The organism is Clostridium sp. HBUAS56017 (assembly GCF_007115085.1).
GTDB lineage: Bacteria > Bacillota > Clostridia > Clostridiales > Clostridiaceae > Clostridium > Clostridium cibarium.
Window position 1 is genome coordinate 253,852 of the sequence record NZ_SULK01000001.1, and the last position, 57,671, is coordinate 311,522.

Sequence of the window (57,671 nt, forward strand, 5' to 3'; positions counted from 1 at the left end):
TTTAAGAGTATTTCCATTGTATTCTATTCCTACTGTAATATCTGCTGGACTTACTCTATTAAAATCAGCTTGTTCCTTATCTAAAATAGAACTTATATCTCCAGTAACATTTAAAGTTAATGTTGGATCATTTCCATCATCAAAATCAAATGTAAGAACCACTTGTCCTTTTGGTAATTTAGCTAAGTAGCTCTTGCTTAATACTACTTTTCCGCCAACTATTGTATAATCTTTTCCTTTTTCTAAAACTTTATCTCCATTTTTAACTGCAAGAAGTTCATTTCCGTTATATTGTACATCTACTGTAATATCCTTTGGATTTGTTCTGTCTACATCAGCTGTAGTTGGAGTAATTACTGAATCTACTATATGTGTTTTAATAACTGTTACTTTTAAGTCAGCATCATTACCTTGGTTAAAGTCAAATGTGATAACTGCATCTCCTTTTGGTAAAGTCTTTAAGAAGTCTTTGCTTAATACTACACCATCAGCAGTTACTGTATAATCCTGTCCTTCTTTTAACACTTTATCTTTATATTTTATTGCAGTAAGAGTGTTACGATTATATTCTATATTTACTGGTATATCAGTTGGTACATTTTTATCTTCTGTAGCAACCTTTGGATCTATTACTGAATCTATTATTGGAATTGGACCTTGTCCAAATATTACTTTTCCATCCACTTCAGCGACAACATTTTGCCATGCTGCTGCTCCATTTGCATTGAATGAGAAGTCGTTTGATTGATCAAAATTACTCCAATTTTCTTTAGAAATTCTTGTTTGAACAACCATTTCTTGTCCTGGTTCAAGTGTTCCAGACGCATCATCAAATCCAATTTCTAAATAAGTATTTGTAGTAGTACTACCATCCGCTGCTGCAAACGGATTAATTGTTCCTTTTACATTACCTGTTAATCCTCTATAACCTCCAGTTGTTACTGCTGCATAATCACAGAAGAAGTTTTCCTTTTCATCTCCATCAGAATTATAAAAATACTTTAATTTTAAATCTGATAACTTTACTGCTTTATCAGAAGAATTTTTCACCTTAAATGTAGGATTTAAAGTATTTGTAGAAGTTGCTGTAGTACCATTAATTGTATCTACTGTAACATTACCAGTTGGAGTTCTAGGTTGATCTGGATCTTGTGCTGGATCTTGTGCTACATCTTTACTTGGAATTACTCCACTAACTTGTTGATCATTTACAAATACTACTGTCTTATCTGTGCTAGTATAACTAGTAGCTGAATTGAATGAGTAGTCATTGCTTTGATTCAAGTTTGACCAATCTTCCTTAGCAAATCTTCCTTGTATTTCAACAACTCCCCCAGCTGCTAATTTACCTGCTTCACTACCAAATGAAATTTCAAGGTAATGATCAGCACCTTCTTTAGGTTGATCCATCTTTACAAAGCTTCCTGATACATTACTTGTAATTCCAGTATAATTGTATCCTTCTATCTTTGAAGCACTATCACAATAAAAATTCTCTGCTTTTTCGCCATCTATTGTATAGTAATATCTTATCTTTACTTGTGAAAGATCTACATCTTCACTTCCTGTATTAGTAATCTTATACTTTGTTGCTACTCCATTTGTAGTCTCTGAAGTATTAGTATTAAACATTTGTACATCAACATTATTGCCTTCTTTGGCATATGTTGGATAACATTGCATTGTTATCGATGCAGATAGCAATGCTGCAGTAATAAGTGAGCAAACTTTTAATCTTTTCATTTATATTTCCCCTCCCAAAATTTGAAAAAATCTATATTAAACATATAGTGATTTTTTTACATTTCACTATATTATTTAAAACCTTTATATCTTACATTCCATATTATTACACTACCTTTTCCTCTATTTCTACACTATTTCCTATATTGCCCTTTTATCTTCGCGGAATAGATATTTTCCGTAATAATTAGATTAAGACTAACTTTCGTCATTTTACGAAATATTTAATTGATTCAATTGCTCTTATAGCAAGTCAAATAATTCAAATAAATCAGCTACATCTATTGTTCCATCTTTGTTTACATCTGCATTTCTAGTATTTATAGAACCTGCATCTTTTCCAAGAATATATCTTTTCAATGCTATTACATCTGACATAGATAATTCACCATCTCCATCTACGTCACCTCTTAGTTCTTTACTTATATCCCCATAAATAGCACCTAACCCATTAGTAGCTATATAAACTCTTCCATAAATCCTTGGATCTCCTGTAATGTCTGAATTTGCAACTCCATATTGATGATTATCATCATTTATTCTTGTCCAAGTTTCACCTTCATCATCTGATCTAAAAATTCCACGAATACCATTTATTTTTGCATTGCTGTAAAGTGCCATATAGTCTTTTCCTTCAGCAGCTTTACCAAATCCAATGGTTTCTGCAGCTTCAACTCCAAGTACCTTTGTGAAACTATTTCCAGAATCTTTTGAGTGCCATAAGCCATTACCACTACCTGCAATCCATACTTCTCCTTCCATTCCTGGAACAGCTTTGAACTTACCATCTTTAGGTAATCCTGTTGCGGCTGTTTTAGCAAATGTCGCTCCAGCATCAGTACTTACATAAAACTCTCCATTTACAAATCCATAGAATTTCTTTGGATTTACACGATCTGATGCTACTTTAGCTCCATCAGGCAAGCCACTAGTTTCAATCCATGAACTACCATTACTTGTTGAATAATAAGCTTTTTTAGTTCCAGATCCACTTGGGCTCCAAACCACTACCGTTGCATCTGCTGCTGCTGCAACAGTTCCACCAGCTTCTTCACTAATTCCAGGGATATCTTGTCCTGAGAACCAATTATGTCCTCCATCATAAGAGAATGCACAACCTTTTGTAGTACTCTTTTTATCCTTAGAAACATTTCCTGATCTTACTACAAAGTTTGCCTTTGTTTCAGCATAATCTATGCTACATGTATTAAAGTTTGGTGTATTCATCATTGTCTTTGGAACTGTTGTTAAGTCATCATGAACAAAGCCGCTTACATCTCCCATACCAGTAATTAAATGTGCTGTTCCTGATGAAGGACTTGCCAATGCTAGTACATTTTCTTCTTCAATACCTGTTGCTTTTACATCTATATCAATCTTTTCTCCTTTATCCCAATTAGTAAGATTATCACTACCATAAAGTGTAGCCCCAGTACCATACATCATCCTATCAGAATTAAATGGGTCTATAGATACCCCGCCAGTCATCCATCCAAGCTTTGGATTTATTTCTGGTACTTGTGGAACAGTTCCCCAATCTAACCATGGTGCTTTTGAAATATCTTGCTTATAATAAAGTTTACGAGTTGGATATCCATCAAACTCCCATATTGGTTTCCAATTTTCTCCTCCATCTGTACTACGGAACATCTTAGTATCAGGCCACCATGAGTTCATACTAGCAACTACTAATGTTTTTGGATTTTGGGAATCTACTGCTAATCCGCCATAACCAAAATAATCATCATCACTACTTGAAGGTACTGGGCTTATATTTTTCCATTCGCCATTCTTAGTATTATATCTCCATAAATCTCCTCTAGTTCCATCATAAGGTCCACAATCATTACTATATGTAATATAAAGATTTCCATCTGATGATAAAACTCCATGATATGGCAAGAATGCTCTTGGCTTTTTTTGCTTTGTCTTTTCATCCATAGCTATCCAGCTTGGTTGATTTGATAATGTAGGTTGTCCTTCTACCGCGTTCCATGTCTTTCCGCCATCTGTACTCTTATAAATACTTTGTTTTGTATCTGCTACACCTACATATATAGTTTGAGTAGTATTTCCTTTAGTTCCTGTAGTTGGATCAAATGTAACCCATACTACCCCTATTTGGTCATTACAATTTGGATCACGATAATCACCAACATTTTCAAATGACTCTACTCTATTCCATGTAACACCATAGTCTTCACTCTTCCACAGACCATTACCATTACGAGCACCAAGATAAAGTATTCTATTATTATTAGGATCTATTACTAATCTCTCCCCCATTGAACGTCCTGGCATATTTCCACCTATTTTAAATGGCAAATCTGTCTTCTCCCAAGTATCCCCTTTGTCTGTAGATCTTAAAATTGCACCATTTCCTGCCCAATCATTAGTATATGTTCCTGAAGCTATATATACTCTATTTGTCTCAACAGGATCTGTAGCTAAGCTTTCACAGCCAAGTAAATTCCAATTATCATAACCTATCCAGTCTGACAACCCAATCCATGAACTAGTTTTCGAATCCCATCTATATGCTCCACCAATATCTGTTCGTGTATATATTAAATCTTTTTCACTTTGGTTAAATATAATAGCTGGTATATAACCGCCACCCGCTCCAGTATTCACCTTATTCCATGTATAAGGCGTATTATAATTTGGTACAGGATTTTCAGAAGGTCCTGTACTTATAGCTAATGCATTAGTTGTAGATACCATTGACCCCACTACTAGAGATGCAATTAGCGTACACAGTTTTTTATTCATCATTTTTCCCCCTCTAAACTGTTTTTTTTAATCTTCTCACATTTATTGTATATTTTTCTACATTTTTTCATGAAATGTATTATAAAAATCGTCAATCCCTCTTAAAATTAAATAGATTATTTATATTGACAATTTACGATGGAATATTTCTTCTTTAAGATATTCACACAAAAATGAATATTTGTTCTTTTGTGAATATTCAAAATTTTTACCAAAATCATCTTATATGCACATTTTCTCACAACCCATTCCTATTTTCTACCATTTTTCACGAAATATCCCTACCTTGTCGTCAACTATGTTTACAATAAAAATAAACGTTTACGATTAAAATTTTGACTTTTATGATATCGGTTACAAGTTGGCATGAAATTTGTTTTCATTTTATTTTTTTATTAATCCATGTAAAAAATAGTAAAAAAATAAACATAAATATAAAGAAATTTATATTTATGTTTTATAAGCTTATAAATTATCTCAAATTTTAAAATCACTAGGATCATTATCTCTAGCTTTAGGTTCCCCAAAAACTGATTTAACACTTTCTGCTTGTGGATTATGTTTTAACTTTTTCTTTCTTATTTTATAACTTTCATCCATTTTGTTACTCATAGACATCACCTCCATAATATAATGTCCACTTACACTCTTTTTATTCTTAAACCTACAAGAAAAAAAGATGAAATTATTTCAAATAATAATTTCATCTTTTTTAATTTAACTTTTAGTTTTCACTAATAACAATTCCATCATGAGTTACACTAGCTTCTCTATTAGCTGGAAGTTCAATAATCTTTTCATCTACCTTTTTAAAGGCAACTGATAACATTAGTTTAATTCTATTAAGCTGATTTACTGCTGATGCCCCTGGATCATAATCAACTGCAACTATATTTGCAGTTGGATATTTTGCTTTCAATGCCTTAATCATACCTTTACCAGTTACATGATTTGGTAAACAAGCAAAAGGTTGCATGCATATTATATTATCTGCTCCACTTTCAATAAGCTCAATCATTTCAGCCGTTAAGAACCAACCTTCACCAGTTTGATTTCCAAGTGAAAGTATTGGCGATGCCATCTTACCAAGTTCAACTATATGTTTTGGTGCATGGAATCTCTCAGATGCATCCAATACCTTTTTCATAGTTTTTCTGTAACTCTCCATATAACTAATAGCAAACATATAAATATTTCTATTCAATCTACTAGCACCTAAGTTTTTAAATTTGAACTCTTCATCATATGCTGAATAGAAGAAGAAATCCATCAAGTCAGGCATTACCGCTTCTGCTCCTTCTGCTTCAATAATATTAACTACATCATTGTTTGCTGTTGGATGGAATTTGACTAATATTTCTCCAACTAAACCTACTCTAGGCTTAACTATATCTAAACATTCAAGATTATCAAACTCTTCAACAATCTTCTTCATATTAGCGTTAAATTCCCTCTTACTTCCATTTTGGACGTTAGCCTTAGCTATTTTATTCCACTTTTCATGAAGAGCATTAGCTGAACCTTTCACCTTTTCATATGGCCTAGTTCTATAAAGTACTCTCATAAATAAATCTCCATAAATAAGAGCCATAAGAGCTCTTTGAACAAGCTTCAACGTTATCTTAAATCCAGGTTGTTTCTCAAGACCAACAGTATTAAATGAAAGTATTGGAATTTGTTCAAATCCAGCTTCTTTAAGTGCCTTCTTTAAGAACCCTACATAATTTGTAGCTCTACACCCTCCACCTGTTTGTGTTATTATTACAGAGGTATTATTCAAATCATATTTTCCTGACTTTAATCCGTGAATAATTTGACCTACCACTATTATAGAAGGATAACAAGCATCATTATTTACATACTTTAAACCCTCTTCAACAGCTTCAGTATCTATTGATGGAAGAACTTCAAGATTGTAACCACAAGATCTCACAGCTGCTTCTATAATATCAAAATGAATTGGAGACATTTGTGGAGCTAAAATAGTATGAGTTTTCTTCATCTCTTTTGTGAATACTGGATTCTTATATACTATTTCTTCTACATGTGGCTCATAACCATTTCTTTCTCTTTCTTCCATAGCAGCTTTTAATGATCTAATCCTTATTTTTGCTGCTCCTAAATTGTTACCTTCATCAATTTTTAAACATGTATAAATTTTCCCTCTTGATGCTAGCAATTCAGCTACTTGATCAGTTGTAACAGCATCAAGCCCACATCCAAATGAGTTAAGTTGTATAAGTTCTAAGCAGTCATTCTTAGAAACAAAATTTGCTGCTCTATATAATCTTGAATGATACATCCATTGATCAACTACCCTTAATGGATTATCTAATTCTCCTAAATAAGCTATGCTGTCTTCTGTTAATACTGCCATATCAAAAGAAGTAATTATATCTGGTATACCATGATGTATTTCTGGATCTACATGATATGGTCTACCTGCTAGTACTATACCTTTTTTCCCAGTTTTCTTTAAATATTTAATTACTTCTCTTCCTTTTTCTCTTAAATCTTTATCAAAATTATCTCTTTCAATATAAGCTTCATTTACTGCTTTTCTAGCTTCATCCTTAGACACATTAAAATCTTTAAATTCTTCTACAATTCTTGCAGCTAAGCCATCTTTGTCTTCTAATGATAAGAATGGTTCCATAAACTTAATATCATTATCTTTTATTATATCCATATTATTCTTTATTACTTCCGGATATGAAGTAACCATTGGACAATTATAATGATTATTGGCATCATTAAACTCTTTTCTTTCATAAGGAATACATGGATAAAATATTGTTTTTATTCCTCTATTTATAAGAGACATAATATGTCCATGGGAAATCTTAGCTGGATAACATGCTGATTCTGATGGTATCGTCTCTATACCAAGCTCATAAACCTTTTTACTTGAAATAGGTGATAGTTCAACTCTAAAGCCAAGATTTGTAAGTAAAGTAAACCAGAATGGGTAATTTTCATACATATTTAACACCCTTGGAATACCTATTATCCCTCTTTTCGCTTCTTCCTTCTTTAATGGAATATAATTAAACGTCCTTTTTAACTTATATTTAAAAAGATTAGGGACTTCTTCCTTAGTTCTTTCTATTCCTAAACCTCTTTCACATCTATTTCCTGATATAAATTCTTCATCTGTAGAGAATCTATTTATTGTCAATAAGCAGTTATTTCCACAAAGTCCACATCTTCTAAAATCAGCTTTCATTGTAAAACTATCTATCTTCTCTCTACTTAGCAAACTAGACTTATTCCCTTCAACATATCTCTCCTTAGAAATTATAGCTGCACCAAAAGCTCCCATAATACCTGCTATGTCTGGCCTTATAACTTCTCTTCCTGAAATAATTTCAAAACTTCTAAGTACTGCATCATTGTAGAAAGTACCACCTTGCACTATTATTTTCTTACCCATTTCCTTTTCATCTCTTATTTTTATAACCTTAAACAGAGCATTCTTAATAACTGAGTAAGATAATCCAGCAGAAATATCTGAAACTTGAGCCCCTTCTTTCTGAGCTTGTTTAACTCTAGAGTTCATAAACACTGTACATCTTGAACCCAAGTCTACTGGAGCTTTTGATGTTACTGCCGCTTTAGCGAAATCCTCAACTTTCATATTTAAAGACTTTCCAAAACTCTCTATAAACGATCCACACCCTGATGAACATGCTTCATTTAACAAAATGGAATCTATTACTCCATCTTTTATTCTTAAGCATTTCATATCTTGTCCACCAATATCTAAAATAAAATCTACTCCAGGTAAGAAATAATCTGATGCTTTATAGTGAGCAATAGTTTCAATTTCTCCAATATCTACATGTAACGCCGATTTTATTAAAGCTTCCCCATATCCTGTAACAGTAGAATTTACTATTTCCACTTCTTCATCTAATTTAGAATATAAATCCTTTAGAACCTCTATGACTTTATTTAATGGATTTCCTCCATTACTTCCATAATAATTATAAATTATTTCACCTTTATCATTTATCAATACAACTTTAGTGGTTGTAGAACCTGCATCAATCCCTAAGAAGGCTTTTCCTTTATATGTTTCTATATCCCCCCTTTTAGCTTTTGCTTTACTATGTCTTTCAGTAAAAACTCTATACTCTTCTTCATTTTGAAATAGAGGATTAAGTCGTTCTACACCTTCATCACTTATGTCTATAATTTTTTTAACTTTTGAAACAAGATTTTTTAATTCTATTTCTTTTGATTTTCTCGATAATAGTGCTGCTCCATATGCAACAAATAATTGTGAATTTTCAGGGAATACTATTTCATCCTCTGTAAGTTGTAAAGTTTCTATAAATCTTTGTCTAAGTTCCGATAAGAAAAATAAAGGCCCTCCTAGAAATGCCACCTTTCCTCTTATTGGTTTTCCACAAGCAAGTCCACTTATTGTTTGATTTACTACTGCTTGTAATATAGATGCTGCAATATCTTCTGTTTTTGCTCCCTCATTTATTAAAGGTTGTACATCTGTTTTTGCAAAAACTCCACATCTAGATGCTATTGGATATATAACTTTATAATTTTTAGCCAAATCATTAAGTCCTGAAGCATCTGTATTTAAAAGCGCTGCCATTTGATCTATAAATGCACCTGTACCCCCTGCACACGTACCATTCATTCTTTGCTCTATGCCACCTTTAAAGTATGTAATTTTAGCATCTTCTCCACCAAGTTCAATAGCTACATCTGTTTCTGGAACTAATTCTTCTACCGTTCTAGTACATGCTATTACCTCTTGCTCAAAGTCTACATCCAACCATTTAGAAACAGAAAGGCCTCCTGATCCAGTAACACTTACTGTAACCATAGCCTCTCCCACACTGATATAAGCTTCTTTTATTAATTCTATTATAGTACTTCGTATATCTGAAAAATGTCTCTTATACTGACTGTATACTATATTTTGGTTATAATCTAATACAACAACTTTAACTGTTGTAGACCCAACATCTAATCCTACACTATATCTTTTCATTCATACACCTACTTATATATTTTATGACTACTTATATTATAACGTTTCTTTCATGTTTTTCAAGTTTCACATTATATTTTAAGAATGATTTAAACTTTCCACAAACAGTAATAACATATGTTTTTCATGTATATAATATAACAGCTATGTCTATAATCATAAGGAATAAATTTCTATTTTGAATAATATTTAAGGAGGGCATATGAGCTTTTTTAATGAAGGTAATAAACTCTACAATACACAAGACTATAAAAGGGCTATTGATTGCTATAAAAAAGCTATCAAAACAAAAGATAATGAAGCTTGTTCATATTACAATTCTGGAGTTTGCTTCATTAAATTGAGAGAATACGATAATGCAATAACTATGATAAAAAAAGCTCTTCAATTACATAAAGAGAGCAAGTATTACTTTAATCTTGGATATTGCTATGCTATGAAAGAAGATACTAATAAGGCTCTAATCAATTTTAATATTGCATGGGCACTTAATAATGAAGATACAGATTGTGAAAAAGCCATAAAGCTTATTACTTCTCGTATAGTAAAAAAATAGGAGAGTTCTACTAGAACTCTCCTGCTACATTTTTAGTCTTATATTCTTTATTAAAATTCACACTATCAAAATAGTTTCCTGCTGGATAAAAAGTAGAATCCGCATTAATCCATTTACCTTCTTCTCTAATATAAACTTGATTCCATGAATGACTTATATATTGGGTACCATTAAATGCCTCTCCTATTATGATTCTACTCTTAAGCCCAACTGCCTTTGCCATAGCTGTATAAAGACATGCATAATCAAAGCATATTCCCTTTCTATCCCTAAAAGCAGGTATTGCTCCACTTTCATACTTAGTTGTAGTTTGACTCATAACTTTATCAGCTTTTAAATCATCATATACTATATTACTTCCAACCCAATTATAAATGCTCTTTGCTTTTTCTCTATCCCCATCATCTCTTTTTGTAATTTCCATTGCCATATTATCTATTTCACTATTTGACTCGATTCCTTTATCTATTGTAACTCCATTATAATAATATACTTTATTGTTGGAAACACTTTCTAATATCCCATTTGAAATATTTTCTATTTTACTCTCATCAATTATTCTCTCTAGCTTATTATATGCTGCCAAATTATCAAGTACATTTATTCGTCTACTATTTGGTACAATACTATTATATACTAACAAGGAAATGCATAGTAAGACTATAACTACCATACCCCTTATAGCTCCAAATATACTTGAAAATACAACTAGAAAAGTTTTACTTATATTAAGTTTCTTTATTGCATTATTTAAAGATAGAGAATTTATTAATTTAAGAACAGCCTCTATTAGAAATTTTATTATTACAAAGACTGCTATTAATACTAAAATTCGAACTATTCCACTATTTACTATACTACCAGAAAAATATTTATTTAAAATATTACTTGTTTCTAAACTTAGCCTTTCATATGAACCAATAATAACAAAAAAAGCTATTATTGTTGAACATCCTGATAGAATAGGTTCTATTGCTTCTCCTAAATCATCACTATGTAAAACTCTACTTATTGTAGCAATTATGGAGATTATTATTATTCCTAAACATAAAATCATTTGAATATCAAAATTCATATATCTTCTCCTTTAATTTATATCCTCCATATGACACACTTCTTGAACCACTTCTTTAGCTATGGAATACTTATATCCTTTTCCCACCAAAAATCTACATAACTTATTCCATAACTTATATTTATCATTCTCTCGTTTTATAAGCACTAAATATTTCTTTGTTGCTAACTCTACAGCTATATTTCGCTCTTCATCCATATCAATAGAATTTAGTTCCTCTTCAATCAAATCACTATCTATCCCTTTTCTTAACAATGCATACTTTATTTTTTCCCTACCTTGACTTTTAAGCCTATCTTTTATGTACATTTTCATATAAGATTCATCATTTATAAAATTATATTCTTTAAGAAATCCTAATACTTTTATTATCTCTTCTGAATCATATCCCTTTTCCCTTAACTTTTCCTTAATTTCTTTTTCTGTCTTATAACTTCTCTCAATTATTCTAAGTGCAGTTTCTTTACATTTTAGTAAATTTTCATTTTTAGATAAGTTATGGAGTTTTTCTTCATCAACTTCTAAATTTACTTTTAAACCTTCCCTATAAACAAGTTCTGCATTTACTGCAAAAGCATATCTATCATCTAAATATATGTTTACCCTATCTTTATTCCTCTTTTGAGTTTCTATCCTTGTTATTTTAGCCATACTTTAATTACTCCTTAGAAGATTTTAAAACATGTATTGTCGGTTCCTTTAAAACAAGTTTTGATACTTCATATATTTTCTCCTTATTTAGTTTGTTCAACTCATCCATATCTTTAACAAATTCAAATATATCCTCATCTTCAAGTTCTTGATGAAGTATATAATTACATAATTCTGATGAATCTTCCAAAGTTGATATAACTGCTGTTTTATGAACCTTCTTCATTATATCCAAATCTCTATCACCAATTACTACCTCACCCTTAACTATGCCATTTAATGTTTCATCTATTGCCTTAATTGTTTCATTAACATCTTCATCTGAAACTGCTGTATATATATATAGTGTTTTTATATACTTTGTCATATCTAGCTGGGTATATATATCATATGCTAATCCTCGTTTTTCTCTAATTTCTCTAAATAATAACGAATTAGAACTTTCACCCAGCCTATGATTTAATATTCTTAGAGGTAATTCATATTCCTTGTCTAAATCATAAAATGTATACAAATATACTATTGTACTTTGTTCCATATCATTTTTATAATTTATTATTTTAACATTTGCATTTTTTTCTTGATCTACTATTGGCTCCTTTACCTCTTCCCCCTGCCAAGATGCAAACTTTTCTTCTATTAGCTTTTTTGCTTCTTCGTGTTCCATTGAAGAAACTACAGTTATTAAACTATTCTTTGGGCTATAATATTTACTATAAAACTTAACAATATCTTCTCTTCTAAAATTCTTAACTTTTTCTTCTATACCAGTAACATCATATTTCAAAGGACTTGTCTTAAATGCTACCTCATTTACTTTTTTAAAACTCAAATCCTCTACATCATCTTTACTCGTTCTTATTTCTGCTAGTATTACTCCTCTTTCTTTTTCAATTTCTTCCTCTAAAAAATTTGATGAAGTAATCATATCTCCAAGAAGTTCTATACCATTTTTTAATTCTTCACTTAAACAACTTATTGTATAAACAGTAGAATTATATTCAGTATATGCATTATATTCCCCACCTAACGATTCCAGCTGATAATTCAACTCTTCATTATTTCTATTTTTTGTTCCTTTAAAAATCATGTGTTCAATAAAATGACTTATACCTTTTTCATCCAAAGTTTCATTTATAGCTCCCACTTTTATTCCTATGTTAATTGAAGCAATATGTGTATCTTTTTTTATAGTTAAGATTTTTAATCCATTTTCCAAAATATGTCTCTTTACATCGAAATTTAATTTCACCATTCAAAATCTCCTTTTTATATAGCAACTTTAAATATAATCCTTTTCTAACTACTTTACAATAATATTATTATATTCTTCTATTTTATATCTTGCTACTTTTATATATAATAATATTAAGTACCCCTTAAATTTGAAATTTAATTTTACCTAGAAAGGGAGAGATTATTATGAAAAAATCTATACTTATAGTTGAAGATGAATTTAGAATAAGATTTTTAATTAGAGATTACTTTTTAAAAGAAGGATTCACAATTTATGAAGCTGAAAATGGAGAAGCTGCTTTAAATATATTTAAAGAAAATAAAATTGACCTTATAATTCTAGATATAATGATGCCTGTTATGGATGGGTTAACTCTTCTTGAAAAAATTCGTGAGGTTTCTACTCTTCCAGTTATACTTCTGACTGCTAAAGATCAAGAAGAGGATAAACTTCAAGGCTATGATATCGGTGCTGATGATTATGTTACAAAGCCTTTCAGCCCCAAAGTACTAGTTGCTAAAGTTAAAGCACTCTTAAAAAGAACTAGAGAAGATATAGACTCAAGTTCTCAAGACTATAACGGACTTGTAATCAATAAGCTTTCAAGAGAAGTTAAGATAAATGATATTCCATTATCACTATCCCCAAAAGAATATGAATTATTAGTATATTTAACTGATAATGAATCAATAGCCTTATCTAGAGATCATATTCTAGATAGTGTTTGGGGAATTGATTATTATGGTGATATCAGAACTGTAGATACTAATGTAAAAAGATTAAGAGAAAAACTTGGTGACAAATCTAATTATATTGTAACTGTTAGAGGTAGTGGCTATAAATTTGAGGTGCATTAATAATGAAGCATAAATTATCACATAAACTATTCTTTATTACTCTAGGCCTATTGGTAACATTAATGGCTACAACTTTAATTTTTCAAATATTCTTCTTTCAAGGATTCTATGAAAGAAGAAAAAAAAATATTTTAACTCAAGAAATCAATAAGTTTAAAAGTATTTATTCCTATAATTTAGATGATGATAACGTAGTATCTAGAGCAATGAAATCCTTTGAAGAAAATACAAATTCTAAAATTGCTATATTTTCTTCAAATGGTGATATAAAATATCTTGCTGATAAATATAATAACGATTCTTATGATGTTAATGTACTAAAAGCATTTTATAGTTACGCAGTAACTGATCACGATTTACTACGCAAAATATTATCTATAGATAATACTCAAATTATATATTATGATGATAAATTTTCCGGAGATAAAAAAATAGGTGGCGTCTCTGCAATGTCCATAAATTCACCGAATGATTCTCTGATAGTATCTGTAACATCTATTCAGCCTATAAAAGAAGCTTCTGATGCTATGAGTGATTTTTATATATATATTTTTATAGGATTTGCAGTTATTTCAATTTTTCTATCATCACTTTACTCAAATCTTATTTCAAAACCTCTTATTAAAATAAATAATGTGGCTCTAAAAATGAGTAAAATGAATTTTGATGAAAAATGTACAGTTAACAGAGAAGATGAAATAGGCAGTCTTGCAAACACTCTAAATTTTCTTTCCACAAATCTTGATGGTGCTTTAAAAAATCTTCAAGAGAAAAACAAGAAACTGAAAGAGGACATTGAGAAAGAACGTAGCCTAGAGCTTATGAGAAAAGACTTTATAGCTTCTGTTAGCCATGAGCTTAAAACTCCTATAGGAATAATTGAAGGTTATGCCGAAGGTATAAAGGACGGCATAGTATCTGGTGAAGATTCTCTTATTTATCTTGAAACTATAATTGATGAATCAAAAAAAATGGGTGTTCTAGTTTCTAACATGCTTGAACTTTCAAAATTAGAAGCGGGAGTAATTAAACCTAAATTCGAAACATTTAATATAAACAGACTAATAAACAAGGTAATAACTAAGCATTCAGTTAATGCTGAAGAAAATGGATTAAAAATAGTTTTCAATGAAAACACACAATATTCCTATGTCTCTGCAGATTCTTTCCAAATGGAGCAGGTATTAACTAATGTAATCACTAATGCTATTAAATATACTCCAAGTGATAATTATATTGTAGTATCTATATCCGAAGAAAAAGATTTATATAAAATTTCAGTTTTAAACAAAGGTGGATATATAGATCCGAAAGAACTTGACAAGCTCTTTAATAAATTCTACAGAGTGGATAAGGCCCGACAAAGAAATACCAATAGTACCGGTCTTGGTTTATCTATAGTTAAAAATCTACTTGAACTACATAATTTAAAATATTCTCTAGAAAATACTGAGGATGGGGTTGAATTTAAATATTATATTCCTAAAATTGAAGAAGAAAATGATTAAAGCTAAAGGATTAATTGAATCTTGTCTTATAATAAGACTTTTTCAATTAATCCTTTTTTTAAATATATGATCCATCTACCTTAATAACTTGCCCTGTAATATAACTCGAATCACTACTGCATAAAAACACTGCAGTTTTTCCTACTTCTTCTGGTAATCCAAATCTTCCTATTGGAATTTCCTCTTCTAGTTCCTTCCTATCTTCTACAGTTAGAAATGCATTCATTTCAGTATCTATAACACCTGGAGCTATTGCATTCACTCTAATATTTGATGGTGCCATCTCCTTAGCTAAGGCTTTTGTAAATAGGTTTATTCCTCCCTTTGATGTTGAATACGTAACTTCACATGACGCCCCAACCTCTCCCCACATTGAAGATATATTAAGAATTACACCACCTTTTCCAATCATATGTGGAATTGCATGTTTTGTTAAATACATAGGGCCTACAAGATTTGTATTTAATAATTCCTCTATTTCATCCTTACTTGCATCCATAAATAATCCTATCTTACTTTTAGCTGCATTATTAATTAATATATCTATTTTCCCAAAATGCCTCAAGGTTTCATCCACTATTTCCTTTGCCCCTTCAAATGTGGATACATCCTTTTTTATCACATATGCAGTTATCCCTATTTTTTTAAGTATATCCATAGTTTCTTTTGCTCCATCATCATCTTTAGAATAATTTATAGCAATAGAAGCTCCTTCTTTTCCAAGTTCTATAGCTATTGCCCTGCCTATTCCTCTCGAGGACCCTGTAATGATAGCTACTTTACCTAATAATTTACTCATCTTTTCATCCTTTTCCCTATCTTAAAGTTTCTTTAAATAATCTTAATGCATTTTTATAATATATTTTTTCTATTTCTTCATTTTTAAATCCCTCGTTTTTAAGAGCTATCTCTAATTTATTAAACTCAGATGCATCCTTTATTTCAACTTCATTCTCTATTCCGTCGAAATCACTTCCTAGAGATATAACATCTATACCTCCAACATTTCTAATATGCTTAATATGTCTAACCATATCTTCTATTAATGATATCTGACTTTTTCCTATAAATTTGGAGCAAAAATTAATTCCTAAAACTCCACCCTTATCTGCTAACAATTTAATCATTTCATCAGTTAAATTTCTTGAATGGAGTGTCTGTTTTCTGCTATTAGAATGAGTTACTATAAACGGTTTTTTACAAACTTTTATTAAATCATAAAACCCAGCATCCGATAGATGTGAGGCATCTGGAAGAATACCTAGCCTCTCCATCTCTAATACCATCTGCATTCCAAATTTCGTTAAGCCTTTATCTTTATACCTAAATCCATCATTTGGATACCCAAAAGAGTTCTTATAATTCCAAGTAAGTGTTACAAATCTTATTCCCTTTTTATAAACCTTCTCTACATTTTCAATATGTTTCCCTAAAGCTTCTCCTTCTTCAATAGATAAAAATGCTCCTATCTTCCCTTTTTTCTCTATTTCATTAAGTTCAGTTAAATTTGTAACTAATTCTATATCCTCTTTATTTTCTTCTAACTCTTCCTTAAATTTATTATACATTACTTCAAATTCACTCATAGTATTATCTATCTTACCTGCATCTATGAAAAATGCAAACACTTGAGCCAAACACTGACCCTTTCTCAATTTACCTATATCAACCTTGAAGTTATTCTTTTTCAACCCTTCATGTTCATATAAAATTCTACTGGCTGTATCACAATGTAAATCGATATATTTCATAGCTTCACCTCTATTTTTTATATTATATCCTTATTAAGGTTAATTTCAACCTATTTTTTATCAATAATTAATTTACTTTATTTTACAAATATTGAATTTTATTCATAATAGTGCTATACTAAAAAAAATACTTAAGATAGGTGGTGGGCTTATTGTACAAAATAATTACTATTCCATGTGGTAATGTAAATTGTTATTTAATTGAAGGTAATAATTTTGCCATTTTAATAGATACAGCTAGAGAAAAATATAGAAAACATCTATTAGAAAGACTAGAAAACTATAATATCATACTGATTATTTTAACTCATGGTCATATCGATCATACAGGAAATGCAGCTTTTTTGGCCAAGCATTTCAACGCAAAAATTGCAATGCATTCTGACGATTATAAACTATCTAAAAATAATTCTATTAATAATATCTATTCAAATTCTTTTGTAGGTAGTATTTTAAAAAAAGTTTCTTTATGGAATTTCAAAAAAACATCTATTGAAGAATTTGAACCTGACTTGTTTTTAACTGATGATCAATCTCTTAAGGAATTCGGAATTGACGCAACTATAATTCATATACCTGGTCATACTAAAGGTTCTATCGGAATTCTTATTAATGATAATGAATTAATAGGAGGAGATATCTTTATGAACTTTTTATATCCATCAGAAGCTCTTATAGCAGAGGATATAGATATGCTTCGGAAAAGTATTAAAAAAATTGAATTACTAGACTTAAAATTAGTATACCCTGGCCATGGAAGGGAAATTACTTCTGTAAAAATTAGCTTCTAAAATTTTTATATTATTAAAAAGACTATCACAGAATAAGTATATAATTATTCTGTGATAGTCTTTTACCCTTAGTATAAAGGATGCTTTTCACAAAGCTCTAGAACTTTAGTTCTTAATCCATCTAAGTTTCCATCTTTGTTTTTAATCGCTTCATCTATTATCTCTGCAACTACCTTCATATCATCTTCTTTAAATCCTCTTGTAGTTACAGCTGCTGTACCTATTCTAACTCCAGATGTAACAAATGGACTTCTTGTTTCATTTGGAACTGTATTTTTATTAAGAGTTACACCTATTGAATCAAGTAAATTTTCAGCTTCTTTACCTGTTATATCCTTATTGTTTAGATCAACAAGAATCAAGTGGTTATCTGTTCCTCCTGATACAAGCTTAAATCCTCTTTTAGTTAATTCTTCTCCAAGTGTTTTACAATTCTTAACTACTTGAGTCATATATTCTTTGAAACTTGGATCTAAAGCTTCTTTTAAACAAACGGCTTTTCCTGCAATTACATGCATCAAAGGCCCGCCCTGCATACCTGGAAATATATTTTTATCTAAGTCTTTAGCAAACTTTTCTTTACATATTATTAATCCACCTCTAGGTCCCCTTAATGTCTTATGTGTTGTTGTTGTAACAAAATCAGCATATGGGACTGGTGAAGGATGTACCCCGGCTGCAACAAGTCCAGCTATATGAGCCATATCCACCATAAAGTATGCACCTACTTCATCTGCAATTTCCTTAAACTTTTTAAAATCAATAATCCTAGAATAAGCACTTGCTCCAGCTACTATTAATTTTGGTTTATATTCTAAAGCAAGTTTTCTAACATTTTCATAATCTATTACTTCTGTTTCCTTATCAACTCCATAAGAAACAAAATTGAATAACTTCCCTGAAAAATTAACTGGTGAACCATGAGTTAAATGTCCACCATGGCTTAAATCCATCCCAAGTACTGTGTCTCCTGGATTTAGTATTGTAAAATATACTGCCATATTAGCTTGTGACCCTGAATGAGGCTGAACATTCGCATGTTCTCCGCCAAATAGTTTTTTAGCTCTTTCTCGTGCTATTTCTTCTATTTCATCAACTACATAACATCCACCATAATATCTCTTGCCTGGATATCCTTCAGCATATTTATTAGTTAGATGAGAACCCATAGCTTCCATTACTGCCTCGCTAGTAAAGTTTTCTGATGCTATTAATTCTATTCCATTTTGCTGCCTTTTCAATTCTTTTTCCATTAATCCATAGATTTCTTCATCTATCTTTGATACATTATCAAAATTCATTTATGCCACCCCAATTACTCTTTTTAATCAATTATACGGTTATTTACTACAATTATCAACTAGTTTTTATATAATAATTTATTTACTTATGCTATAATACATAAGTAATTTATTTATAGTCTAGGAGGTCTTTATGGATTTGAATAAACTCCTAAAGGTTGCTACATTTGCTGGAAAGATAATGCTCGAAAGTGGTGCAGAAACCTATAGAGTAGAAGAAACCATTTGCAGAATTTGCTTATCATTTGGTGTAGAAACGGCAGATAGTTTTGTTACTCCAACTGGCATAATGGTTTCTATTTCTGACAATAACGAAACATTGTCGTTAATTAAAAGAGTAACTTCAAGGGGGGTTGATCTTAACAAAATAGATAAAGTTAATGATTTATCTAGATTACTTCAAGATAACAAAAATAATACTGGCATCGAAGACTTTTATGAGTCCCTTTTAATAGTTAACAAAGGAGATAGATATTCCGTACTAACTACTTTAATATTTTCTTCTATTGCTGCTGGTGCATTTTCTTATCTTTTTGGCGGCGATATAAAAGATTTAATCTCAGCTACATTTGTAGGGCTAATAATTAAGATAATAACTAATTATTTCGAAAAGTTAGCTATTAACGAATTTTTTATTAACTCAATAGGTGGAGGAATATCTGCTCTTCTCGCTATCATATTATTTACACTTGGAGTAGCCAGTCATATAGATAAAACAATAATAGGTGCTATAATGCTTTTAGTACCTGGATTAGCTATCACAAATGCCATTAGAGACACTATAGCAGGTGATTACTTAGCAGGAATAACAAAAGCTTCCGAAGCATTTTTAATAGCTATTTCAATTGCCGTAGGTACTGGTGCAGTACTTAGTTTTTGGATTAACACCTTAGGAGGTTCTATTATATGATTATAGAAACTTTAACTGCAATCATTGCCTCAATAGGTTTTGGAATTATTTTTAATATTAAAGGAAAAAAACTTCTCTTTGCTTCCTTAGGCGGAGGCTTAAGCTGGTTCTTTTATTCTTTAGGATTAGAACTTGGATTTTCAGATATATTTTCCTTATTTATATCATCTATTTGTTTTAGTATTTATTCAGAGATTTTCGCTAGGCTTCTAAAGACTCCCGTTACCACTTTGGTAATATGTTGTCTTATACCTCTTGTTCCAGGGGCTGGCATGTATAACACTATGTATGAAGTCATTACTGGAAATATTACAAGAGCATTAGAACTTGCTATAAATACATTATCTAGTGCAGGAACTTTAGTCTTAGGAATTATTTTTGTATCTACAATAACTAGACAATTAAAAGTAATCAAAAAAATAAAGAGAAAGTAATGGCCTTATCTAAAATAGACTTACTTTCTCTTTAAATTTTAAATAGCAACCACTTACAAGTATTTATTTCATACTTTAACTGAAAAATCTTCTCGACTCCATTTATAATACCAGTACAAGTAAATATATGCATAGGGTTTCCAGCCAATCTTTCATTTTCTCTTTTCACAACTTTCTCTATTTTAACTATTATAAAAACTTCACTATCCTCTTCTATTCTAAATTTTATTGGATTAACCTTACCACATTTCTCAAACCAAGCTACCATTTCTATAGGTTTTGCTACTACTTTCATTCCAAAAACCTCCTATAAAACACTACCCATAAAAGGATAATCTACTTCTCCATTTCCACTTATTAAAGGATTTAATCCTGAATTAATGAAAGTCGACCTCAAAACCGAATTATTTCCAAACCTTTTTCTTATATCGTCCATAACTTCATCTAGTTTCCTACTTTTATCAATATCTTTTTCTTCAAATAATGATCCTTGATAAAAATCTTTATCACAAAAATCTGAAACCCTTACTCCAAGTTGTCTTATGCCCTCCCCTTTCCAACAATAATCAAAAGCACATTTTATTTCTTTATATATTATTTTAGTACAGTCTGTAGGAATATTAAGTTTTCTTTGATGTGAATAAGTTTTAAATTCTTTATTCTTAATAGATACAGAAACTAAATTACATATATTTTTACTATTTCTAAGTCTCATAGCCACATTTTCAGTAAGTGATAACAATATTTTATATGCATCTTCCTTATTATCAACATCATAGGAAATTGTAGTAGAATTTCCTATACCTTTGATCTCTAGATAATTTTTATCTCTAACTTCTGATCTATCTATTCCGTTTGCATATTCATAAATTACTCTTCCATGGCTTTTAAATACATTTGTAAGTATTTCCAAATCATAATTTGCTAAATCTCCAATTGTATATATATTAAGTTTCTTTAACTTCAAAGCAGTTTGCTTACCTACCATAAATAAATCCTCCACTGGAAGAGGCCACATCTTTTTTTTAATTTCTGAAGGGAATAATGTATGGATTCTATCTGGTTTTTGAAAATCTGATGCCATTTTCGCAAGCAATTTGTTATTTGATATACCTATGTTAACAGTAAATCCAAGTTCATCTTTAATTCTTTCACTTATCTCTTTTGCCTTTTCATAATAATTATTCTTTGCATGGGTAACATCCAAAAAGCACTCATCCACCGAATATCTCTGTATTTTAGGAGAATACTCTTTTAAAAGTTTAACCATTCCATCACTACATCTTATATACAATTCATAATTCGGCTTATAAACTTTAAGTTCTGGACACTTTCCCATTGCTTTAAATAAAGGCTCTCCTGTATTTATTTTATACTTTTTAGCCAAAATTGACTTAGCTAATACTATTCCATGCCTGTTACTTATATCTCCACCAACTACAGATGGTATATTTCTTATATCTATCTCTTCACCTTTTTGAATTTTACTTACAGCAGTCCAGCTTAAATATGCCGAATTAACGTCAATATGGAAGATTATTTTATCACTATCCATAATTGCACATGCCTCCCTATAATTATATATCTATATAAATTATATAGAACACATGTTCTGTTGTAAAGTAAAAAATAAAAGTAAGTATATAATTCTTACTTTTACTAACAATATAGATTACTTAATAAATGTATTAATTGTTTTCATTAGTTCTTTTAACTCTTCTTCATTTTCCTTATTATCCTCTGTTGAAAGACAGTTGCAAGCATAATTTTCTATCATAATAGATCCAACCTTATTAATAGCTGATCTTATAGCTGATATTTGTACCAATACATCTTTGCAACAAATATCATTTTCCACCATCTTTTGAATTCCTTTTACCTGACCTTCAATTCTCTTTAATCTATTTAATATATCTTTATTTTTGTCAGCTTCATCCATAAATACACCTCCTAAATACCCATAGGGGTATATTTATAGTTTACCCTAAAAAAAGAAATTATAAAAGTTCTATTTATAAAAGAACTTTCTCATTAGAATTACTTCTTTAATTGAGATAGTTCTTTTATCTATAAATCCAATTATTTAAATTATTGCACTTTATCCTTTAGCAAACTCATCATTGCCTTTAGAATGAAAATCTTTTTCCCATGCTTCATCTGCATATGTCTTAAAATCATCTGATAGCTTATTTAGTTTTTCTTGGAATTCCTTATCATTAAGCATAGCTTCAGCACTTTTATCAGTTGGATGAGCCTTTACCTTCTTTGCTACTTCTCTTATTACATTAGGATTATCAATCATCATACATGGCCTTAACATATTCTTATTATATGGTTGTCTTACTCTTAATTCTTTAAATAACTCTCCTCTAAATACATCTATTAATTTTTTGTTTTTTACATTATCTGCTGCTATATGTGCAAATATACAAGGTTCTACATCTCCGCTTGAATTAATATGACAATAATACTTACCTGCTATACACCCACCAACATATGGAGCATCATTGAAGAAATCTATAGCAAAATAAGGTTTAGTCATCCTTATGTTCCTTACTCTTCTCCCAAGCTCAATCCTTTGCTCAGGCTTTAACATATTTTCTATGTTAGGTTTTTCACCAACTGGCATATAAATAAAATACCAACTCATTCTTGAGCCCTTTTCAATTAACATATCTATGAACCTCTCAGACGAAACAGTATCTATATTGTGAGTTGTAGTTGCTGATGACACTCCAAACGGAATACCTCTAGTTTTTAAAAGATCCATTCCATTCATAACTTTATTAAATACCCCTTTACCTCTTCTATCGTCTGTTTCTTTTTCAAATCCTTCTAAAGAAAACATAGGCATAACATTACCTAGTTTAGATAGTTTATCCGCTATATCATCATTAAACAAGGTTCCATTTGTAAATGGTGTAAACATAACATCATTATATTTTTCATAAATTTTATACATATAGTCAACAAAAAAAGGTTCTCCTCCTAATATGACCATATAATGTATTCCTAAGTCTCGTGCTTCTCCAACTATCTTATCAACCTCTTCAAAGGATAGTCCTTGATCTTTAGGATAATCTGCAGCATAACATCCCGAACATCTTAAATTACACCTCATAGAAGGACTAAGTAAAATTACAAATGGAATTTTTGTATTCTCTTCATCCAACCACTTTTGCCTTTTTTCAACACCATTCCAAATAGCATTAGCAAGGAAATTTTTAAAAAACTTTTGAAGGCAATTAGAATTAGTATTTGCTAATATATCTTGTATCTCATCTTTTACAGTTGGAATCTCATTGTAATAATCCTCTATGTTTTCTACCGCCATCTTACTATAGTTATCCTTGGCTAGCTTCTTTGCTACCGAAAATATCTTATCTACGTTTTTCTGTGGGTTTTTCTCCAAAACTCTGCATACTTGTCCTATTATTGCTTCTCTACTACCTTTTTTTATCCCTTCTATTATACCCATAGTAATTTCCCTCCATTCTGTTTATAATATGAAGTCATTTTCTATACTATGTATATTCCAATTTATCTTAAATAAACCTTATAAATAAAAAAAGGTTGGAAAACTTCAAGTTTTCCAACCTTTTACTTAGTTAAATTTCAACTTTTTTAATCTTTCTGCTGCTTCAATAACATTTTCCTTTAAAGCAAAACAACTAAGACGGAAATATCCTTCTCCATTTTTTCCAAATCCAACCCCTGGAGTACCTACTATATTAGCTTTCTCTAATAATAAATCAAAGAAATCCCAAGATGACATATTATTTGGACACTTTAACCATATATATGGAGAGTTTTCTCCTCCAATATAGGTAATTCCAAGCTCTTTTAAAGTTTCTCCAAGTATATTTGCATTATTTTTATATATGTCTATTACTTCCTTACACTTTGCTCTACCTTCCTTGGTAAATACTCCAGCAGCTGCCTTTTGTACTACATAAGGAACTCCATTAAACTTTGTAGTTTGTCTTCTAAGCCAAAGTTTATTTAATTGAACATCTTCACATCTTAAATCCATAGGTACAATTGTATACCCACATCTTAATCCTGTAAATCCAGCTGTCTTTGATAAAGAACATATTTCTATAGCACATTCTTTAGCTCCTGGAATTTCATAAATACTATGTGGTATTTCATCATTTCCTATAAATGATTCATAAGCTGCATCAAATAAAATTACTGCATTCATTTCCTTTGCATATTCTACCCATTTAGTTAGTTGGTCTCTATTATATACAGCTCCGGTAGGATTATTCGGCGAACAAATATAAATAAGATCAGCCTTAACATTATAATCAGGTAAAGCTAAGAAATTATTATCTATGTTACTATCCATATAAATAATCTTTCTTCCACCCATAACATTTGTATCTACATATGCAGGATAAACTGGATCAGGTATTAATACTACATTATCTTGTGCAAAAATATCTAGTATATTTCCTAAATCACTCTTAGCTCCATCACTTACAAAGATTTCATTTACATCTAAATCAACTGAAAACTCTTTATAGTAGTCTTGAAGCACTTCTCTTAAAAATGCATAGCCTTGTTCTGGTCCGTATCCTTTAAAAGTTTCTATAGAAGCCATATCTTTAACGCCCGACTCTAGCCCCGCAATTACAGGTGCACTTAAAGGAAGTACGACATCCCCAATCCCTAATGATATTACCTTTTTATCTGGATTATCTTCTTTAAACTTATTGACCTTTTGAGCAATGTTTGAAAATAGGTAACTATCTTCTAGCTCTAAAAAATTCTTATTAATTTTTAACATCTTAATCCTCCTTTGCAGCTTTTACTAATCCTACAAATAATGGATGTGGCCTATTTGGACGAGATAAGAACTCTGGATGATATTGAACTCCTACAAAGAATTTATGATCTTTAAGTTCTACCGCCTCAACAAGTCTTCCATCTGGTGAAATTCCACTTAGTGTTAAGCCATTTTCTATGTATTGTTGTCTATATTCATTATTGAACTCAAATCTATGTCTATGTCTTTCTTGAATAAGTTCTTCACCATAAAGTTCAAATAATCTACTATTTTTATCTACCTTACAAGGGTATGCACCTAAACGCATTGTTCCTCCTTTAGATTTAACACCAACTTGGTTGTTCATTAAATCTATTACTGGATAATTCGATATCTCATCAAACTCTCTAGAATTTGCATGCTTGAATCCTAAAACATTACGTCCATATTCTATAACTGCAACTTGCATTCCTAAACAAATTCCAAGGAAAGGTAAGTTGTTTTCTCTAGCATATTTAACAGCTTCTATCTTACCTTCTACACCTCTGTTACCAAATCCACCAGGAACTACTATACCCTTACATTCTTTTAATATATCTTTAACAGTTTCTTTAGTTATTTCTTCACTGTCAATCCATTCAATTGTAACATTCACAGCATTTTCATATCCAGCATGCTTTAAACTTTCAACTACTGATATATAAGCATCATGTAATTGTACATACTTTCCTATTATACCTATCTTTATTTCTTCTTGAGCTTCTTTAATCTTTTCTACTAAAGCTGTCCATTCATCTAGTTTACATTTTGTATCTTTTATACCAAGTTCTCTACAAACAATTTCTGAAAAATTGCTCTTTTCAAGCATTAATGGTGCTTCATAAAGCACTGGCACTGTACTATTTTCAATAACACAATCTCTCTTTACGTTACAGAATAATGCTATTTTATTCTTAATATCCTCTTTTAAAGGTATATCACATCTACAAATGATTATATCTGGATTTATTCCAAGACCTTGCAATTCTTTAACACTGTGTTGTGTTGGCTTAGATTTTAATTCATCCGACCCCATAATATAAGGAACTAATGTAACGTGAATAAATAAACAATTTTCTCTACCAACTTCAAGAGATACCTGTCTTATAGCTTCTAAAAATGGAGTTGATTCTATATCACCAACAGTACCTCCAATTTCAGTTATTATAATATCACTATCTGTAACATCCCCAACTGAATATACTTGATTTTTAATTTCGTTCGTAATGTGAGGAATTACTTGAACTGTTTCACCAAGATAATCTCCTTTTCTTTCCTTATTTAAAACATTCCAATAAACTTTACCTGTAGTTATATTAGAATACTTGTTAAGATTTTCATCTATAAATCTTTCATAATGACCTAGGTCTAAATCTGTTTCTGCTCCATCATCTGTTACAAACACTTCTCCGTGTTGAAAAGGGCTCATAGTTCCTGGGTCAATATTAATGTATGGATCAAATTTTTGAGCTGTTACTTTTAATCCTCTACTTTTTAATAATCTACCCAAAGAAGCTGCCGTTATCCCCTTTCCTAATCCTGATACAACACCGCCAGTTACAAAAATATACTTCTTATTCATAATTAATTAAATCCTTCCTTCAAAAACAAATTCCGCTGGGCCAGTCATATAAACAAGGCCATCAGATAAATATTTTATCTTTAAATCTCCCCCCAAAAGTTTTACTGTAATATCTTCATTGATCTTACAATATTTATTTAGTACAGATGCTACTACTGCTGCGCAAGCGCCTGTTCCACAAGCATAAGTTTCCCCACTGCCTCTTTCCCATACACGCATTTTTATGGTTTTCTCATCAATAACTTGTATAAATTCTGTATTAATTCTTTCTGGAAACAGAGGGTGATTTTCAAATTTTGGCCCTATTTTCTCTATTTCCAAATCATCAATATTATCCATATATATAACGCAATGAGGATTTCCCATTGACACACAAGTTATCCCTACTTCTCTATTATCTACTGTAATCTTCTCATTTACAATAATATCTTTATCTAATAAAACAGGTATATCTTTGGGATTTAAGATTGCTTTTCCCATATTAACTTCTACCTGCATTACTTCATTATCTTCAACGAAAAGTTTAAGTGTCTTAATGCCTCCTAGTGTTTCTAAAGTTATTACATCTTTGTTAGTAAAACCTTTTTCATAAACATATTTAGCAATACATCTAACTCCATTTCCACACATTTTACCTTCTGAACCATCAGCATTAAACATTCTCATTCTAAAATCCGCCAATTTTGACGGAAGAATTAAAATAATACCATCTCCTCCAACTCCAAAATGTCTATCGCTAAGTTTTATAGACAATTCTTCAGGATTTTGAATTTCTTTTTCCATACAGTTGAAATAAAGATAGTCATTACCAATTCCATGCATCTTAGTAAATTCCATAACTACACTCCTAAATAATTTATTATTTTATCAGCTACTTCTCTTCTAGTCAACCTAGCATCCATAGCTTGCTTTTCCAAATATTTATGTGCTTCCTCTTCTGTCATATTATTATATTGAATAAGCAAACACTTGGCTCTATCAATTTTCTTAATATCTTCTACTTGTTGCATTAATTTATTTTTTTCATTTTTAAGAGCACTAAACCTCCTTAATGATGTAAAAACAAATTTTACGCCTTGATGAAATATTGATTTAGTAAAAGGCTTTGGTATAACGAAAATTCCATACTCTTCAACCTTAGCAGAAACCAAATCAGCATTTTCTGACTTTACAACTAAGATAACACCACTGCTACCACTTCTAGACAACTTGATAGCAAAATCACTACCAAATTCATCTTTAAGAGGTGTATCTACTATTATTATGCTATAGTTTTCATGTATTAATCTTCTTCTAGCTGATCCACTATTCCCTTCAGTGTCAATATGGACATACCCCATACTCTTTAGATTTTCAGTATATACCTTTGTTCCTTTATCTGAACTACACACTAATAGTATTTTATCCATATAACACCTCCCAAACTCAAAATTTTAATTAAAGTCTATAAAAATAATTACTAATCTCCCATTCACTTACTTCATCGTGAACTGTACATTTACTTTCATAATCTGACCATTCTTTAAGTTTAATTTTTAAGAATTTATTATATACAAATTCTCCTAGCACTTCTTTAACAAAATCACTATTTTTCATTATATGAAGAGCTTCATTAAGATTTGAAGGTAATTTATCAAATTTATCAACTTCTATATTATCTATATTACTATAAAGATTTCCTTCAACAGCATCTGGAAGAACTCTTCTCTTTTTAATACCTTCCATTCCAGCATAAATTAAAAGAGAAAATGCTATATATGGATTGCAAGTACTATCTGGACTTCTTAGTTCCATTCTACTATACTCTCCTCTTGAAGCTGGTATTCTAATTAATTGGGATCTGTTTTTGTGAGACCACGTTACATACTTAGGGGCTTCAAAAGAACCAAATCTTTTGTACGAATTGATTGTAGGATTTAATACTGCAGTAATTTCCTTAATTCTATACATTATTCCAGCTATAAACCCTTCTGCCACCTTATTATGCACTCCATCATTATGAAATAGATTTTTATCTTCCTTAGATATAGATAGATTAATATGAAGACCTGAACCGCTCTTATTAAGCAAAGGTTTTGGCATAAAGCTAGCATGAAGTCCATTTAGACTTGCTATTGTTTTTATAACATTCTTAAATGTTATAAAATTATCTGCTGAACTTAAAGCATTATCATGCATAAAGTCAATCTCATTTTGACCAGGCCCTGATTCATGATGAGAACTTTCTGGAGTTAACCCCATCTCTTCTAATGTTAAACAAATTTCTCTTCTAATATTTTCACCCTTATCAAAAGGTGCTACTTCAAAATATCCTGCACCATCATGGGGAATCAATATAGGTTCTCCTTCGTCATCAGTCTTAAATAAATAAAACTCACATTCTGGACCAACCTTAGCTGTATAACCTAATTCCCAAAGCTCTTGTACAGCTTTCTTTAATATATTTCTACAATCACCTTTAAAGATTTCCCCTTCTGGAGTTCTTATATCACAAAAAAATCTAGCAACTCTTCCTTCTTGAGGTCTCCAAGGAAGTATTGCCAATGTTGAAGGGTCAGGGAACAAAAACAAATCTGACTCTTCTATATTTAGAAATCCCTTTATCGATGACGCATCAAAACATATTCCATGAAGAAAAGCCCTCTCTAATTGAGATGCCATTATAGATATACTTTTCAACTCTCCACAGACATCACAAAATTGTAACTTTATAAATTTAATGTCATTCTCTTCAATAAATCTTAATATTTCAGCAATTGTTTGATCCATGTAACTACCTCCTTATTTCTTTATTTTTATTAGAGTTTTCTTAACTCAAAGCTCTAAATAACACACTTCAAAATACTTTGCCAGCTTTTATCATTTATTATTATACCATTAATAATGGTAACTCCAAGTATGTTTAAGTATAATTTTCTTTCATAATTGTATCATCTAAAATAAAATAAGCAACTAAAAATTTTAGTTGCTCAAAAAAATAACCACAATCTATTTAAAATCAATTAAAAAACTGGTCTACTAATAAACACTCCCAAAAAGCGTAATTTATAGAACCCCATTGTTCATATAACAATTCTATTAAAAACCTAATTTTTTGTCAATATTTTTTTTAATTCTATTGCATTTTAGCAATTTGAATTATATAATGTTATTAACAGCAAGGGCGCTGTACACTACTAGGTGTACAGCGCCCTTTTTTATTAAGGAGGAATCTTGATGGATAATAAGAACTATGTACCAAATTTATTTGGAAGTATGGTATTCAATGAAAATACTATGAAAGAACGCTTACCTAAGCAAACTTATAAGGATTTAAAAAAAGCTATTGAAAATAATTCCGAACTTAATCTTGAAATAGCTAATGTTATAGCTAATGCAATGAAAGATTGGGCTTTAGAAAAAGGTGTTACACATTTCACTCACTGGTTCCAACCAATGACAGGAATAACTGCTGAAAAGCATGATGCATTTATTCAACCTACTGCTGATGGAAATATAATAATGGAGTTCTCTGGCAAAGAATTAATAAAAGGTGAACCAGATGCATCTAGTTTCCCATCTGGTGGATTAAGAGCTACTTTTGAAGCAAGAGGATATACTGCTTGGGATCCTACATCTTATGCATTTATAAAAGATAATATATTATGTATACCTACAGTATTTATGTCATATACAGGTGAAGTATTAGATAAAAAGACTCCTTTACTTCGTTCAATGGAAGCACTAAACAAACAAGCTTTAAGAATATTAAAGTTATTTGGAAAAGATAATGTTAAGAGAGTAACTACCACTGTTGGTCCTGAACAAGAATATTTCCTAGTAGACAAAGAATACTACTCAAAAAGACTAGACTTAATGTTAACTGGAAGAACTCTTTTAGGTGCTAAAGCTCCTAAAGGTCAAGAATTAGAAGATCACTACTTTGGAAATATAAAAACAAGAGTAGCTGCATACATGGAAGATTTAGATAGAGAATTATGGAAACTTGGTGTATTAGCTAAAACAAAGCATAACGAAGTTGCTCCAGCTCAACATGAATTAGCTCCAATATTTGCTTCTACAAATATTTCTGCAGACCACAACCAATTAACAATGGAACTTATGAAAAAAATAGCTGATAAACATGGTTTAGTTTGCCTTTTACATGAGAAACCATTTGAAGGAATCAATGGTTCTGGTAAGCATAATAACTGGTCTCTTTCTACAGACCTTGGAGAAAATTTATTAGACCCAGGTAAGAAACCTGAAGATAATGTACAATTCTTAACTTTCCTTTGTGCTGTAATAAAGGCAGTTGATGAATATCAAGATTTATTAAGAATTTCTGTTGCTAACGCTGGAAATGATCATAGATTAGGTGCAAATGAAGCTCCACCTGCTATAGTATCAATATTCCTAGGTGATCATTTAGAAGCAGTTCTAGAATCAATAGAAAACAGTTCTGTTTACGCTTCAGAGAAAGCTACTAAAATGGAACTTGGAGTTGATATAATTCCTAAATTTACAAAAGATACTACTGATAGAAATAGAACTTCACCATTTGCATTTACAGGTAATAAATTTGAATTTAGAATGTTAGGTTCAACTTTCTCAGTATCTGGTCCTAACATAGTTTTAAACACTATAGCTGCAGAAGCTTTAGAACAATTTGCTGACACTCTTGAAGCAGCTCCTGATTTTAAGACCGCTTTAGATGATTTAATAAAATCTACTATACAAAAGCATAAGAGAATTATATTTAATGGAAATAACTATTCTGACGAATGGGTTGAAGAAGCTGAAAAAAGAGGTTTATTGAATCTTAAAACTACAGTAGATGCTCTTCCTCATTTTGTAGATGAGAAAAATATAGCTTTATTCGAAAAGCACAATATTTTCACAAATGTTGAAATGCACTCAAGATATGAAATACTTCTAGAAGAATATTCTAAAGTACTTAACATCGAAGCTTTAACTACTGTTGATATGGTTAGAAGACAAATTCTACCTGCAGTAACTTCATTCATGAAAGAATTGAGTGATACTATTATTAGCAAGAAGTCAGTTGGCTTAAGTACTAGCTGCGATATGGAAAAGGGTACTTTAACTCAAGTTTCTACATTTGCAAACAAGCTATATGAAGAAGTTGAAAAGTTAAACACTTTACTGACTAAAGCAGAAGAACGTAAAGATGCATATGATAATGCAAACTTCTATAAATCAGAAGTAATTCCTGCTATGGAAGCTACAAGAGCCGCTTGTGATGGTCTTGAAGTGTTAGTTGGAGAAAATTACTGGCCAATACCAACTTATTCTGATTTAATCTTCAGAATATAGTTCATATCATTTATAGAAAAAAGCAGATGGCTTAGAGTCATCTGCTTTTTTCTATATTATAAATTTCCAATAATACTATTCTTTCTAATTCTTAACGAAATTATGCAATTCCTTATATATTCCACCTAACTTCATAAGTTCTTCATGTGTTCCTTTTTCCTCAATTCCTTTATCAGTAAGCACAATGATTTCATCTGCATTTCTAATAGTAGATAATCTATGTGCAACTACAATAGTAGTTCTACCTTTACATAATTCATCTAAAGATTTCTTAATATAATATTCTGTAGTATTATCAAGAGCCGAAGTCGCTTCATCTAAAATAAGAATAGGAGGATTCTTTAAAAATACTCTAGCAATAGAAATTCTTTGTTTCTGTCCACCTGAAAGCTTAACTCCTCTTTCACCTATATAAGTATCATATCCTTCATCAAGACTTAATATGAATTCATGAATATTAGCTCTTTTAGCAGCTTCATAAACTTCCTCATCACTCGCCTCAAAATTTCCATACATTATGTTTTCTTTAATTGTTCCTGTAAATAAGAAAACCTCTTGCTGCACTATACCTATATTTTCACGCAATGACTTAATTGTAATATCATAAATACTTTTATTATCTATAAGTATGTCACCCTTGTCCAAATCATAGAATCTAGGTATTAAGCTACAAAAAGTTGATTTTCCTCCACCTGATGGGCCTACCAATGCAAGCATCTTACCTTCTTCAATATTTAAAGATAATCCACCTAAAATTTTATTATCCTCATAACTGAATTCAGCATCTTTAAACGTTATTTGTCCTTTAACATCTACTAAATCTTTAGCTCCTTTTTTCTCTTTTTCCCTATCTTCACTTAGGATTTCCATATATCTTTGAAAACCTGTCATACCACTTTGGAATTGTTCCATAAAATTAATTAACTTCTTAATAGGATCAGTGAATATTTTTATATATAATAAATAAGCAAAAAAGTCGCCTAATCCTATTATATTATTAAATGTAAATAATCCACCGATTATTAATGCAACATAGTTTAAAATATCTATAGAGAAAGTTGCTCCTGAAAAATATTCTGCCATAACCTTATAGGCCTTTTCTCTAGCATTTATGAAATTTTTATTTCCTTCTTCAAACTTAGCTTCCTCAAACTCATGAGAGACAAAAGCTTTCGAAACTCTAATTCCAGAAATACTATTTTCTAAACTAGCATTAACTACACCTGTCTTTACTCTTGTTTTTAGAAATGAATCATTCATTCTTTTTCTTTGTTTCATCGTAAATATAACTATTATAGGTATAAATGCAAAGATTATTAATGTTAAAGGAATATTTATGGTACATAGTATTCCAAATGATCCAAGTAACATTACTATGGAAATAAATATATCTTCTGGTCCATGGTGGGCAAGTTCTGATATTTCCATTAAATCATTTATAATCCTAGACATTATATCTCCAGTTTTATTATTATCGAAATATGTATTTGGCAATCTTTGAAGATGGTTAAATATCTCACGTCTCATATCACCTTGCATTCTAACTCCAACAACATGTCCCCAGTACTGCATGAAATATCCACATATAGCCTTTATTATAAACAATATAATAAGTGTTATTGCAAATACTATTATCATCCTCATTTCTTTATTTGGAATTGAATTATCAACCAACTCCTTGGTCATCATTGGATAAACCAAATCACAACCAGCTGCCACCAAAGCTGCTATTAAATCAATAAAAAACAACTTCTTATACGGCTTATAAAAACTAACAAATTTTTTAAACATATATCCCCCTCCTATTTATTTCATCTATATAAGTTTTAATATTTCCTCTTTATCTTCTTGTATTTTTTCTGTGAAGACCCCTCTAATAGAAAATGGCTTTCCTCCTAAGACAAAAATATTTCCATTCATGTATATAGCCTCATCCACATCATGAGTAACAAATATGACCATTCTCTCTTCTTTTTTCAATATTTGTGTTAATTCCTTCATTATAGAATATTTAGTTTTATAATCAAGGGATTTAAATGGTTCATCCATTAAAATTAATTTTGAAGGCTTTAAAAGAGCTCTTGCTATATTAACTCTCTGCCTCATCCCCCCACTTAATTTCTCTGGATATTTCATCTGAATATTTTCTAAATGCAAGAGTTTAAAGGTCTCATTTATTTTCTTCACCCCTTCATCCTTTGAAAAATAATCATATATAAACAATTCCATATTTTCTTTAATGTTAAGCCAAGGAACTAATCTATCTTCCTGAAATATATAACTTATATCATCTTCATTAATTCCAACTATCTCTCCTGAATCTTTTTTAAGTAATCCTGATAATATATTAAGAAGAGTACTCTTCCCACCACCAGATTCACCAATTATTGAATTTACACTTTCAGAAGTAAAAGAAATATTAAAATTATCAAATACTATTCTATCCCCAAAGGACTTACATAAATTTTTAATTTCTATCTTCATGTTTCCACCTATAAACTTTTTTAATGACTAATTTGTTTAACAAATCAAACGATACAGATAATATAGCTATAATTATAACCCATGCAAAAATTGCATTTGTGTTAAAATTCATCTTTTCAACTTGAATTGATGAGCCTACGCCATATTTAGGCTCACCATAAACTTCGCCTGCTATTATAACTTTAAATGCTAGAGAAAATGTAGACATTAAAATTCCTGTAATATAAAACCCTATAACTGGCATATATATTTTCTTAACCTTTTGCCATGTTGAAATCTTATAAACTTTACACATATCCATAAGTTCTTTATTTATATTATTGATTGAGCTTATAACACCTTCATAGAGTATAGGAAATACTATAAAAAAACTTACTATAAAAGGTGCCTCTTCTTTCTTGAACCAAATAAGTGCAAGCACAATCAAAACCATTGTCGGTATAGTTTTACCTATTGAATTTAATGGCTTTAGAAAACTTTTAAAAACGGGGTACATCAAAGATAGCACCCCAAACACTATAGCTAAAATTAAAGCTATAAGAAAACTAATTAAAGTCCTGCTAAGACTAAATAAAATATTTTTAAAGAAATCATCTTTAACTAAGATTTCCTTTATGGAAAACAATACATTCTCAACTCTTGGAAGATATATTTCATTATTCATTTTTATTGCTATTATCTCCCACAGAATGATTAATACTATACAAGCTATTATTCCCTGTATTTTATTTTTCCATGTAAACTCCTTCATCTGGAACCTTTCCTCCTATAGTCTTAGGATCTAAATCATTCAATTTATTAAAATAAGTATTATATTCTTTATATGAATCCTTAATTGATACATACTTTATATTTGCCTTTTCCACAGCTTTTGAAACCATATCCTTATTAACAGACACTCCAATTTCCTCACAATATGATGGTAAGTCATAATTGTTGTCAGAAGCAAATTTACAGCTTTCTTCCAATTTATTTAAAAACTCTTGGATAAATTTATTATCCTTTTCAACCAAATCCTTCTTCACTATTAAAGTTGATTGTGGAAAACCATATTCCGAGTTATATGCCTTCTTCCATTCTTCATTAAAGTCCATCAGTATTTTAGTATCTTGCTTCTTACTTAATACTTGTGATAATGCTGGTTCTGGGACAACAGCATAATTTGCCTTTCCAGCCATTATGGCTGGTGTAAGTTCTGTAACACCATTAACATATGAAAAATTGAAATCTGACTCTATATTATATCCTTTTTCTTTTAGAACTATTTTAGTAATTAGATCTGGAGTCAATCCTTTGCCAATATTAAAAATTTCTTTTCCTTTTAATTGTTCTAATGAACTCTCACTTTTAGCAGAAACTAAATAAAATGATCCCCATCCTATAGTTCCTGCAATTACATAACCAGCATTTTTATTATATTGTGTAGCAGCTACATTTGATGGAACTATTGCTATATCCGTTTCTCCTTTTAATACCTCAGAAACTATATTTTCTGGAGTCTTCTCAATAGAATATTCTATATTGTATCCTTTTTCTACTTCTGGTTTTTCCTTCATAAGCTTCGCTGTTGCCATTGCTGTTAATCCATCTGGAACTACTGCTTTTATGTTTTTTGTTTCCTTAGGCTGTTCATTTGATGAACATTGGGTAAATACTCCTAAAGCAAATATTATTGATAGTATTAGTGCGAATTTCTTCTTCATTATTATTCCTCCCTTGGATTTTATATAGTATATGATACTACAATTGAGATTAGTTGTCACTCAAACAGCTCTTAATCTTGATAATAGAGTAGTCAAAAAACTAAAACAAAGAGCTCTCTCTTTAAATAAGAAAGAACTCTTTCAAAATCATCTATAAATATCTACTATTAATCCTTGAATTTCATCTATTGTAGCTGCAATATCCAAGTTCTCTTTTTCATCCCCAAGAAGTGCGTCCGTAAGCTCCTCAAGCTTTAAATCAACAGTATCAACGGTTATAAAATATTGAGTTTGCCAGAAACTTATATCTTTTTTGGTATCGTACATAAATTGCAAAACAGATTCTAAATACTCTTTTATAAGCTTTTTATACATTCTAACATCAGCATATGTCTTTGTTAGAACAAGCCTATTACCCTTTTTTCTTATATCATCACACATCTTTTTAAGCTGTTCTTGAGATTTTCTATCCCTTGCCTGATTAAAGCTTTGTGAGAAATCTCTTCTACCTGGTACGACTTTTCTCTCTTCATCACGAGTTATAGTATTTCTCGAAACTCTCCCAATCTCCATACTACCATTCCTTTCTATACTGCTAATTATAACAAAAATAATTAAATTAAACTATATACTATTACCAATAAGAAAATATTTTCCTCGTTATTTCTAATATAAATGTATATAATAATTATTATAAACAAAAACCAAAGGAGAAATTTATGAAATCTTTTAATGAATTAAACTTAAATAAAAATTTAATAATAGGTCTAGAAAAACAAGGCATTAATATCCCTACAGAAATTCAAGCTTTAACAATTCCTGAAGCTCTTAAAAATAAAGATATTATAGGCGAAGCACATACTGGCAGCGGGAAAACCCTAGCATTTGTTCTTCCTTTATTTCATAAAATCAATACAGAAAAAAGAGAAATGCAAGCCCTTATTTTAGCTCCAACTCATGAACTTGTAATGCAAATTGATGCTCAAATTAAGTTGCTTGCTAAAAACTCTGAAATTCCTGTTACTTCATTATCTATAATCGGAGATGTTAACATCGATAAGCAAATTAAAAAACTTAAGGAAAACAAACCACATATAATAGTTGGTTCAACTGGTAGAATTCTTGACTTAATAAAGAAGAAGAAGAAAATAACCGCTCATACTATTAAAACTATAGTTATCGATGAAGCTGATAATCTTCTGGACAACACTAGTTCTGCAATGGTTAAGGATGTAATTAAGACTACTATGAAAGATAGACAACTCATGGTATTTTCTGCTACCATAAACGCAAGCACCTTATCTACTGCTAAGGAACTTATGAATGAACCTGTAGTATTTAAAAGTAATAAAACAGTATCTTTAAATCCAAATATAGAACATATTTTTATAGAAGTAGATCCAAGGGATAAATTTGAAACATTACGAAAACTCATAATTGCTACAAACCCAGATAAAGCCTTGATATTTGTAAATAAAGGTTACGAAATTAATATGATATCTGACAAATTAAATTTTCATAACAAGGCTGCTTTTGCTATTCATAAAGGCATTAGTAAAGAGCAAAGACAAAATGCTATTGAAAGTTTTAGAAATGGCAAAATAAACATCCTCGTTTCTTCAGATATTTCAGCAAGAGGATTAGATATAGAAGGCATAACCCATATCATTAATTTAGATTTTCCTTCTAATGCTAATGAATATCTACATAGAGCTGGCAGAACTGCTCGTGGTAAAAATTCCGGATGCACAATTTCATTAGTAACTTCAAAAGAAAAAGCAGCCGTTAGAATATATGAACGAGAATTTGGAATAGAAATTAAAAGGAAAAGATTATATCACGGAGAACTAAAATAACTATAATTTTTATAAAAAATGAACTGTCTAAGTAGAAATTTAAAATTTTCTTTTAGACAGTTCATATTGTATTAACCTGTAAAGTAATTTAATTCCCCTCATTATGTCCTTCCCTAGAAAATCCAAACAAAGCTTATCTGTGGGCTTCTCATCCTCCTTAAAATACTTTTTCATGTTTAATACGTTTAATATGTCGTTTACCTATTCATCTTATTTTACATTCTTATTGTGTCATTTTAAAGAATTTCATCTTAAAATGCACTAATTAACTCGTGAAATAAACATTTGATTTGATATATCCATTGGATTATTATATTTGTTATTTACATTGCCTTGGCAATCTATTATAGATACTCCATCGTCAACAAGTAATTTAGCTTCTAAATTTGCATCACTAACCTTTGACATTACCTTCAAATTGCTTCTATCAGTGGGCTTAGAAGTGTCAAATGCTGGCAAAACAAATTCTTTCTTTTCTTCTAAAATAACTTCACTTGTATTTTTATTGCAAAGTTTTAATGAAACTGTCACCTTAGTGTCTAAACTACGTAGATTTTGAACATTAACACTTGCTGTAATTGTACCTTTATTCTTATTCCTAGTTATCTTTGCCCTATCACTTTTCAAAATCAAGTCATTACTTGTACCATAAGGAAGTATCTTAGAATTTTCCAACCCGTCTACATTCTTATCCATCAATTCCTCTACAATTAGTCTTGCAAGTTGACCTGCTCCAGTTCTATTAGGATGAAGAGTATCTAGCTTGCCATCACTATGTACCCAATAAAGAGCATTAGTATTTTCTTGTCCTATTTCTGTGAAATATGCTGAGCTCATATTGTTCAAGTCTATAAATTGAACGTCCTCTGCTTTCGCTATTTCCATTGTAATAGTTTTAAACCATCTATTTTCCCTATGATGAACATTATTTTCATCAAAATCACTTGCACGGCCTTGACCGGTTACTAAAATTGGTATAGCTCCTTTTTCTTTTACTCTTCTTAACATCTCTATAGTACTAGCTTTATATTCTTCCTCATTTGAATAATTAGTATCATTAATTCCAAAAGCAACCAAATAGTAATCACCTGGTTTAATATAATCTTCTATTGCATCAAATTGTCCACTTATTAAAAATCCTTTAGCAAACTGACCTCCTGTTGCATAGTTATGTACTCGAAAATTATCTGGGAGATATTTTTCAAGCATCTGTCCCCATCCCCCTTGAGTTTTTGGAACCATAGGAGCCACTAAAGGATAATAAGCTGTAACTGTTGAATCTCCACCAACAAAAATAGTATGATTAGGTTCTAAATCATCACTTATTTTCGACACTTCAATAGCACTAATAGAAAAACTTGTACCTTCTTTTCCCGCTGTGCCCAATATATTTAACTGACCATCTGTAACAGGAATCTCAAACTCACTTACCGCATTGTTACCAGTCATATTCATAACAGCAAAGTAACCTTCTGCGGCAACACTCATTCTGAAAATATCTCCTGCAATAACTTTTATCTTATATCTTCCACTTGGCACATCAATATTAAAAGTATTTTTACTAGTTACCCCGCTATTTAAAAATTCTACGGCATTTGAACAAACTCCATCACCAGAAGATTTTACATCTCTAATCTGTTCAATATTATTAAAACCATAACCAAGCTCCTTTGAGTATTTAGTTGTTGAAGAAGCACTAGCATAATCATCTAATTTATTCTCTGTTCCTAAATTAAATTTAAGCAACTTTGATACTTCTACAATACTTACCTCTCCATTAAAGTCTAAATCCAGTTTACCATCCTTAACTAATACTTTATGAGTGACTTCTAGATATTTTTTATTTTCACTCCCTGAACCTTTATACATAGTGTCACCTTCAGCCTTAACCTCTAAATGTTTTTTAGGGCCTATTACTGTAACATTATATTCCCCATTATCAAGTTTCTGACTAAATGAAAAATCTCCAACTAAAGCTGACTCTTTTGAATTTTCCCTGCGAACAACCTTCGAGACACCGTTTACATCTTTAGGCATAATAGATATATAATCCTTATTTTCATCTCCTCCAAAATCATACTTATAATCAGCATAACCTAGTGCATTTCTTTTATCTTCTGTGACTGCACTAGTATTATAAGCACCACTTAAAAGCATAAAAATTGAAATTATTAATACAATCGAATTTTTTGACAAATAAGTTTTTTTCAACTTCAGCCCCCCTTTTCTATATATTTACTCCACAGTTAAAATATACAAATTTAAATATTGCTTGTCAACACAAAATAACATGATAACAGATTTTTTTGCATTCAATACCGCCAGTATTATGTTGAATTTTATCTAAAAATAACAACACCACATAATTAGGAAACTCTAATATTAAAATACTATATAATAATAAAAGGATATCAAAAATTAATTGACATCCCTTCATTCTATTCTTTTGCTTCATATGCTTCATCACAAGCTTTTATTAAAAAAATCCCTGTAACCAAAATTGATAATAAATTTACAATAGTAAAAATATTATAATATTTCATTGCATCAAGCAATACCCCAAAAATAAAAGATCCTATAGGTATAGCACCTCTAGAAAACATACCAAGTATTGAAAAAAATCTTGATCGCATCCCCGGTGGAACAAGGTTTTGAAGATTTGTTGAAATAGGAGTATTAACAAAAGCATTAAAAAATCCCATTCCTATGCAACAAATTGATATAGATAGAAATAACGCGAATGTTGCCCCTCCATAAATCTCAACTGACTTAGGGAAAATTAAAGCACATACTATTAAGGTTATAGCTGTTTCTATCATAAGTCCAAGTTTCATAAGTCTTTTAAGTCCTAATCTTTTAAAATATGCTGAAATAGCAATATTCCCAAACAATATACCTGTTGTAAAGAAACAAATTATATATCCATACTGCTCTGACGCAAATCCAATTTCTTTTTTTAATGTATAAGGCATTAGTATATCAAATAATGGAACAAGTAAAAAATTAGAGGTCATAGCAAAACTGAACAATTGAAGTAATCCCTTTTTTCTCACTATGAACTTTAGAACTTCTAAGTTTTCACTTAAAAATAACTTGGTATTAATTTTTTCCTTTTCAACTACTTTCCTTCTATAAGTAATAAGCAGAGAAAACATTGCTGATGATAAAAAGGAAAGTCCATTAATTAAGAATACCATTTTTATTCCCCAAATACCGTAGATAACTCCCCCTAATGCAGGCCCTAAAATATTAGCTGCTGCATCAAATCCTCCTTTAGCAGAATTTGCTTCTATAAGTTCTTCTCTAGATATTAAATCTGGCATAAGCGCAGCAGAAGATGCATCAAATAGGCTGTCCATAATTGATATGAATACCTGTAAAGAAAATAAAATAAAAATATTAAGAGTTCCCATCATAGCAAATATTCCAAAAAGACAAATTAATACTCCCCTGCATAAATCCATTGTTACCATTATATTTTTTCTATTTTTTCTATCCCCAAGTATTCCTGAAAAAGGTGATGTAATTAATGCTGGCACAAGTGTCAGTATTGAAAACATCCCCATTAATGTTCCAGATCCAGTTAAATCTAATATAAACAATGGTAATGCTATGCTTTGAATTCCGCTGCCTATTAACGATACAAACCTACCTCCAAAATACATCCATATATTTTTACTTTTTTTCACAATTTTACTCCTTTACCCAATAGCTTTTACAATCATTAGTTCTTTCAACATATCCATACTCTATTAAAGCCCTTCTTAAACTGGCGTAATCTGAATATATTCTCTTTAAAATTCTGTTAATTTCCTTTTCCGAATAAATTTTCCCCTTTGAAAAATTTCTCACTATTTCCTCAAGTACAATAACTTTTTTCTTAGCCTTGGCTGGATAACTTTTCAAAGCTCCATTCTCATCCATATATTTTTTTATAGTCTCCATTTTTTCTTTATCTGTTATATTAAATCTATCATCTAAAATGGTTGCTGTTTTATGTGCATCACAAATAACTTCTTTATCAAGTTTATTAATCTTCCTATTAGTATTTTCAGCTAATAGATCCATCATAGTTAAAAATATTCTTGCTTGCTTTTCTTTTTCTCTTAACTTGTACTTATGATTTCTGACAGTTGATTGGGCCACTCCCATTTTTTCTGCAACTTCTTTATCTGATAACCCTTCAGAAATTAATGATATTACCTCCTTTTGGATATCAGAAACTCCTAAAAAAGTTGAATTCATTCCCAAAAGATAATTAAGCACTGAACCATGACTATCTTCTATATGCATCTCTATAGCCTTCTTAGCCTCATACAATGCTGATCTAACCTCATAAATACGTCCTTTTTCAAATTCTTTTTCACAAATAATACATTTGTATTCTTTCTCTCTCTCTATAAATCCACTTTTTACTTCCTCCATATTTGCATTCCAAAATATTTCATTTGTCTTTATATCCATATATATTAATCTCCTTCCAACAATTAACTCTACATACATATTACATCTTTTTTATAATATTGTCTATATATTTATAGACATTCTATCACTTTATCTACGATTATTAATATCTTTTACAAAAGACAATAGAGATTGTCCAATTGTATAAAATATGTAATATAAAATTTATCTTTCCCTTTTCTCTAATATAAATAAAAAACTAAAAAGATAACTAGGTGTATTATTTTGTCATGTTACTGCCATAATATACACCTATAATTTAGTTATATAAATTAATAAAACATTATTTATCCCCCAAAAATAGATAATGTACTATTTTAAGAATGACTTAATCATCCCCCTGATTAAGTCATTCTTTTTATTAGTTATATACACGTTTAAATTTGATTTAAATATTATCGCGTCTTACATTTTGATATTGATTTTTAATATCGTTATATGTTATCATGTATTTGCAGACATAATTCTAATCATTACTTAATTAAAAGTTAAATGTTGTATATAGGTGTCGAATTATGTTTTTTTAAAATGCTGCAAATACTTTATTCACTCCCAAAATTGTATAAAGTTTGTTTTTATCCCTTAGTAGCATCCTTACTTTCTATTTTTATAGAACTCTTATTAGCTACTAAGGGATATTTTTCAGCTTCACTTGAATATTTTTTTCAATTCCAGTAGAGACTTAGAATCTATTAATTTAAGATATAGATAATTTAACAATAAAAAAACCAGGGATTATTTCTAATCCCTAGCTTTCTTTTGAAATAAGTGTACTTATGGGGACTTTAAAATTATTTTCGGAACAAACCTAAAATATTATTGTTAAAATCAGCTTCCATGAGAATCACCTCTTTCGATATTATTATGTGCAATGTTAAATTAAATATACAATATTATTAAAATTTTTTATTATATAATGAAAAACACTCAAAATGACTAACTAACTCTGTAATTATTTTTTTACATCCTTTTTAATGTTATCATTAAAAATTTTCATAACAGCTACTGTAATTACACCGGCATATATTATGAATCCTTCAAATGCCCCAAAACCAAATACATTTCCTAATGCCTGGCAATTATTAAATATGAAATTATATACTAACAAATCTAACCTAAACATAAACACCTCTAACAATTTAAATTATTCCCAACTTATCTTTTTCATTCATGTCTCTTTTCTTCTTGAAATACTCAATTATGTTAAATCAATTTTAAATATTCTTTCACTCTAACTTATTCACAAGAAAATAAATTTATCCCACCTTTATTACTATCGTTGTAAAAAAACACCTTCAATACAGATATTAATTCTATATCAAAAGTGTATAAAAACTAAACATATATCATCATGCAAAAAATCCAACTGATTTTTAAACCTTTTTATTTTTTAGTGAAACATAATATATATATTTTTGTTAATAACTCGGCAATAATTCTTCTATCTTTGGAAATATTTATATAATATTATATAAGTGTAAAATAAATCAATAAGGAGCTAAAAATTATGAAAAAAATGAACAAAACCAAAATCAAAACATTATGTGCTGGAGTACTAGCAACTGTACTTCTTTCTTCAACATCTGCCTTTGCTGCTAATGATACTAGTACAACTACTAAAACTGCTGCTAGTGCAACAACTAAATATATGTATGATCCTTCATTCATGTATCGTCAATACTATGATGGCACTGTATATGCAACAAATGTACATTTAGAAAATCCAGTTACTTATAACGGAAAATCATATACGGCTATAAGCATTACTATGAGTGACAATTCACATGTTGGTACATTTGTAGAGTCTTTGGTTGATTATAATCACAAAAACGATGACATTCCTATAGCCTCATTACAAATATTATTAAATCATTATGGATACAACTTACATGTTACTGGAATATTTGATACCAACACATTTAACGCATTATCAGACTTCCAAAGCAAACATCCTGATTGTGGTGCCATTAATGGAGTTTGTGGCGAGAAAACTTGGAAAACTCTTGTTAATAACTTCTAATACTAATATATAATAAACATTATAAAGAAAAAAAAAAATTGACCCTAGTGGGTCATTTTTTTCTTTACCTGCTAATGTTAGTTAATCTCTAATTTTAACATAAATTCTATTAATATTCGGCAAAATCACCAAAAAATACACTCCCTTTTTTATTTCAAAGGAAGTATATTCTAAGTTCAATATATAATTACATTAGTTGTTTATAAAAAGCCTTATTCTTCCCATCCTTCAGGGAATTCAGCATTGTGGTAAACTTCTTGAACGTCATCATCATCTTCAAGTAAATCTAACATCTTTTGGAACTTCTTAGCATCAGCTTCATCTATTGCAGTATATGTATCTGGAATCATCTTAACTGCTGCTTCTAAGAATTCTATTCCCTTTGCTTCTAAAGCTTCTCTAACTTCACTAAAGTCTTCAGGTGTAGTAGTTACTACAAATACTTCTTCTTCATCAGCATTAAAGTCTTCTGCTCCAGCATCAAGAGCTAACATCATCATTTCATCTTCATCTCTATCAGCTTTTTCTATAACAATTTCACCTTTTTCTTGGAACATGAATCCCACACAACCAGTAGATCCCATATTTCCTCCACCTTTTGTGAAGGCACTTCTAACATTTCCTGCAGATCTATTTTTATTGTCAGTAAGAGTTTCAACAATTACAGCTACTCCACTTGGTCCATAACCTTCATATACAATTGTTTCATAACTTACTGAATTCATATCTCCTTCAGCTTTTTTAATTGCTCTAGCAATATTATCATTAGGCATATTAGCCGCCTTAGCTTTTGCTATAACATCTCTAAGCCTTGCATTGATATCTGGATTAGCTCCACCATTTTTTATAGCTATAGCTAATTCTTTACCTATTTTAGTGAATATCTTTCCTCTTTTAGCATCAACTTTACCTTTTTTAGCTTGAATGTTATGCCATTTTGAGTGTCCTGACATGCTTATTCCTCCTATCTTAATTTCATAAAACCTATAAAATTATATCATATATTGAAAGGAAATAAAAGACATCTATCTTTGTTGCTCCTAAATAGACACATCTTTATAAAGTCTATTTTCTTCTTTAAAATATATACCTTCTTCACTTTTCTCAATAAAAGCCTTCCCATTTGTAGAATTCATTAATTCTTTTTCTATAGTAGCTGCTTGTTCAATTTCTGCTAGAATATATAACTTGACTTTTTCTTCATATAGCGTGTCCTCAATATGCCAAAGATTTTGAGAACATACATATTGAACCTTTCCTAAAAGATCATAATCCAGGGTAATAGTAAATTTTAAACCATTAACCTTTTCTACTATACCAGCTGCCTTAATTGCAATGGATGCACCTTTAGTATAAGCCCTAGTAAGTCCACCAGCACCTAGAAGTATGCCTCCAAAATACCTTGTAACTACAATAGCACAATCTGTTATTCCGCTTTTTTTCATAACTTCGAGTATTGGAATTCCTGCTGTCCCTTGAGGTTCTCCATCATCTGAATACCTCTGAATCCCCATATTCTTTCCTATTACATACGCCCAACAATTATGTCTTGCTTGCTTATGTTTTGACTTTATTTCATTAATAAATTTCTTAGCCTCTTCTTCTGACTCAACTCTTTTTGAATATCCAATAAACTCAGACTTCTTTTCTTCAAATGAATCTTCGCCTAAATTTCTGATAGTTATATATGGCATAAGTCTAGTTCCTCTCTAATAGTCTCTAATCCTTTTAATATTTTCTCTTCATTTGTTTGAGAAAATCCTATTCTAAAAGTTTTATCCCCATCCTTCATATCTCTAAAAAATAAAACTCCTGGAGTTATATATACTCCTTTTTTTCTAAGCCTTAAAAACAGTTCTCTTGAGGTAACAAAAGATTCCTTAAGAACTAAATAAAATGTTAATCCACCACCAGGCTTATTATAAGTAACATATTCACTTAGTTTTTCATCTAAAATCCCCGTCATTAACTTATATCTTTTTTGATATTCTTTATTTAGTAAAGCTATATTTTCTTTCCACTTATTTTCCACTATATACATTTCCAACGCCCTTTGCATAAGACTCGAGGTCGCTATATCAGTATTAAATTTAGAATTTTGCATGCTTTCCTTAAAAATAGTTGGCATAACCATGTAACCAATTCTAATTCCCGGTAAAAATATCTTAGAAAAGCTTTTTATGTAAATCACTCTTTCTTCTCTATCTAACCATTTAAAAGGTGTGTATTCTACAGATTGGTCATAAATTAATTCCGAAAGATAATCATCTTCTATAATATAAAAATCATACTTCTCAGCAAGTTCTATTAACTTCTTCTTTTTTTCCAAAGAATAACTTATGCCAGTAGGATTTTGGAAATAACTCATAGTATAAAAACATCTTATTTTATTTTTCTTTAGAATCTCTTCAAACTTATCTAGATCAACTCCATCACTTTCCATATCAACTTCAAAGATATTTGCTCTTCTCCATCTAAATACAGATAGTGCTCCACCATAAGTTGGTTTTTCTACTATAACATTATCATTAATATTTAACATGGCTTTTGATGCAATGTCGATTCCTTGCTGAGCACCTGAAACTATTAGTATATCTTCATCTTGAAGAGTATTATTCCAAAAGGCTTTATTAATAGTTCCTCTAAGCTTCTCATATCCAAGAGCATTCTGCGAAATTAAAGCTTCAACTCCATCCCTGTCTAATACCCTATTTATAATATCTTTAAAATCTTCTATTGGGAATAATACTTCACCTGTAGTTTCTCCTGCAAAATCTATAGCATCTTCCATATTTTCTGACATCAGCTTTTTAAAGGTTTTAGAATATTCTTTCATAAATATAGAAACATTTTCTTTTCTCTTAGCATATGTGCCACTGCCAACTTTTTGATAAGCAAAGCCATCATTTTGGAGTTTTTTATAAGCATTTACTATTGTAACTTTATTTACCCTTAGAAACTCAGTATATTCTCTAATGGTAGGAAGTTTCTCTCCATCTTCTATAACTTTTGTTTCTATTAACTTTTTTAAATGCACGGCTATTTGTACATATTTAGGTATTTCTTCCTTAAAATCAATTTTTAAATACTCCTTCACTATACAAACTCCATTCCTACTTTTTTCTATTCTTCATAGCATATACAATTTCATCCAAAACCTTTATTTCTTCCGAATCCTTTAAACCTCTTTTTTTCTTAACAATTATCTTACGCTTTTCAAGTTCCTTTAATATATTCTCTATTTTTATATCAAAATTTTTAAACTTCTCATCCTTTTTAATTTCATTTGAGCTTAGAAAATCATTTTTTTCCTCTAAGTAATCCAATAATAGTTTGCATGAGATCACTATATTTTCATCAAGAAACCTATTGACATAATCGATAATATAAATTATTGATTCTTTTTTAGTTTCAACATAAAACAATCTATCAACTACCTCTTTAAACTCATTATTCAAATTAGCAGCCATAGTTAACGAATCTTTAGACACAACATATCCATTTAGATTTATAAATAACCTTGCCAAACTATCTAATACCCTTATTAAGATTTCATAAGAAGTCCTAAAGCCACCATTTGAAAAGTATTTTCTACATACACCTAAATCTTTAATAAGATTTCCAAGGTAAACTAAATTCCATATTTCTATTTGATCATCAGTTGAATATCTAGCCTTTTTATATATTTCTTCTATATCTTCATCTCTGGAAAACACAATCCTAGATTCTATTAATAAATTTCTTATAAAGCCTTTTTGTCCTTGATTTTCATATAACTCAAAAAAACTTTTCCTATGAAGTAATTTAGTATGTACAGGAACTCCTAGAATTTCTGAATATACATCCCTTATTTTTTCGTACTCATTAGAATACACAACAAATAAATCTATATCTGATTCTTCCCAAACATCACCTGTAACTATACTTCCAAAAGTAAAAATCGCTAGGACCTTTTTATTCTTCTTTAATGTATTTACTATAGATTGAAAAGCATTTTGTAACTCAATAACGGTTTTTGCCATCATCCCTCTCCCTTCCTATAGTATTTTCTGCTTTTTTACATTATAACATAAAATATATTAATATTTATCCTATTGCATATTCCTTACTTTTATTATAAATTTCATCATCAACTTCAACCACCATAAAAGTTCCTTCATCCCTATATTCTTCTTCAAAAATTCTTCCGTTTCTATGAAGAAATGATACCATATCACCCTTATCATAAGGGATTAGATATTCCACCTTTTTGAAGTTATATGGTAATTTTTCTTCTATCTTCTCTAAAAGACTTTCTAAATTAATATTTTCTTTAGCAGATACTTCTATTACTTCCTCATAATTCAACTGACTTTTTAAGTCATTTAATTTTTCTTCATCTACCATATCTACTTTATTTAAAACTAAAATAGTTTCCTTATCTCTAGCTCCAAGTTCACCTAAGACTTCTTCTACTGCTCTAATTTGCTCTAATGCTCCAGGTACAGAAGCATCTACAACATGACAAAGTAAATCTGAATAAATTACTTCCTCTAAAGTTGACTTAAATGCTTCAACAAGTTCATGAGGTAATTTTCTTACAAACCCTACAGTGTCAGTTAAAGTTATTAACCCCTTATTTTTTAATGTTATAGCTCTAGTAGTTATATCTAGTGTAGCAAATAACATATCAGCTTCAAAAACTTTTTCTTTTGACTTTCCTTCATTAGTTGCAGCTATATCGCAAAGAGCATTTCTTAAGGTAGATTTTCCTGCATTAGTATAACCAACTAGAGAAACCTTAGGAATACTTTCCTTATTTCTTTTCTCTCTTTGAATTTCTCTCGTTCTCTTTATCTTTTTTAATTCATTATTTAAGTCGTATATACTTTCATTAATATGCCTTCTATCAGTTTCAAGTTTCTTTTCTCCAGGCCCTCTAGTACCTATTCCTCCTCCTGTTCTTGATAAAACTGTACCTAATCCTTGAAGCCTACTCTTTCTGTATTTAAGTTGTGCAAGTTCTACTTGAATTTTAGCTTCCTTACTCTTTGCTCTTCTTGCGAATATTTCTAAAATAAGAGTAGTTCTATCAATTACCTTTGCACCTAATGCATTTTCTAAGTTTCTAACTTGAGATCCAGATAATTCATCATCAAATATGATCAAATTTGCCCTTTCAGTTTGTCTTAATGATGCAATTTCTAAAACCTTTCCTCTCCCTATAAAAAAAGCTGGATCAATCTTACTTCTACTTTGAAATACAGTTTTTAACACCGGTATATCACATGCCTCAGTAAGTTCAACTAATTCTTCCAAACTTTCTGTAGTATCAGAGCCTACTAAAATTGCTTTTTCTTCATCATTTTCAACCACTTCATTTTCTTTAATTAAACTTTCAATATATCTTGCCTTATCTAAAATATTTATTGATAATAACTCTTCTAGAGAAAGATTTCTGGTTTCTTCAAACATTAATGTATTATTAAATACCGAAAGCATACCAATAGAATAATCTATTATCTTTCCTTCATAAATTCCAACTGCTACTATTGCATCAAGCTTTAATTTTATTAATGCAGACAAATCTAAAGCTGATAAATTAGAAATTCCATTTGGATGAGTATGTATAACTTTAACTCCCGAAAGTCTTCCTTCCTTTATGTCTAGCAGGGGAAGCTCAACTGATGAAGAATCTCCAATTGCTACCGACTGAACTTTTCCTTTCCTATCTATAGCAACGCTAATCTCTCTTTCTATGTTAGTTGAAACCCTACTCATTACATTTATTATTTCCTCACTAACAACTTCATCTTTCAAAATTTTAATTCTATATATATCTTCTAATTGATCTAAAAAACTTTTCTTGACTCCATCTATATTTCCATTTATCATAGTATCACCTCTTATATATACATATGTTTGCAACTTTCAATTAATTTTATACTATATGTTTACAGTTGTAAACATTACATAAATTGATTAAAACTAGATAAAATAAAGTTGCAAGATTAATTAAAAATCTGTAATATGAATTAAGAGAAATAATATAAATTTAATAAATACTTTAACTGTTTTGAAACGGAGGATACCAATGGAAGATAAGAAACGTAATATTCTATTATCAAAAGAGACTATAGATACTAGAATAGAAGAACTTGGAGCTGAGATAACAAAAGACTACGAAGGGAAAAATCTTTATGTATTATCTCTTTTAAGAGGTAGCTTTATGTTTACTGCTGATCTTGTAAGAGCTCTTGACACTAAGGTAATGGTAGGATTTATGACTACTTCAAGTTATGGTCATAGTGAGACTAGTTCAGGGGAAGTAAAGATAGTAAATGATATCCCTGATAATATAGAAGGTTTTGATGTTTTAATAGTTGATGATATAGTAGATACTGGATATACCATGGAATTTATAATAAACCATGTAAAAAAGCTTGGCGCTGCATCAGTAAAGAGCTGTGTACTACTTGATAAGCCATCTAGAAGAAAAACTAATGTTCACCCTGATTATAGATGTTTTGAAATAGATGATGTCTTTGTTGTTGGTTATGGTTTAGATTATGGTAACTACTATAGAAATATTCCTTATGTATTCAACTGGCAAGATTAAATGAATTTTAATAAAATGTACAATTAATTATAAACTTAAATTTGTTTTTAATTAATTGTACATTTTATTTTATTGTCCCTTAGAAAAATCTATTGCAGTATTTGGTATCTTTCCTACTATAATAGTTTCTGCTACAGGTATTTCACAGGTTATATCCATTTCCTTACTATGAAGAGGTATAATTATTTTTACTGTTGCCTCTACATTTAAATAAATTTTATGTCTTGTTTGATTTATTCCTGCACTTTCAAATTTTGATTCGTAGTTTACCTTCATATTTCCAATAGGTTCAATTTTTACTGTAATTTCAGGGCCTAAATTATAAAATGCACTTTGCTCAGTTATCCATCCAATTGGAACTTTTACTCCTACCTCCCCCATCTTCTGCAATCTTTCATTACACTTTATGGCAAGCTCTGAAGCTAAGTAATTTAACTTTACAGTATTTGCCCTTATAAGATTAATATTATTATCCTTATCCCTATCAATTATTATCATTTCATCATACTTAAATTCATCATTAAACAGCTCTAAACTAGTCGAGCTTATTGTATCAACAGTCTTTGCTCTAACTGCACTTTCCGATTTGACTAGCGCTGACGGTAAAACCCTGACATCAAAAATATATAAAAGAGTAATTAATATGGTAAAAATTGTAATAGTAATCAAAAAATGCGGTTTTATTTTCCGCTTTCTTGGTTTTACATAGTATTTCATATAACACCTTATTGTTGAGTTATTGATTTAATCATATTATAATTATGCTATAGTATAATATAATATAATTAAATATAAAAAATTTGGGAGGAACAAATGGCTATAGATAAAAATTCAAATAAAAGAAATAACGCCACTAAGTCTCCAGCAAAAAAAGGTGCTCCTCAAAAAGGACGCAAAAAGAAAAAGAAAAAGAGTAGAGTAAGAATTATTTTCAGAAGAATTTTCTTTACATTACTATTTTTAATGTTAACTGTAATGGTTATAGGTGCTGGTTACATTTTTGCTGTTATTAAAAGTACACCCCCTCTTGATGTGGATGCTGTCCTTAACTTAAGTCAGCCTACATCTGTATATGATAAAGATGGTGTATTTATGGATAACTTACATTCTGAAGTCGATAGAACGGTTGTAACCTTTGATAAAATACCTCAACATTTAAAAGACGGTTTTATTTCAATTGAAGACCAAAGATTTGAATCACATAAAGGAATTGACCCTATTAGAATTGCTGGATCTTTTGTTACTGATATTACTAAAATCTTTAAACGTCAAAGTGGTATGCATGGAGGTTCTACTTTAACTCAGCAATTATTAAAAAACACTGTACTTACAGATGAGGATTTTATTGTTGAAAGAAAGATAAAAGAAATCTGGCTAGCACTTAGTCTAGAGAAAAAATTATCAAAAGATGAAATTTTGAATCAATATCTAAACACAATACCTCTTGGAGGAACTGCTTATGGTGTTGAAGCAGCAGCAAATCTTTACTTTGCTAAATCTGTTAAAGATCTTAATCTTATTGAATGTGCTTATATTAGTGGAATTGCTCAAGCGCCAACATATTATAGCGCATACAATGAAAATAACAAAAAGAATCCTAGTCCTTATATTAACAGAACAAAAACTGTGTTATCTAAAATGCATGAATTAGGCAAAATAACAGATGCTGAATTTAATCAAGCTATTGCTGATATAGATGCAGGGAAATTAGTTTTTTCTTCTAAGAAAAATAGCTATACTCTTCAATATGAGTGGTATCTAAATCCAGCTGTATCACAAGTTAAAGAAGATTTAAAGGCTAAATACAAATATTCGGATGAAGAAGTTTCTAGACTTCTAGCTAATGGTGGCTTAAAAATAACAACTAACATGGATAGAGCACTTCAAGATTATACTCAAAATTTATTAAATAATTTCACAGCTCAAAATGTTGGTTATAAAGAAACTTATGTTGAAGGAACTAAAACCCCAGAGTTTCAAGCTTCAGCTACTATAGTGGATTATAAGACTGGTAAGGTTCTAGTTATGATAGGTGGTAGAGGTGAGCACGGAGCACAATCTGCCAATAGAGCTTATACTTACTTAAGACCAATTGGATCTACTACAAAACCATTAACGGTATATGGTCCAGCTATAAATGAAAAAATATTAACTGCTGGTTCTACGATAGATGATTCACCTATTGAAGATAATATCGGAAAAAATCTTGATAATGGAAAACCATATGCTGTAAGAAATGATGATTTTAAATTCGATGGTAACATAACTTTAAGAGACGGTTTGACAAAGTCTAAAAACGTAGCTTCAGTAATAGTTGAAAATACAATTGGTTTAAAAACCGGATTGTCATATGGCGAAAAGTTTGGATTAGTTTATAATCAAGAATCTAAATCCTCTATTGCAACTTTAGCCCTTGGTCAATTTAACGGTAATCAAGATGGAGGTAATACATTTATTACTGCATCTGCATTCGGTGTTTTTGGAAATGGAGGTGTTTATACAACACCAAAATTATACTCAAAAGTTTTAGATGCTTCCGGAAATACTCTTTTAGATTCTGAAGCAAATATTAAAACAAAAGAAATTTTTTCACCACAAACAGCTTATATACTTTATGATATTTTAAAAGGTTCCCTCGAAACTACTGGTCCATCCGCTAAGTGGGGCGATATGGCTGTCGCAGGAAAAACTGGTACTACTACAGATAGTAAAGATCTTTGGTTTACAGGAGTTACTCCTTATCTTTCTGGTTCTGTTTGGATCGGTTATGATAAACCAAAAAAACTTAATACCTATTCTGATACTTCTGCTAGTCTTTGGGGACAAATAATGGCAAAAGCTCATAAGGGAAAAGAAATTAAAGATATAGATGCTCCAAGCGGACTAGTAAAGGTAGCTGTATGTAAAGACTCTGGCAAATTGCCAACTGCACTTTGTCATAGTGATCCTAGAGATAGAGTTTATGAAGAATATTTTATTGAAGGTACACAACCGACCTCATATTGTGATGCACATGTATCTTCAAAAATAAATACAGCTAATAGCAAATTGGCATCAGCAAATACACCAGCTTGGCTTCTAGGTGACAGAATATTCGTTAAGAAAATAAATCCAAACTCAGTTACTGCTGATTTTCCGTACCTATTGCCAACTGTTGTAGATGATACTGCTGCTGTAGCTCTTCCAGAAACTCCATCTACAACAACGGATAATTCAAAAACATCTACTAACAGTAACGATAGCACTAATACTAATACAAACACTAATACCAATACAAAAACTAACGCTGATACTGATGCCGATAAAAAGGATACTACAACAGATTCAACTAAACAAAAAATAATTAATCCACATTAAAAATAGCTGTCTCAATTGAGACAGCTATTTTTTTAAGCACTTGTGCCTGTAACATTACTCTTTTCTGAATTTATGATATCACCAGTTTCAGTCGATACAAAATATTTCATTTTTATTTCTTTATTATTTTCACCTAACCCCTTTAATGAGACTACATAACATAGTTCTAATTCTGTTTTATCTTTATTTTCACTATATGCCTTATAAGTTTTCTCATTAAATTCAGCTGATTTATATAATTTTAGGAACTCACCTTTGGATATTTCTGAAGCATTTAATTCATCTATATTTATTTTTACATTTTTAGGCTCTTTATCTATAGATGAATTAGAAAAACCATCAAGTTTTCCTGTTTCTTTATTTACTTTTAAAGATAAATTGTAATTATAAAACGGATATCCATCCTTATACTTTGTAAACAATAGAGAATAATATGGCATCACTTGAGTTTCTTCTTCCTTTACAACCTCTTTAAACCTGCATTCACCTTTATAGATAATGCCTAAGTATTTCTCACCAATGCTCTTAGCTTCATCAGCTGTAATTTTGCTCTTATCAGCCATGCTATTTTTATTAGTAAATCCAATGACGTTATACTTTGCATCTACATCAATAGCATATTCACCTGAAACCACACTATAATATTCTTCATTTTTAGATGGATCACTCTTTTTAGTAGATTTGTATTTGTCATTCTCTTTATTCATGGTGATAATATTATTTGAAGAAAGTAATTGTAAGAATGCCTTTGCAGACTTCTTTTCCTTAGCCCCAGAACCAATAAACATATATACTGTAAATACTGCGCAAAGTGTTAGAATCGCCAGTATAGTAAATACTACTATACTTGTCTTTTTATAATTCATTAGTTACCTCCATAAAATAGTATAAAACTTTACTTAATAGTTTATATCCATATAAATATTTTACAATATTACATCTCTTTTATAAAGTTTTTTTCTACTAGCCCTAATCTACTTTCTAACTCTTCTGAAAGCTTCCTTCCACCAATTTTCTCTACTAGCGACAAAATCATTTCCAAACTTCCAATAGTATTTGCACTAAGAATTACTTTGCCATTGTCAACAAAATTCTTATCGACTATCCTATCTTCCTCTAGCCCTTCAAGCTCAGTTTCAAGCTTTGGAATTCGAATTCCTTCTAAAGCTCTACATCTTATAAGGAATTTAATCCCCTCCCCCTGTGTACAAATATAATCACAATGATTTAAATTCATCATAATATACTTTATGATTTCTTTATCTTTAACATGACTATCCACAAATTCTCCTCCTGGTATTATTAGCACATCAGGTTTATAATTTTCAAAATCTATTATATCAACATTAATTGTAGTACCATTTCTAAATTTTATGGTATTCTTTAATGCTACATCAACAATACTAAATAACTTTTTTCCTTTAATTTCATTAGCCATCTCTAAACTTTCACAAATTATACCATAATCCATTATACTCATTCCATCATACATGAGTATGCCTATGCTATTTGTGCTATCTATTCTATTATCTAAAAATTCCTCCTTTGTTATTTTCATCTTAATTCCATCTTTATATTGTCCAACTTCTTGGAATCCTAATTTTTTAGCTATTCTAACACCAGTTTCTGTTGGAATGCTATCAATTATCATTTCTCCACCAAATTCTAAAAAATAATATTCAAATAAAAGTCTAAGCGCCTCTTCTCCATATCCCTTATTTCTATATCTATGGTGTATCTTTAAATTAAATCTTGCTATTTTTGTAGCAGAATCATATCCATGAAAACTAACTTCACCTATTGCCTTATCTCTAATAGTGTAAACTAAACAATAAAAATTCTTGCCATCAGTTGGATAAACCATCTTCTTATAAAACATCTCCCATTTATCCTCTGGAAAATTAAATACGCCTCCTATTTCTTTCATTGTTTCTTCATCTGACCATAACCTTGAAATAAAAGTAAACTCCTTAAAATCAGGCTGTTTAATATATATTTTTTTACCATTTCTTCTATAACTATCTTTATTCTCTACCATAATTACCACCTAATTCTTTATTTATATTATTAAATATCTCATATTTATGTAGTATTATCAATAGTTTAGAAAATTAAGTATATAAATATTCACAAAAAAATCATCTTCTAGTCGAATATAGTTTTCATCTTAGTATTAGTAAACATACTGATTTTAATAACTAAACCTATTTCCACTTTTCTCTATTTAACTTCTTACATATCCTTACTTTAACTACAGTGAAATTTTTTCTTATTTTTACAAAAAAATCTTGATTTTATTTAATAAAATTTATATAATATTTTTGTTTGTTTAGTAATTTTAAACATATAGTTTAGTAAAAGTTATTTTTATTGGTAGGTGAAAATATGCAAATTGGAGCAAAAATTCGTAGACTAAGAATTGAAATACAACTCACCCAAGAAGAACTTGCAAATAGATGCGAGCTCTCAAAAGGATTTATATCTCAACTTGAAAATGATTTAACATCCCCATCTATTGCAACCTTAGTTGATATATTAGAAATTTTAGGCACAAACCTAAAAGAGTTCTTTAGCGAAACCGAGGAAGAACGTGTCACCTTCAGTAACGAAGATATGTTTCAAACTGAAGATAATGATTTAAAATATAATCTTATGTGGCTAGTTCCAAATGCTCAGAAAAATATAATGGAACCAATTATGATCACTTTAGCCCCTGATGGAAGATATACATTAGAAGAGCCACATGAGGGTGAAGAATTTGGCTATGTCCTATCTGGAAGTATATTTTTGCACTTAGGTAATAAAAAATATAAAGTAAAAAAAGGGGAAAGTTTCTACTTCAAACCAAGAGAAAGTCACTATATTTCTAACTCCGGAA

General features: G+C 30.1%; 48 protein-coding genes (1 of these 48 running past the window's edge). 12 read left to right on the forward strand and 36 right to left on the reverse strand.

Features of this window, described 5'->3' with window-relative positions:
* The 4 genes from FAY47_RS01425 to FAY47_RS01435 form a co-directional block, all read right to left on the reverse strand.
* A partial coding sequence (locus FAY47_RS01425) for a X2-like carbohydrate binding domain-containing protein (protein WP_279232030.1) occupies positions 1-1,743 on the reverse strand: 1,743 nt, incomplete at its 3' end.
* Between the two features lie 243 nt (positions 1,744-1,986).
* Positions 1,987-4,515, reverse strand: coding sequence for a dockerin type I domain-containing protein (locus FAY47_RS01430; RefSeq protein ID WP_143314613.1), 2,529 nt, complete (start codon positions 4,513-4,515; stop codon positions 1,987-1,989).
* A 477-nt stretch (positions 4,516-4,992) separates the two neighbouring features.
* Entirely contained in the window at positions 4,993-5,127 is a 135-nt protein-coding gene (locus tag FAY47_RS21110) for a CPC_1213 family protein (RefSeq protein WP_279232031.1), read from the reverse strand.
* Positions 5,128-5,239: 112 nt separating this feature from the next.
* On the reverse strand, positions 5,240-9,532 hold the full coding sequence (locus FAY47_RS01435) for a 2-hydroxyacyl-CoA dehydratase (protein ID WP_143314614.1): 4,293 nt from the start codon (positions 9,530-9,532) through the stop codon (positions 5,240-5,242).
* Positions 9,533-9,734: 202 nt separating this feature from the next.
* Between FAY47_RS01435 and FAY47_RS01440 the strand changes: the two genes are divergently transcribed.
* On the forward strand, positions 9,735-10,088 hold the full coding sequence (locus FAY47_RS01440) for a tetratricopeptide repeat protein (RefSeq protein ID WP_143314615.1): 354 nt from the start codon (positions 9,735-9,737) through the stop codon (positions 10,086-10,088).
* Positions 10,089-10,098: 10 nt separating this feature from the next.
* On the opposite strand, the gene FAY47_RS20770 is transcribed toward FAY47_RS01440, so the two are convergent.
* From FAY47_RS20770 to FAY47_RS01455, 3 genes are read right to left on the reverse strand one after another with little or no spacing between them, the layout of a single operon-like run.
* A complete protein-coding gene (locus FAY47_RS20770; RefSeq protein WP_243129505.1) occupies positions 10,099-11,163 on the reverse strand; it encodes a transglutaminase domain-containing protein in 1,065 nt (354 codons plus the stop codon).
* Between the two features lie 12 nt (positions 11,164-11,175).
* Complete coding sequence (gene recX / locus FAY47_RS01450) at positions 11,176-11,814, reverse strand: recombination regulator RecX (protein ID WP_143314616.1); 639 nt, start codon at positions 11,812-11,814, stop codon at positions 11,176-11,178.
* A 7-nt stretch (positions 11,815-11,821) separates the two neighbouring features.
* Positions 11,822-13,069, reverse strand: coding sequence for a pitrilysin family protein (locus FAY47_RS01455; protein WP_143314617.1), 1,248 nt, complete (start codon positions 13,067-13,069; stop codon positions 11,822-11,824).
* Positions 13,070-13,236: 167 nt separating this feature from the next.
* Here FAY47_RS01455 and FAY47_RS01460 point away from each other — a divergent pair, with 167 nt between their 5' ends.
* Both FAY47_RS01460 and FAY47_RS01465 read left to right on the forward strand, forming a co-directional pair.
* Positions 13,237-13,908, forward strand: coding sequence for a response regulator transcription factor (locus tag FAY47_RS01460; RefSeq protein WP_143314618.1), 672 nt, complete (start codon positions 13,237-13,239; stop codon positions 13,906-13,908).
* Between the two features lie 2 nt (positions 13,909-13,910).
* A complete protein-coding gene (locus tag FAY47_RS01465; protein ID WP_143314619.1) occupies positions 13,911-15,416 on the forward strand; it encodes a HAMP domain-containing sensor histidine kinase in 1,506 nt (501 codons plus the stop codon).
* Positions 15,417-15,474: 58 nt separating this feature from the next.
* On the opposite strand, the gene FAY47_RS01470 is transcribed toward FAY47_RS01465, so the two are convergent.
* Positions 15,475-16,215, reverse strand: coding sequence for an SDR family oxidoreductase (locus tag FAY47_RS01470; RefSeq protein WP_143314620.1), 741 nt, complete (start codon positions 16,213-16,215; stop codon positions 15,475-15,477).
* Between the two features lie 16 nt (positions 16,216-16,231).
* A complete protein-coding gene (locus FAY47_RS01475) occupies positions 16,232-17,167 on the reverse strand; it encodes a dipeptidase (protein WP_143314621.1) in 936 nt (311 codons plus the stop codon).
* A 152-nt stretch (positions 17,168-17,319) separates the two neighbouring features.
* Between FAY47_RS01475 and FAY47_RS01480 the strand changes: the two genes are divergently transcribed.
* Entirely contained in the window at positions 17,320-17,958 is a 639-nt protein-coding gene (locus FAY47_RS01480) for an MBL fold metallo-hydrolase (protein ID WP_185966683.1), read from the forward strand.
* Positions 17,959-18,026: 68 nt separating this feature from the next.
* Here FAY47_RS01480 and glyA read toward each other — a convergent pair whose 3' ends face one another.
* Positions 18,027-19,259 (reverse strand): serine hydroxymethyltransferase, encoded by a 1,233-nt coding sequence (gene glyA / locus FAY47_RS01485; RefSeq protein ID WP_143314623.1) that lies wholly within the window; start codon positions 19,257-19,259, stop codon positions 18,027-18,029.
* A 133-nt stretch (positions 19,260-19,392) separates the two neighbouring features.
* Here glyA and FAY47_RS01490 point away from each other — a divergent pair, with 133 nt between their 5' ends.
* Both FAY47_RS01490 and FAY47_RS01495 read left to right on the forward strand, forming a co-directional pair.
* Positions 19,393-20,169 carry a threonine/serine exporter family protein gene (locus tag FAY47_RS01490; protein ID WP_143314624.1) on the forward strand — a complete coding sequence of 259 codons (777 nt, stop codon included), beginning with the start codon at positions 19,393-19,395 and terminating at the stop codon, positions 20,167-20,169.
* A complete protein-coding gene (locus FAY47_RS01495; protein WP_143314625.1) occupies positions 20,166-20,603 on the forward strand; it encodes a threonine/serine exporter family protein in 438 nt (145 codons plus the stop codon). Before FAY47_RS01490 ends, FAY47_RS01495 begins: the two co-directional genes overlap by 4 nt.
* Before the next feature lie 31 nt (positions 20,604-20,634).
* On the opposite strand, the gene FAY47_RS01500 is transcribed toward FAY47_RS01495, so the two are convergent.
* The 9 genes from FAY47_RS01500 to glnA form a co-directional block, all read right to left on the reverse strand.
* Positions 20,635-20,898 carry a hypothetical protein gene (locus tag FAY47_RS01500; RefSeq protein ID WP_143314626.1) on the reverse strand — a complete coding sequence of 88 codons (264 nt, stop codon included), beginning with the start codon at positions 20,896-20,898 and terminating at the stop codon, positions 20,635-20,637.
* 12 nt (positions 20,899-20,910) lie between these two features.
* Positions 20,911-22,158 carry a DNA polymerase IV gene (locus FAY47_RS01505; RefSeq protein WP_143314627.1) on the reverse strand — a complete coding sequence of 416 codons (1,248 nt, stop codon included), beginning with the start codon at positions 22,156-22,158 and terminating at the stop codon, positions 20,911-20,913.
* A gap of 117 nt (positions 22,159-22,275) precedes the next feature.
* A complete protein-coding gene (locus FAY47_RS01510) occupies positions 22,276-22,542 on the reverse strand; it encodes a metal-sensitive transcriptional regulator (protein ID WP_143314628.1) in 267 nt (88 codons plus the stop codon).
* Between the two features lie 159 nt (positions 22,543-22,701).
* A complete protein-coding gene (locus FAY47_RS01515) occupies positions 22,702-24,081 on the reverse strand; it encodes a radical SAM protein (RefSeq protein ID WP_143314629.1) in 1,380 nt (459 codons plus the stop codon).
* 126 nt (positions 24,082-24,207) lie between these two features.
* Positions 24,208-25,395, reverse strand: coding sequence for an LL-diaminopimelate aminotransferase (locus FAY47_RS01520; RefSeq protein ID WP_143314630.1), 1,188 nt, complete (start codon positions 25,393-25,395; stop codon positions 24,208-24,210).
* 1 nt (position 25,396) lies between these two features.
* Entirely contained in the window at positions 25,397-26,995 is a 1,599-nt protein-coding gene (locus FAY47_RS01525; protein ID WP_143314631.1) for a CTP synthase, read from the reverse strand.
* A 6-nt stretch (positions 26,996-27,001) separates the two neighbouring features.
* Positions 27,002-27,832: a diaminopimelate epimerase gene (gene dapF / locus FAY47_RS01530; RefSeq protein WP_143314632.1), complete on the reverse strand. Its 831-nt coding sequence runs from the start codon at positions 27,830-27,832 to the stop codon at positions 27,002-27,004.
* A gap of 2 nt (positions 27,833-27,834) precedes the next feature.
* Positions 27,835-28,404 (reverse strand): ANTAR domain-containing protein, encoded by a 570-nt coding sequence (locus FAY47_RS01535; RefSeq protein ID WP_143314633.1) that lies wholly within the window; start codon positions 28,402-28,404, stop codon positions 27,835-27,837.
* A gap of 28 nt (positions 28,405-28,432) precedes the next feature.
* Entirely contained in the window at positions 28,433-29,764 is a 1,332-nt protein-coding gene (gene glnA, locus FAY47_RS01540; RefSeq protein WP_143314634.1) for a type I glutamate--ammonia ligase, read from the reverse strand.
* 447 nt (positions 29,765-30,211) lie between these two features.
* Between glnA and FAY47_RS01545 the strand changes: the two genes are divergently transcribed.
* The gene (locus FAY47_RS01545) at positions 30,212-32,311 is read left to right on the forward strand and encodes a glutamine synthetase III (protein ID WP_143314635.1); all 2,100 of its coding nucleotides are present in this window, start codon (positions 30,212-30,214) and stop codon (positions 32,309-32,311) included.
* Positions 32,312-32,395: 84 nt separating this feature from the next.
* Here the strand turns inward: FAY47_RS01545 and FAY47_RS01550 are convergent, their stop codons facing one another.
* The 5 genes from FAY47_RS01550 to FAY47_RS01570 all read right to left on the reverse strand — a co-directional run bounded on the left by FAY47_RS01550 (position 32,396) and on the right by FAY47_RS01570 (position 37,071).
* A complete protein-coding gene (locus FAY47_RS01550) occupies positions 32,396-34,102 on the reverse strand; it encodes an ABC transporter ATP-binding protein (RefSeq protein ID WP_143314636.1) in 1,707 nt (568 codons plus the stop codon).
* Between the two features lie 24 nt (positions 34,103-34,126).
* A complete protein-coding gene (locus FAY47_RS01555) occupies positions 34,127-34,795 on the reverse strand; it encodes an ABC transporter ATP-binding protein (RefSeq protein WP_143314637.1) in 669 nt (222 codons plus the stop codon).
* Positions 34,779-35,546, reverse strand: a complete 768-nt coding sequence (locus FAY47_RS01560) for an ABC transporter permease subunit (protein WP_143314638.1) — start codon at positions 35,544-35,546, stop codon at positions 34,779-34,781. The genes FAY47_RS01555 and FAY47_RS01560 overlap by 17 nt, the downstream gene beginning before the upstream one ends.
* Complete coding sequence (locus tag FAY47_RS01565; RefSeq protein WP_143314639.1) at positions 35,521-36,498, reverse strand: MqnA/MqnD/SBP family protein; 978 nt, start codon at positions 36,496-36,498, stop codon at positions 35,521-35,523. The genes FAY47_RS01560 and FAY47_RS01565 overlap by 26 nt, the downstream gene beginning before the upstream one ends.
* 147 nt (positions 36,499-36,645) lie before the next feature.
* Positions 36,646-37,071 (reverse strand): YaaR family protein, encoded by a 426-nt coding sequence (locus FAY47_RS01570; protein WP_143314640.1) that lies wholly within the window; start codon positions 37,069-37,071, stop codon positions 36,646-36,648.
* 146 nt (positions 37,072-37,217) lie between these two features.
* On the opposite strand from FAY47_RS01570, the gene FAY47_RS01575 reads away from it, so the two are divergent.
* Positions 37,218-38,354, forward strand: a complete 1,137-nt coding sequence (locus tag FAY47_RS01575; protein ID WP_143314641.1) for a DEAD/DEAH box helicase — start codon at positions 37,218-37,220, stop codon at positions 38,352-38,354.
* A gap of 261 nt (positions 38,355-38,615) precedes the next feature.
* Here FAY47_RS01575 and FAY47_RS01580 read toward each other — a convergent pair whose 3' ends face one another.
* The 4 genes from FAY47_RS01580 to FAY47_RS20135 all read right to left on the reverse strand — a co-directional run bounded on the left by FAY47_RS01580 (position 38,616) and on the right by FAY47_RS20135 (position 43,941).
* Entirely contained in the window at positions 38,616-40,565 is a 1,950-nt protein-coding gene (locus tag FAY47_RS01580; RefSeq protein WP_207706208.1) for a GDSL-type esterase/lipase family protein, read from the reverse strand.
* Positions 40,566-40,792: 227 nt separating this feature from the next.
* Positions 40,793-42,043 carry an MFS transporter gene (locus FAY47_RS01585; protein ID WP_143314642.1) on the reverse strand — a complete coding sequence of 417 codons (1,251 nt, stop codon included), beginning with the start codon at positions 42,041-42,043 and terminating at the stop codon, positions 40,793-40,795.
* A gap of 4 nt (positions 42,044-42,047) precedes the next feature.
* On the reverse strand, positions 42,048-42,818 hold the full coding sequence (locus FAY47_RS01590) for a DUF2087 domain-containing protein (RefSeq protein ID WP_143314643.1): 771 nt from the start codon (positions 42,816-42,818) through the stop codon (positions 42,048-42,050).
* Between the two features lie 952 nt (positions 42,819-43,770).
* Positions 43,771-43,941 (reverse strand): hypothetical protein, encoded by a 171-nt coding sequence (locus tag FAY47_RS20135; protein ID WP_185966684.1) that lies wholly within the window; start codon positions 43,939-43,941, stop codon positions 43,771-43,773.
* Positions 43,942-44,325: 384 nt separating this feature from the next.
* Here FAY47_RS20135 and FAY47_RS01595 point away from each other — a divergent pair, with 384 nt between their 5' ends.
* Positions 44,326-44,838 carry a peptidoglycan-binding domain-containing protein gene (locus tag FAY47_RS01595; RefSeq protein WP_143314644.1) on the forward strand — a complete coding sequence of 171 codons (513 nt, stop codon included), beginning with the start codon at positions 44,326-44,328 and terminating at the stop codon, positions 44,836-44,838.
* 212 nt (positions 44,839-45,050) lie between these two features.
* Here the strand turns inward: FAY47_RS01595 and FAY47_RS01600 are convergent, their stop codons facing one another.
* The 5 genes from FAY47_RS01600 to hflX all read right to left on the reverse strand — a co-directional run bounded on the left by FAY47_RS01600 (position 45,051) and on the right by hflX (position 50,712).
* The gene (locus tag FAY47_RS01600; protein WP_143314645.1) at positions 45,051-45,791 is read right to left on the reverse strand and encodes a YebC/PmpR family DNA-binding transcriptional regulator; all 741 of its coding nucleotides are present in this window, start codon (positions 45,789-45,791) and stop codon (positions 45,051-45,053) included.
* Between the two features lie 87 nt (positions 45,792-45,878).
* Positions 45,879-46,532, reverse strand: a complete 654-nt coding sequence (locus FAY47_RS01605; RefSeq protein ID WP_143314646.1) for a YigZ family protein — start codon at positions 46,530-46,532, stop codon at positions 45,879-45,881.
* Complete coding sequence (locus FAY47_RS01610; protein ID WP_143314647.1) at positions 46,520-47,935, reverse strand: PLP-dependent aminotransferase family protein; 1,416 nt, start codon at positions 47,933-47,935, stop codon at positions 46,520-46,522. Before FAY47_RS01610 ends, FAY47_RS01605 begins: the two co-directional genes overlap by 13 nt.
* Positions 47,936-47,951: 16 nt before the next feature.
* Positions 47,952-48,860 (reverse strand): nucleotidyltransferase domain-containing protein, encoded by a 909-nt coding sequence (locus FAY47_RS01615; protein WP_143314648.1) that lies wholly within the window; start codon positions 48,858-48,860, stop codon positions 47,952-47,954.
* 64 nt (positions 48,861-48,924) lie between these two features.
* Complete coding sequence (hflX, locus tag FAY47_RS01620; protein ID WP_143314649.1) at positions 48,925-50,712, reverse strand: GTPase HflX; 1,788 nt, start codon at positions 50,710-50,712, stop codon at positions 48,925-48,927.
* Positions 50,713-50,911: 199 nt separating this feature from the next.
* On the opposite strand from hflX, the gene hpt reads away from it, so the two are divergent.
* Positions 50,912-51,436: a hypoxanthine phosphoribosyltransferase gene (gene hpt / locus FAY47_RS01625; protein ID WP_143314650.1), complete on the forward strand. Its 525-nt coding sequence runs from the start codon at positions 50,912-50,914 to the stop codon at positions 51,434-51,436.
* Positions 51,437-51,505: 69 nt separating this feature from the next.
* Here the strand turns inward: hpt and yunB are convergent, their stop codons facing one another.
* The gene (gene yunB, locus FAY47_RS01630; RefSeq protein WP_243129507.1) at positions 51,506-52,105 is read right to left on the reverse strand and encodes a sporulation protein YunB; all 600 of its coding nucleotides are present in this window, start codon (positions 52,103-52,105) and stop codon (positions 51,506-51,508) included.
* Positions 52,106-52,249: 144 nt separating this feature from the next.
* Between yunB and FAY47_RS01635 the strand changes: the two genes are divergently transcribed.
* A complete protein-coding gene (locus FAY47_RS01635) occupies positions 52,250-54,793 on the forward strand; it encodes a transglycosylase domain-containing protein (RefSeq protein ID WP_143314652.1) in 2,544 nt (847 codons plus the stop codon).
* Positions 54,794-54,825: 32 nt separating this feature from the next.
* Here the strand turns inward: FAY47_RS01635 and FAY47_RS01640 are convergent, their stop codons facing one another.
* Together FAY47_RS01640 and FAY47_RS01645 are read right to left on the reverse strand one after the other, a co-directional pair.
* Positions 54,826-55,659 carry a hypothetical protein gene (locus tag FAY47_RS01640; protein WP_143314653.1) on the reverse strand — a complete coding sequence of 278 codons (834 nt, stop codon included), beginning with the start codon at positions 55,657-55,659 and terminating at the stop codon, positions 54,826-54,828.
* A gap of 68 nt (positions 55,660-55,727) precedes the next feature.
* Positions 55,728-56,831 carry a GNAT family N-acetyltransferase gene (locus FAY47_RS01645; protein ID WP_143314654.1) on the reverse strand — a complete coding sequence of 368 codons (1,104 nt, stop codon included), beginning with the start codon at positions 56,829-56,831 and terminating at the stop codon, positions 55,728-55,730.
* Positions 56,832-57,178: 347 nt separating this feature from the next.
* On the opposite strand from FAY47_RS01645, the gene FAY47_RS01650 reads away from it, so the two are divergent.
* Positions 57,179-57,671: the 5' portion of an XRE family transcriptional regulator gene (locus FAY47_RS01650; protein WP_143314655.1), read on the forward strand. Its footprint extends 47 nt past the window's final position; only the first 493 of its 540 coding nucleotides appear in the window; it begins with the start codon at positions 57,179-57,181; the stop codon falls past the right edge of the window.

Bases quoted from the DNA above. Each gene is read 5' to 3' on its own strand.
- FAY47_RS21110 (WP_279232031.1), bottom strand. From the start codon at position 5,127: ATGAGTAACAAAATGGATGAAAGTTATAAAATAAGAAAGAAAAAGTTA.
- FAY47_RS01435 (WP_143314614.1), bottom strand. From the start codon at position 9,532: ATGAAAAGATATAGTGTAGGATTAGATGTTGGGTCTACAACAGTTAAA.
- FAY47_RS01565 (WP_143314639.1), bottom strand. From the start codon at position 36,498: ATGAAGAAGAAATTCGCACTAATACTATCAATAATATTTGCTTTAGGA.
- hflX (WP_143314649.1), bottom strand. From the start codon at position 50,712: ATGATAAATGGAAATATAGATGGAGTCAAGAAAAGTTTTTTAGATCAA.
- FAY47_RS01455 (WP_143314617.1), bottom strand. From the start codon at position 13,069: ATGGTGAAATTAAATTTCGATGTAAAGAGACATATTTTGGAAAATGGA.
- FAY47_RS01470 (WP_143314620.1), bottom strand. From the start codon at position 16,215: ATGAGTAAATTATTAGGTAAAGTAGCTATCATTACAGGGTCCTCGAGA.
- FAY47_RS01465 (WP_143314619.1), top strand. From the start codon at position 13,911: ATGAAGCATAAATTATCACATAAACTATTCTTTATTACTCTAGGCCTA.
- FAY47_RS01495 (WP_143314625.1), top strand. From the start codon at position 20,166: ATGATTATAGAAACTTTAACTGCAATCATTGCCTCAATAGGTTTTGGA.
- FAY47_RS01430 (WP_143314613.1), bottom strand. From the start codon at position 4,515: ATGAATAAAAAACTGTGTACGCTAATTGCATCTCTAGTAGTGGGGTCA.
- FAY47_RS20770 (WP_243129505.1), bottom strand. From the start codon at position 11,163: ATGAATTTTGATATTCAAATGATTTTATGTTTAGGAATAATAATAATC.
- hpt (WP_143314650.1), top strand. From the start codon at position 50,912: ATGGAAGATAAGAAACGTAATATTCTATTATCAAAAGAGACTATAGAT.
- FAY47_RS01520 (WP_143314630.1), bottom strand. From the start codon at position 25,395: ATGTTAAAAATTAATAAGAATTTTTTAGAGCTAGAAGATAGTTACCTA.
- FAY47_RS01555 (WP_143314637.1), bottom strand. From the start codon at position 34,795: ATGAAGATAGAAATTAAAAATTTATGTAAGTCCTTTGGGGATAGAATA.
- FAY47_RS01545 (WP_143314635.1), top strand. From the start codon at position 30,212: ATGGATAATAAGAACTATGTACCAAATTTATTTGGAAGTATGGTATTC.
- glnA (WP_143314634.1), bottom strand. From the start codon at position 29,764: ATGGATCAAACAATTGCTGAAATATTAAGATTTATTGAAGAGAATGAC.
- FAY47_RS01460 (WP_143314618.1), top strand. From the start codon at position 13,237: ATGAAAAAATCTATACTTATAGTTGAAGATGAATTTAGAATAAGATTT.
- FAY47_RS01510 (WP_143314628.1), bottom strand. From the start codon at position 22,542: ATGGATGAAGCTGACAAAAATAAAGATATATTAAATAGATTAAAGAGA.
- FAY47_RS01535 (WP_143314633.1), bottom strand. From the start codon at position 28,404: ATGGATAAAATACTATTAGTGTGTAGTTCAGATAAAGGAACAAAGGTA.
- recX (WP_143314616.1), bottom strand. From the start codon at position 11,814: ATGGCTAAAATAACAAGGATAGAAACTCAAAAGAGGAATAAAGATAGG.
- FAY47_RS01570 (WP_143314640.1), bottom strand. From the start codon at position 37,071: ATGGAGATTGGGAGAGTTTCGAGAAATACTATAACTCGTGATGAAGAG.
- FAY47_RS01525 (WP_143314631.1), bottom strand. From the start codon at position 26,995: ATGAATAAGAAGTATATTTTTGTAACTGGCGGTGTTGTATCAGGATTA.
- FAY47_RS01560 (WP_143314638.1), bottom strand. From the start codon at position 35,546: ATGAAGGAGTTTACATGGAAAAATAAAATACAGGGAATAATAGCTTGT.
- FAY47_RS01440 (WP_143314615.1), top strand. From the start codon at position 9,735: ATGAGCTTTTTTAATGAAGGTAATAAACTCTACAATACACAAGACTAT.
- FAY47_RS01645 (WP_143314654.1), bottom strand. From the start codon at position 56,831: ATGGTAGAGAATAAAGATAGTTATAGAAGAAATGGTAAAAAAATATAT.
- FAY47_RS01595 (WP_143314644.1), top strand. From the start codon at position 44,326: ATGAAAAAAATGAACAAAACCAAAATCAAAACATTATGTGCTGGAGTA.
- FAY47_RS01590 (WP_143314643.1), bottom strand. From the start codon at position 42,818: ATGGATATAAAGACAAATGAAATATTTTGGAATGCAAATATGGAGGAA.
- FAY47_RS01505 (WP_143314627.1), bottom strand. From the start codon at position 22,158: ATGGATAGTGATAAAATAATCTTCCATATTGACGTTAATTCGGCATAT.
- FAY47_RS01615 (WP_143314648.1), bottom strand. From the start codon at position 48,860: ATGGCAAAAACCGTTATTGAGTTACAAAATGCTTTTCAATCTATAGTA.
- dapF (WP_143314632.1), bottom strand. From the start codon at position 27,832: ATGGAATTTACTAAGATGCATGGAATTGGTAATGACTATCTTTATTTC.
- FAY47_RS01600 (WP_143314645.1), bottom strand. From the start codon at position 45,791: ATGTCAGGACACTCAAAATGGCATAACATTCAAGCTAAAAAAGGTAAA.
- FAY47_RS01575 (WP_143314641.1), top strand. From the start codon at position 37,218: ATGAAATCTTTTAATGAATTAAACTTAAATAAAAATTTAATAATAGGT.
- FAY47_RS01515 (WP_143314629.1), bottom strand. From the start codon at position 24,081: ATGGGTATAATAGAAGGGATAAAAAAAGGTAGTAGAGAAGCAATAATA.
- FAY47_RS01490 (WP_143314624.1), top strand. From the start codon at position 19,393: ATGGATTTGAATAAACTCCTAAAGGTTGCTACATTTGCTGGAAAGATA.
- FAY47_RS01550 (WP_143314636.1), bottom strand. From the start codon at position 34,102: ATGTTTAAAAAATTTGTTAGTTTTTATAAGCCGTATAAGAAGTTGTTT.
- FAY47_RS01640 (WP_143314653.1), bottom strand. From the start codon at position 55,659: ATGAATTATAAAAAGACAAGTATAGTAGTATTTACTATACTGGCGATT.
- glyA (WP_143314623.1), bottom strand. From the start codon at position 19,259: ATGAATTTTGATAATGTATCAAAGATAGATGAAGAAATCTATGGATTA.
- FAY47_RS01605 (WP_143314646.1), bottom strand. From the start codon at position 46,532: ATGCCATATATAACTATCAGAAATTTAGGCGAAGATTCATTTGAAGAA.
- FAY47_RS01500 (WP_143314626.1), bottom strand. From the start codon at position 20,898: ATGAAAGTAGTAGCAAAACCTATAGAAATGGTAGCTTGGTTTGAGAAA.
- FAY47_RS01635 (WP_143314652.1), top strand. From the start codon at position 52,250: ATGGCTATAGATAAAAATTCAAATAAAAGAAATAACGCCACTAAGTCT.
- FAY47_RS20135 (WP_185966684.1), bottom strand. From the start codon at position 43,941: ATGTTTAGGTTAGATTTGTTAGTATATAATTTCATATTTAATAATTGC.
- FAY47_RS01475 (WP_143314621.1), bottom strand. From the start codon at position 17,167: ATGAAATATATCGATTTACATTGTGATACAGCCAGTAGAATTTTATAT.